The sequence below is a fragment of the Paraferrimonas sedimenticola genome (assembly GCF_002282855.1).
Classification (GTDB): Bacteria; Pseudomonadota; Gammaproteobacteria; order Enterobacterales; family Shewanellaceae; genus Paraferrimonas; species Paraferrimonas sedimenticola.
In genome coordinates this window covers 227,978-285,648 of the sequence record NZ_NRIR01000004.1, presented here as the reverse complement: position 1 = coordinate 285,648, position 57,671 = coordinate 227,978, and the positions used below count along the sequence as shown (strand labels likewise).

At 51.9% G+C, this 57,671-nt stretch carries 47 protein-coding genes (2 of these 47 running past the window's edge); 27 read left to right on the top strand and 20 right to left on the bottom strand.

What is annotated here, in order from left to right; translation table 11 throughout:
- Together CLC93_RS09280 and thiH are read left to right on the top strand one after the other, a co-directional pair.
- Positions 1–463, top strand: partial view of a thiazole synthase gene (locus tag CLC93_RS09280; RefSeq protein ID WP_095505682.1) — the 3' portion only. The gene continues 299 nt to the left of window position 1, outside the view; the window shows 463 of its 762 coding nt (coding positions 300–762); the start codon falls outside the window, past its left edge; its stop codon occupies positions 461–463.
- Positions 464–480: 17 nt separating this feature from the next.
- Positions 481–1,596, top strand: coding sequence for a 2-iminoacetate synthase ThiH (gene thiH, locus CLC93_RS09275; protein WP_095505681.1), 1,116 nt, complete (start codon positions 481–483; stop codon positions 1,594–1,596).
- Here the strand turns inward: thiH and CLC93_RS09270 are convergent.
- A complete protein-coding gene (locus tag CLC93_RS09270; protein WP_095505680.1) occupies positions 1,593–2,609 on the bottom strand; it encodes a helix-turn-helix transcriptional regulator in 1,017 nt (338 codons plus the stop codon). The genes thiH and CLC93_RS09270 overlap by 4 nt on opposite strands.
- Positions 2,610–2,787: 178 nt before the next feature.
- On the opposite strand from CLC93_RS09270, the gene CLC93_RS09265 reads away from it, so the two are divergent.
- From CLC93_RS09265 to CLC93_RS09250, 4 genes are read left to right on the top strand one after another with little or no spacing between them, the layout of a single operon-like run.
- Positions 2,788–5,163, top strand: a complete 2,376-nt coding sequence (locus tag CLC93_RS09265; protein ID WP_095505679.1) for a DMSO/selenate family reductase complex A subunit — start codon at positions 2,788–2,790, stop codon at positions 5,161–5,163.
- Positions 5,160–5,834, top strand: coding sequence for a DMSO/selenate family reductase complex B subunit (locus CLC93_RS09260; protein WP_095505678.1), 675 nt, complete (start codon positions 5,160–5,162; stop codon positions 5,832–5,834). Before CLC93_RS09265 ends, CLC93_RS09260 begins: the two co-directional genes overlap by 4 nt.
- Positions 5,835–5,840: 6 nt before the next feature.
- Complete coding sequence (locus CLC93_RS09255) at positions 5,841–6,722, top strand: 4Fe-4S binding protein (RefSeq protein ID WP_095505677.1); 882 nt, start codon at positions 5,841–5,843, stop codon at positions 6,720–6,722.
- Positions 6,723–6,729: 7 nt separating this feature from the next.
- Positions 6,730–7,326, top strand: a complete 597-nt coding sequence (locus CLC93_RS09250; RefSeq protein ID WP_095505676.1) for a TorD/DmsD family molecular chaperone — start codon at positions 6,730–6,732, stop codon at positions 7,324–7,326.
- Between the two features lie 185 nt (positions 7,327–7,511).
- On the opposite strand, the gene CLC93_RS09245 is transcribed toward CLC93_RS09250, so the two are convergent.
- Positions 7,512–8,522, bottom strand: a complete 1,011-nt coding sequence (locus CLC93_RS09245; RefSeq protein ID WP_169902934.1) for a linear amide C-N hydrolase — start codon at positions 8,520–8,522, stop codon at positions 7,512–7,514.
- A gap of 162 nt (positions 8,523–8,684) precedes the next feature.
- Here CLC93_RS09245 and CLC93_RS09240 point away from each other — a divergent pair, with 162 nt between their 5' ends.
- The 3 genes from CLC93_RS09240 to CLC93_RS09230 all read left to right on the top strand — a co-directional run bounded on the left by CLC93_RS09240 (position 8,685) and on the right by CLC93_RS09230 (position 11,155).
- A complete protein-coding gene (locus CLC93_RS09240; protein ID WP_095505675.1) occupies positions 8,685–9,566 on the top strand; it encodes a LysR family transcriptional regulator in 882 nt (293 codons plus the stop codon).
- An 87-nt stretch (positions 9,567–9,653) separates the two neighbouring features.
- Positions 9,654–10,682, top strand: a complete 1,029-nt coding sequence (dusA, locus tag CLC93_RS09235; RefSeq protein ID WP_169902932.1) for a tRNA dihydrouridine(20/20a) synthase DusA — start codon at positions 9,654–9,656, stop codon at positions 10,680–10,682.
- Positions 10,679–11,155 carry a DUF2947 domain-containing protein gene (locus CLC93_RS09230; protein ID WP_095505673.1) on the top strand — a complete coding sequence of 159 codons (477 nt, stop codon included), beginning with the start codon at positions 10,679–10,681 and terminating at the stop codon, positions 11,153–11,155. The genes dusA and CLC93_RS09230 overlap by 4 nt, the downstream gene beginning before the upstream one ends.
- A gap of 55 nt (positions 11,156–11,210) precedes the next feature.
- Here the strand turns inward: CLC93_RS09230 and CLC93_RS09225 are convergent, their stop codons facing one another.
- Positions 11,211–12,674 carry a CYTH domain-containing protein gene (locus CLC93_RS09225; RefSeq protein WP_095505672.1) on the bottom strand — a complete coding sequence of 488 codons (1,464 nt, stop codon included), beginning with the start codon at positions 12,672–12,674 and terminating at the stop codon, positions 11,211–11,213.
- Between the two features lie 220 nt (positions 12,675–12,894).
- On the opposite strand from CLC93_RS09225, the gene CLC93_RS09220 reads away from it, so the two are divergent.
- The 3 genes from CLC93_RS09220 to CLC93_RS09210 all read left to right on the top strand — a co-directional run bounded on the left by CLC93_RS09220 (position 12,895) and on the right by CLC93_RS09210 (position 15,683).
- The gene (locus tag CLC93_RS09220) at positions 12,895–13,575 is read left to right on the top strand and encodes a TIGR00153 family protein (RefSeq protein ID WP_095505671.1); all 681 of its coding nucleotides are present in this window, start codon (positions 12,895–12,897) and stop codon (positions 13,573–13,575) included.
- A gap of 27 nt (positions 13,576–13,602) precedes the next feature.
- The gene (locus tag CLC93_RS09215) at positions 13,603–14,871 is read left to right on the top strand and encodes an inorganic phosphate transporter (RefSeq protein WP_095505670.1); all 1,269 of its coding nucleotides are present in this window, start codon (positions 13,603–13,605) and stop codon (positions 14,869–14,871) included.
- A gap of 182 nt (positions 14,872–15,053) precedes the next feature.
- Entirely contained in the window at positions 15,054–15,683 is a 630-nt protein-coding gene (locus CLC93_RS09210; RefSeq protein WP_141237372.1) for a TIGR04211 family SH3 domain-containing protein, read from the top strand.
- A 238-nt stretch (positions 15,684–15,921) separates the two neighbouring features.
- Here the strand turns inward: CLC93_RS09210 and CLC93_RS09205 are convergent, their stop codons facing one another.
- From CLC93_RS09205 to CLC93_RS09170, 8 genes are all read right to left on the bottom strand, one after another.
- Positions 15,922–16,758, bottom strand: a complete 837-nt coding sequence (locus CLC93_RS09205; protein WP_095505668.1) for an ion transporter — start codon at positions 16,756–16,758, stop codon at positions 15,922–15,924.
- A 30-nt stretch (positions 16,759–16,788) separates the two neighbouring features.
- The gene (locus CLC93_RS09200; protein WP_095505667.1) at positions 16,789–17,142 is read right to left on the bottom strand and encodes a hypothetical protein; all 354 of its coding nucleotides are present in this window, start codon (positions 17,140–17,142) and stop codon (positions 16,789–16,791) included.
- Entirely contained in the window at positions 17,139–17,780 is a 642-nt protein-coding gene (locus CLC93_RS09195) for a hypothetical protein (protein ID WP_095505666.1), read from the bottom strand. The genes CLC93_RS09200 and CLC93_RS09195 overlap by 4 nt, the downstream gene beginning before the upstream one ends.
- A gap of 3 nt (positions 17,781–17,783) precedes the next feature.
- Positions 17,784–18,476 (bottom strand): PspA/IM30 family protein, encoded by a 693-nt coding sequence (locus CLC93_RS09190; protein WP_095505665.1) that lies wholly within the window; start codon positions 18,474–18,476, stop codon positions 17,784–17,786.
- A gap of 28 nt (positions 18,477–18,504) precedes the next feature.
- Entirely contained in the window at positions 18,505–18,918 is a 414-nt protein-coding gene (locus CLC93_RS09185) for a YjfI family protein (RefSeq protein ID WP_095505664.1), read from the bottom strand.
- Between the two features lie 63 nt (positions 18,919–18,981).
- On the bottom strand, positions 18,982–20,685 hold the full coding sequence (locus CLC93_RS09180) for a polyamine aminopropyltransferase (RefSeq protein ID WP_095505663.1): 1,704 nt from the start codon (positions 20,683–20,685) through the stop codon (positions 18,982–18,984).
- The gene (locus tag CLC93_RS09175; protein ID WP_095505662.1) at positions 20,682–21,575 is read right to left on the bottom strand and encodes a DUF350 domain-containing protein; all 894 of its coding nucleotides are present in this window, start codon (positions 21,573–21,575) and stop codon (positions 20,682–20,684) included. The genes CLC93_RS09180 and CLC93_RS09175 overlap by 4 nt, the downstream gene beginning before the upstream one ends.
- A gap of 18 nt (positions 21,576–21,593) precedes the next feature.
- The gene (locus tag CLC93_RS09170) at positions 21,594–22,517 is read right to left on the bottom strand and encodes a hypothetical protein (protein ID WP_095505661.1); all 924 of its coding nucleotides are present in this window, start codon (positions 22,515–22,517) and stop codon (positions 21,594–21,596) included.
- 76 nt (positions 22,518–22,593) lie between these two features.
- Between CLC93_RS09170 and glnE the strand changes: the two genes are divergently transcribed.
- Entirely contained in the window at positions 22,594–25,449 is a 2,856-nt protein-coding gene (gene glnE, locus CLC93_RS09165; protein WP_095505660.1) for a bifunctional [glutamate--ammonia ligase]-adenylyl-L-tyrosine phosphorylase/[glutamate--ammonia-ligase] adenylyltransferase, read from the top strand.
- Between the two features lie 291 nt (positions 25,450–25,740).
- Positions 25,741–33,972, top strand: a complete 8,232-nt coding sequence (locus CLC93_RS09160) for a S8 family serine peptidase (protein ID WP_095505659.1) — start codon at positions 25,741–25,743, stop codon at positions 33,970–33,972.
- 174 nt (positions 33,973–34,146) lie between these two features.
- On the opposite strand, the gene lpxL is transcribed toward CLC93_RS09160, so the two are convergent.
- Positions 34,147–35,070 (bottom strand): LpxL/LpxP family Kdo(2)-lipid IV(A) lauroyl/palmitoleoyl acyltransferase, encoded by a 924-nt coding sequence (lpxL, locus tag CLC93_RS09155; RefSeq protein WP_095505658.1) that lies wholly within the window; start codon positions 35,068–35,070, stop codon positions 34,147–34,149.
- 104 nt (positions 35,071–35,174) lie between these two features.
- Here lpxL and hldE point away from each other — a divergent pair, with 104 nt between their 5' ends.
- Positions 35,175–36,608: a bifunctional D-glycero-beta-D-manno-heptose-7-phosphate kinase/D-glycero-beta-D-manno-heptose 1-phosphate adenylyltransferase HldE gene (gene hldE / locus CLC93_RS09150; protein WP_095505657.1), complete on the top strand. Its 1,434-nt coding sequence runs from the start codon at positions 35,175–35,177 to the stop codon at positions 36,606–36,608.
- Positions 36,609–37,460: a hypothetical protein gene (locus CLC93_RS09145; RefSeq protein ID WP_095505656.1), complete on the top strand. Its 852-nt coding sequence runs from the start codon at positions 36,609–36,611 to the stop codon at positions 37,458–37,460.
- 21 nt (positions 37,461–37,481) lie between these two features.
- Here CLC93_RS09145 and CLC93_RS09140 read toward each other — a convergent pair whose 3' ends face one another.
- The 4 genes from CLC93_RS09140 to CLC93_RS09125 all read right to left on the bottom strand — a co-directional run bounded on the left by CLC93_RS09140 (position 37,482) and on the right by CLC93_RS09125 (position 40,952).
- A complete protein-coding gene (locus CLC93_RS09140) occupies positions 37,482–37,901 on the bottom strand; it encodes a hypothetical protein (protein ID WP_095505655.1) in 420 nt (139 codons plus the stop codon).
- A gap of 226 nt (positions 37,902–38,127) precedes the next feature.
- Positions 38,128–39,504, bottom strand: coding sequence for an NAD(P)(+) transhydrogenase (Re/Si-specific) subunit beta (locus CLC93_RS09135; protein WP_095505654.1), 1,377 nt, complete (start codon positions 39,502–39,504; stop codon positions 38,128–38,130).
- Between the two features lie 6 nt (positions 39,505–39,510).
- Positions 39,511–39,789, bottom strand: a complete 279-nt coding sequence (locus tag CLC93_RS09130; protein WP_095505653.1) for an NAD(P) transhydrogenase subunit alpha part 2 — start codon at positions 39,787–39,789, stop codon at positions 39,511–39,513.
- A complete protein-coding gene (locus CLC93_RS09125) occupies positions 39,789–40,952 on the bottom strand; it encodes a Re/Si-specific NAD(P)(+) transhydrogenase subunit alpha (RefSeq protein WP_095505652.1) in 1,164 nt (387 codons plus the stop codon). Before CLC93_RS09125 ends, CLC93_RS09130 begins: the two co-directional genes overlap by 1 nt.
- Before the next feature lie 384 nt (positions 40,953–41,336).
- Between CLC93_RS09125 and CLC93_RS09120 the strand changes: the two genes are divergently transcribed.
- From CLC93_RS09120 to CLC93_RS09100, 5 genes are all read left to right on the top strand, one after another.
- The gene (locus CLC93_RS09120; protein WP_095505651.1) at positions 41,337–43,199 is read left to right on the top strand and encodes an assimilatory sulfite reductase (NADPH) flavoprotein subunit; all 1,863 of its coding nucleotides are present in this window, start codon (positions 41,337–41,339) and stop codon (positions 43,197–43,199) included.
- Entirely contained in the window at positions 43,199–44,911 is a 1,713-nt protein-coding gene (cysI, locus tag CLC93_RS09115) for an assimilatory sulfite reductase (NADPH) hemoprotein subunit (RefSeq protein WP_095505650.1), read from the top strand. The genes CLC93_RS09120 and cysI overlap by 1 nt, the downstream gene beginning before the upstream one ends.
- Positions 44,912–44,932: 21 nt before the next feature.
- Positions 44,933–45,673, top strand: coding sequence for a phosphoadenylyl-sulfate reductase (locus tag CLC93_RS09110; RefSeq protein WP_095505649.1), 741 nt, complete (start codon positions 44,933–44,935; stop codon positions 45,671–45,673).
- Between the two features lie 48 nt (positions 45,674–45,721).
- Entirely contained in the window at positions 45,722–46,894 is a 1,173-nt protein-coding gene (locus CLC93_RS09105; RefSeq protein WP_141237371.1) for a BamA/TamA family outer membrane protein, read from the top strand.
- 128 nt (positions 46,895–47,022) lie between these two features.
- The gene (locus CLC93_RS09100; RefSeq protein WP_169902930.1) at positions 47,023–47,961 is read left to right on the top strand and encodes a chemotaxis protein; all 939 of its coding nucleotides are present in this window, start codon (positions 47,023–47,025) and stop codon (positions 47,959–47,961) included.
- Here the strand turns inward: CLC93_RS09100 and CLC93_RS09095 are convergent.
- Positions 47,948–48,442, bottom strand: coding sequence for a L,D-transpeptidase family protein (locus tag CLC93_RS09095; protein WP_095505646.1), 495 nt, complete (start codon positions 48,440–48,442; stop codon positions 47,948–47,950). The genes CLC93_RS09100 and CLC93_RS09095 overlap by 14 nt on opposite strands.
- Before the next feature lie 222 nt (positions 48,443–48,664).
- On the opposite strand from CLC93_RS09095, the gene CLC93_RS09090 reads away from it, so the two are divergent.
- The gene (locus CLC93_RS09090) at positions 48,665–50,413 is read left to right on the top strand and encodes a formate--tetrahydrofolate ligase (protein WP_095505645.1); all 1,749 of its coding nucleotides are present in this window, start codon (positions 48,665–48,667) and stop codon (positions 50,411–50,413) included.
- Between the two features lie 46 nt (positions 50,414–50,459).
- Here the strand turns inward: CLC93_RS09090 and CLC93_RS09085 are convergent, their stop codons facing one another.
- On the bottom strand, positions 50,460–51,401 hold the full coding sequence (locus CLC93_RS09085) for a phospholipase A (RefSeq protein WP_095505644.1): 942 nt from the start codon (positions 51,399–51,401) through the stop codon (positions 50,460–50,462).
- Between the two features lie 310 nt (positions 51,402–51,711).
- Here CLC93_RS09085 and cobA point away from each other — a divergent pair, with 310 nt between their 5' ends.
- The 5 genes from cobA to cysC are packed head-to-tail and all read left to right on the top strand — an operon-like array spanning position 51,712 to position 56,784.
- On the top strand, positions 51,712–52,524 hold the full coding sequence (gene cobA / locus CLC93_RS09080) for a uroporphyrinogen-III C-methyltransferase (RefSeq protein WP_095505643.1): 813 nt from the start codon (positions 51,712–51,714) through the stop codon (positions 52,522–52,524).
- Positions 52,517–53,431, top strand: coding sequence for a sulfate adenylyltransferase subunit CysD (gene cysD, locus CLC93_RS09075; protein WP_211286844.1), 915 nt, complete (start codon positions 52,517–52,519; stop codon positions 53,429–53,431). The genes cobA and cysD overlap by 8 nt, the downstream gene beginning before the upstream one ends.
- 12 nt (positions 53,432–53,443) lie before the next feature.
- Positions 53,444–54,871 (top strand): sulfate adenylyltransferase subunit CysN, encoded by a 1,428-nt coding sequence (gene cysN, locus CLC93_RS09070; RefSeq protein ID WP_095505642.1) that lies wholly within the window; start codon positions 53,444–53,446, stop codon positions 54,869–54,871.
- Between the two features lie 6 nt (positions 54,872–54,877).
- Positions 54,878–56,122, top strand: a complete 1,245-nt coding sequence (locus tag CLC93_RS09065; protein WP_095505641.1) for an SLC13 family permease — start codon at positions 54,878–54,880, stop codon at positions 56,120–56,122.
- Positions 56,123–56,133: 11 nt separating this feature from the next.
- Positions 56,134–56,784 (top strand): adenylyl-sulfate kinase, encoded by a 651-nt coding sequence (gene cysC, locus CLC93_RS09060; protein ID WP_095505640.1) that lies wholly within the window; start codon positions 56,134–56,136, stop codon positions 56,782–56,784.
- 7 nt (positions 56,785–56,791) lie between these two features.
- Here cysC and CLC93_RS09055 read toward each other — a convergent pair whose 3' ends face one another.
- Together CLC93_RS09055 and CLC93_RS09050 are read right to left on the bottom strand one after the other, a co-directional pair.
- Positions 56,792–57,613 (bottom strand): TIGR03899 family protein, encoded by an 822-nt coding sequence (locus CLC93_RS09055; protein WP_169902929.1) that lies wholly within the window; start codon positions 57,611–57,613, stop codon positions 56,792–56,794.
- Positions 57,614–57,636: 23 nt separating this feature from the next.
- A protein-coding gene (locus CLC93_RS09050) for an SRPBCC family protein (RefSeq protein WP_141237370.1) crosses the window boundary here: on the bottom strand, positions 57,637–57,671 show its final stretch. It continues 490 nt past the right edge of the window; only the last 35 of its 525 coding nucleotides appear in the window; the start codon falls outside the window, past its right edge — the gene reads right to left on this strand; the stop codon is at positions 57,637–57,639.

Genomic DNA, 57,671 nt, shown 5'->3' with positions numbered 1-57,671 from the left:
CGACCCTCGCTATTTAATGCCGGACCCCATCGAGACTCTAAAAGCCGCCGAAGCGCTGGTAGAAGAAGGCTTTATCGTGCTGCCGTATATGCACGCTGACCCTGTATTGGCCAAGCGTCTAGAAGAGGTAGGCTGTGCGGCGGTAATGCCTCTAGGTGCGCCAATTGGCTCTAACCAGGGGCTATTAACCCAAGAGTTTATTCGCATTATCGTTGAACAGTCGAATGTGCCAGTGGTGGTGGACGCAGGTATTGGTGCACCCAGTGACGCCTCACTGGCGATGGAGCTCGGTGCCGATGCGGTACTGGTGAATACCGCGATTGCGGTAGCGCAAGACCCAGTGGCCATGGCAAAAGCTTTTGCGATGGCGGTGGATGCCGGTCGTGCAGCTTATCTGGCGGGGCTTGGCGCGGTGAGCAACCAAGCCTCGGCGACCTCACCACTGACCGGATTTTTGGACTAAGCCATGGGTTATGAAGAATGAGATTTGCCGAGCAAATACGAGGGCTGGATTGGAGCGCGTTGTCGCTACAAATTAACAGTAAAACCGATGCGGATGTTCGTCGTGCGCTGGCCAAGCCCAAGCGCGATCTGGAAGACTTTAAAGCTCTGATATCCCCAGCGGCCGAGCGTCATGTCGAAGCCATGGCGCAACTGAGTCAACGCCTGACACTGCAGCGCTTTGGCAAGACCATGCAGCTGTATGTGCCCTTGTATCTGTCGAATTTGTGCTCCAACGTGTGCAGTTATTGCGGCTTTTCCATGGAGCATAAAATCCGTCGCACCACACTGACCATGGAGCAGTTAGACGCCGAGCTTGATGCGCTTAAAAGCCTAGGCTTTGAGCACATTTTGCTGGTGACCGGCGAGTCAGACCGCAAAGTGGGGATGGAGTACTTTCGCGAGGCGCTACCGCGAGTGAAAGCCAAGTTCTCCCACATCTCCATGGAAGTGCAGCCCATGAGTCAGCAAGACTACGCTGAGCTGATTGAAATGGGATTAGACGCCTTGTTGGTGTACCAAGAAACCTACAACCGTCGACGTTATGCCGAGGTGCATTTAAAAGGCTCAAAAAGCGACTTTGATTATCGCCTATCAACGCCTGAGCGCGTCGGTGCCGCTGGCGTACGCAAGATTGGCATTGGTGCCTTAATCGGATTAGATGACTGGCGCGTGGATTGCTGGCATGTGGCAGCGCACCTGAGTTATCTGGAAAAGCACTACTGGCAAAGTAAGTTCTCTATTTCCTTCCCGCGATTGCGCCCCTGTGAGGGCAGCTTTCAGCCAAAAACCGTTATGACGGATAAGCAGTTAGTGCAGCTAATCTGCGCCTATCGCCTGTTAAACCCGGATGTGGAGCTGAGCCTGTCGACTCGTGAATCGGCAGCGTTTCGCGATGCTGTGTACCCGCTTGGCGTAACCAGCATGAGCGCCTATTCGCGCACTCAGCCCGGCGGTTACTCGGATGCCACCGAGCAGGCACTAGAGCAGTTCTCTATCTCTGATGAGCGCCACCCCCAAGCGATTGCCAAAGCTTTGCAAGTCGGTGGTTATCAGCCGGTTTGGAAAGACTGGGATAACTGCTTTTTGGGCTAACTAGTATGCTGCTGTCGATACACTTTGGGCAGCACGCCGAGCTCTAATTTAAACGCGCGAGTGAAATTGGTGGGGTTTTGATAACCCACCATATCGCTGATTTGCTGCACGTTAAGTTCGGTGTGCAGCAGTAGGTCAGCGGCGCGTTCAATGCGATATTTTCGCAGCAATTGCTTGTAATTGACGCCTTCGGCTTGCAGTCGACGACGCAAGGTCGATGGGCTTAAGTTGAACAGACTGGCGATCCTTTCAAAGCTCGGCAGGGCACCACTGGTGGTGGATAACAGTCTCACCACTTCGCGTTTGGTGTCTGTGAGTTCGCTAATCGCTTCGAGCTGTCGACGACATTGCTGCTCTGCCACACTGTACAACTCATAATTGTGTCCCATAAATGCCAGATGCAGTAGCTGGCTATTAAACACAAATCGATTGGCGCTTTGCCCGTAGTGGATTGGGCACTGAAAGTGCTCTTGATAGTGTTTGGCGCGTTCGGGCTCATCAAAACTCAGCTCGATTCGGCTAAACCATGGCATATCTCGCCCCCAACGCACATTAGCGAAATTATGCAGTACACAGGTGACGACCAGTACTTCGAATTCAATCACATTACTTTGAGCGCGAGCGTCGGTTACCACCATTTCAAAATGGCAACTGGCGCCAGTGGTAAAGCGGCCTATGGTTGGCCCAGTCACCGACATGTAGCTCGCCATGGTGCTCAACATCTGGTGAAGATCGCGACAGTACATGATTGCACATCCCAAGGCACCCTCGTCGCTTAAGTGGTAATGCTGGGTAAATTTGGTTACCAGCTCGCCTTGCGGGCAGCTGTCTAGCAGGTCGTCGATAAACGCATCGTATTGGTCGAAGCGCATTTGGAAGGCGGGCTCTCTAAGTTCCTGTTCCGTTAGCGAATGTCGCTTTAAAAGTGCCTGGGCGTCGCCGCCGAGTTCGGAGTATACCCGAGTGATTCGATATAGCCCTTTACTGCGAACTAACCCCAAAGGCCTCTGCATATTACACACCTATTTCAAAATTAAGCACAGTCTATTCGCTGACTGTAAATGATTATTTTTAGGAAAACCTAGTTTAACGGAAGCTGATATAGTTTGCTCAAATTTTGTGATAGCTCGGGTTTGCGCACCAGCAGCGTTTTCTTACTTGAGTTTAAACAGGCCAACCACGAGGTCTTTTATGAGCATTGAACAACCTAAAGATGCATCCCGTCGACAGTTTATGAAAGCTAGCGGAACGCTCGCGGCGAGCATTCCCTTTATCAGCGCGCAACAAGTGAAAGCTGCGCCGAAGGCGGATGGTCAAATCCCGTTAGCGCAAGACGAGCGAATAGTGCATACCTGCAGCACTTTTGACTGTGGTGGCAAATGCGATATTCGCGCCCACGTGCGCGGCAACCAACTGGTGCGTATCAGCACCATTAACGATGAAGCGGTAGACGATGATATGCCACTGATGCGTGCCTGTGTGCGCGGTCGCGGCTACCGCCGTTTTGTCAATCATCCCGACCGCTTGAAATACCCAATGAAGCGCGTAGGCAAGCGTGGTGAAGGCAAGTTTGAGCGCATTAGCTGGGACGAAGCGACCAGCATCATCGCCAGTGAGAGCAAGCGTCTAGCCGAACAATACGGTCCTAGCAGTCGCCACATCATCGAAGGCACAGGTGCAGTAACCGGTGCGCTTAATGGCGTTGAGTTTGCCAAGCGTTTGTTCAATTTAACCGGTGGTTTTTTGCATGCCCACGGTAACCCGTCAACGGTAAACGCCATGATAGGTACCATTTTCACCTATGGTGAAAACCCGCTGGCGGGCAGCTCGCTAGAGACACTGCGCGACTCAGAACTGATCATTTTGTGGGGTCACAATCCCGCTGAAACCGTGTTTGGCAACTCCAATCACTTTTTCCAAGAGCTCAAGCGTGCGGGCAAGCGTATCATAGTCATCGACCCGCGCTTTAGCGATTCGGTGGCGGCCTATGCCGATGAGTGGATCCCCCTCAAGCCAACCTCCGACAGCGCTCTGGTTGAAGCGATGGCCTATGTGATTTTTGAGGAAGGTCTGCAAAACCAGAGCTTTATCGACAAGTACAGTGTGGGAGTGAGCGAGGCGTCATTGCCAGACGGCGTTCCTAAAGGCGAGTCGATGTTGGCCTACCTCAACGGCGATAAGGGTGGCGTAAAGAAAACCCCTGAGTGGGCCGAGCCTATCACTGGCGTGCCTGCTGCCACCATTCGCCGTTTGGCCCGCGAGTACGCCAAGGCTAAGCCTGCAGCTTTATTGATGGGCTGGGGCCCTTCGCGCCATTACCGTGGTGAACACATGACTCGCTCAACTGCTTGGTTACCTGTTATCACAGGTAATGTTGGCGTTAGCGGCGGCTCGGCCGGTGCTTGGAACGCGCCTGCCTACCTGCGCTTCCCGGTACACCCTGACAACTTTGAAAACCCAGTAGGTCACGAGATTTCCTTTACCCAACTGAACCAGGCGATTGCCGACTATCAGTCAGTTGGGCCGCATAACGGCTTGCAAGGGGCAGAGAAGCTCGACGCGCCGGTGAAAATGGTGATGTGCCTAGGTTCAAACTACTTGGTGAACCAAAACCAAAATATCAATAAAGCCGCCAAAATTCTCGAAGACGAGTCTAAGTGCGAGCTGATTGTGGTCAGTGATTTGTACATGACCCCAAGTGCCAAATACGCGGATATTTTGCTTCCGGAAACCTCATTCGCTGAGCGTTGGAACTTTGGTTTTGCCTGGGGCTTTGGCGACTATGTGCGCGTGTCTGAGCCTTTGTTGAAGCCTGAGTTTGAGCGTCGTTCAGACTACGACTGGCTGCTCGATGTGGCGCGCAAGCTTGGCGTTGAAAAGCAGTTTGGTGAAGGTTTGGATGAGCACGGTTGGGTTAAAAAATGCTGGACCATGATGCAAGAGACCTATCCCGATGAGAATCTACCCAACTGGGATGGCATGCTGAAAAAACGCACTCACTTGTTTAAAAGTGGTGTGAAAACGGTGGCCTATCAGCCCAACATTGACGATCACGACAATCAGCCTTTCTTAACCGAAAGCGGCAAGATCGAGATTTTCTCTAAGGCCTTGTACGACATGCAAGACCCAGCGATCCCAGCGTTGTCACACTACCAACCGTCGCCTGAGAGCTTTGCCGATAAGTCCTTGAGCAAGGAGTATCCACTCCAGTTGATTACTTGGAAGCCGGCCAACCGCGCCAATTCCACCATGTACAACAACCCTTGGATGCAAGAAGTGAAGCGCCAAGAGCTTTGGATTAATCCTATCGATGCGCAAGCGCGAGGCATTAAAGACGACCAAAGTGTGCGTGTGATTAACGGCCGTGGCGTGATTGAAATCCCGGCTAAGGTAACCCCAAGAATCATTCCTGGGACCGTAGGCCTGGCCAACGGTGCTTGGCGTCAGCTGGATAAAAACGGTGTGGATAAAGGCGGTTGTGCCAATACCCTGTCGAGCGACCTACAGTCGCCCATCGGTAAGGGGAATGCCAACAAGACTATGCTAGTGGAGGTAAGTGTCGCATGAGCCAACAATCAACTTTTGCCGCAGGCGAGGCTATCCCGTTTGTCGAATACGATGCGGTGAGCGATGAGCAGCTAGGTTTCTATATCGACTCGTCGATTTGCTCTGGCTGTAAGGCCTGCCAAGTCTCTTGTCAGGACAACAAGCAATTGGATGTGGGCCAGCGTTTTCGCCGAGTTTACGAGAAAGCCGGTGGCGGTTTTGAAATGACCGAAGCAGGCGGTTTCACAAACAGCGTATTTGCCTACACAGTATCCATCGCTTGTAACCACTGCGACAAGCCTATGTGCATGCGCCGCTGTCCTACCGACGCCATCCACAAACGCGAGGGCGATGGGATTGTGCGCATCAACACCGATACCTGCATTGGTTGCGGTAACTGTGCGAAATCTTGTCCTTACAAAGCGCCGCAGATGAACCCGAAAACCGGCAAAGCGGATAAATGCGATTTTTGTATCGACCGCTTAGCCCAAGGGCAGCAACCGGTTTGTGTGAAGTCCTGTCCACTGCACGCCATCGAGTTTGGGCCGATTTCGCAACTGCGTAAGAAATACGGCGAGCTGGCCGAAGTCAATGGGCTGCCAACTGCCAAAATGACACGTCCGAATCTGGTGATTAAGCCCAATCGCGGTGCGCTCAAAAAGCCTGAGCACGCCCAACTGGTGAAAGGCTAAGCGCTGATGGTAGGTTTATTCGCAAGCTTGATGGCAACCGAGACCGCTGAAACGAATGTGGCTAAGCTCAACCTTGAGCGATGCGCTAACACTCGTTTTCGCTCGGTTGAATGTCGTGCTTGCGAGATGGCCTGCCCAACCGCCGCGATCAGCGACGCTGCGGTCAATCCAGAGCGCTGCATCAACTGTGGTGTGTGCGCCAGTGTGTGCAAAAGTGATGCTATTGATGGCGTGAAGCCCGCCCAACGTCGATTCGATGGGCCTTGGTTGCTACTCAACGCTCACGAGTTTATTGGCATCGACGAACTGGCCTATTGGTGTCGCAGCAAAAAGCTCGCCGGCATTTGGGTCACTAGCCAAGATGAGGCGTTAGTCGCAAGAGCGACCGCTCTGGTTCACCAGCTCAATCAGCGCAAGGATGGCACCTTGAATGCCTTGAGCGTGCGCCAACAAGCGCGAGTAGATCTCGCCAAGCGGCGTTGGTTGAGAAGTGCCAACGATGCTGGCAGTCGAGCCAAGCAAGCCTTTAGCACTAGTGCTCCCAGCGCCATCTATGCCAAGGGCTTTTCGATTGCGCTTGATAGTGAGCAGTGCAATGCTTGCATGGCGTGCGTCAATGTGTGTGATAGCCAAGCGATCACGACTCAGGATCAAAAGTTTCAAATCGACAGTGACAAGTGCATTGGTTGTCATCACTGCACCGCAGCTTGTCCTGAAGCAGCGCTTGAACTGAGCCCTCGTGACTACAAGCGCCAAAATCAGATTCAAGTGCTAACGATACATGAATGCCAGTGCCAAAATTGTCGTCGCAGCTTTAACGCATTGGATGCCAATGCCCAGCTTTGCGGTGTGTGCGAGAGCGCAACCGAATTAGATATGAAGGAGTAGCGTAAGAATGTCATTGCCCAACACCTTATTGGCTCAATCACTGAATACTCTGGCAATCCCGTATCGCTTTGGACCCAATACACAAGCTTATGCCGCGGTCGCTGAGTTTTTTGCCGAGCCCGAGTGGCCGCAATACTGGATAGACAGCAGTGCTTGGTCTGAGTCACTGCCTCAGCTTAAGACCGATTTGAGCGAAATGAATGCGCTGAGTGAGCATGACTGGCGTGAGTTTTTTGGCGTTGAGCAAAGTCTGCCGGTCCCTTTGTGGGCGTCGGTGTATTTAGACCACGAGGGATTGCTCAACAGCGAGTCGACCTCAAACATGGAAGCGTTTCTAACTCGCTTTGGCATTGAAGTGGATACCGGTGAGCGAGAGCCAGTGGACCATTTAGGCATTCAGCTAATGGTAATGGCGAGCTTGGCTCAGCAGCAGCGTCTTGATGTGCTTCAGGCGTTTTATCGCGAGCACGTGGCTATTTGGGTCGATAAGTATTTTGCCGCTTGTGAGAGCTTTCATCGAGAACAAGAGTTACCAGAAGTCATTCGTGCTTGGTTGTTGTTGACTCAACTGAGCCTTGACTCATTGCGGGCTCAAAGGCCATAAAAAAGAGGAGCCTCAGGCTCCTCTATCAATTGGCCAAGTTGCCTTGGCCGTCATTCCCTTGTTTATCGTCCTTGGTGTCGTCAAACTCTGTTGCCAGACCGTGTCGTCAAGTAAAGGTGAGCGGGGCAAAGCAATCAACAGCTCCGCTCATCCATATTCGACCGAGTAAATCCTAGTTACCTTGATTACTTACCTTGGTACATAACCTTGGTAGGGTGGATTCCCATTGGTTGACGCTCCGGTTTGTTGGTGTCAAACATGCTGAAGTTATAGGTTTCTACATTCCAAGTGTCGTAACGGTCAAATACCCACTCGCCAGCGTTGCGGTCAGTGTGCACAGTCCACAGAGTTGGGAATACATCGCCAACGTTCTTGTCTAGCTGGTCGTAGCCAGCAAACACGTTGTTCGCAGCAGCTTTCATTGAGTTTTTAGCGGCAGTGGCGTCTTTCACGTCACGAGCGTACATGTCTTCGACAATGGTTTTACCGCGCAAGCGACGGTCGTAAGGGCGAATAGAACCGTCAGCCTTTGTGAACTCTTTGTCCATGATCAGGTGAGCGCTAAACTCTGGGTCGTTCGACATGTAAGCCGTGCCTTCGCCGCGGTAAATCTTCATTTCACCACCAACAAACTCAACTACGGCAGTGTCGCCATTGCGATCGGCAAACTGGAAGTGAACTGGTGCAGTTTCAGAACAATGCGCCATGTCGTTGTGGGGAGGTAAACCACAAACGCCGCTGTTGACCACGTCAACTTTCTCTAGGTTGGCGACTACTTCTTCAACGGTCTTGAAGTTATCAACCGCCCATTGAGCCACTTGCAGAGCATCTACGTCTTGCTTAGCTTCAGTCGGCTCAGCGAACGAGGTGTAATCAGTTCCCAAATACAGCAAGTGGGCTTCTAGACCTTCTTCGTTCATGGCTTCAGCCACGATACCTGGCAAGAAGCTAACAATTTTCATCGAAGCGTATTTAGCCTTGGTGGTCACCGCGTTGCTGCCTTGAGCGTAGGTGTGCTTCATGCCTTTGCCTTCACCAACGATTTGGGCGTCATCGTGACCGTACCAGTCCATAGTGCGAACTGAGATAGCGGCATCGCCGTTGTTGTAAACCAAAGTGGTACAGGCGTTGGCGACAGTGGCAACACCAGCACTAAGGGCGGCGGCAGCGGCTAAAGCGATTACTGATTTTTTCATGATTCACCTCATTAGGATTTCAGGTGCAACGCCTTATCTCTCTAATAAAGGCCTTGCTGATTCGTTGATGGTGGCTATTATGTATGGGAAATATCCGAAAGTTTAATTGCTGAGTGAGGGGTTTCCCCTTTGATGCTTTTAGTCAGTATTTGAAGGAGATTTATGGCTTACACCTTGGATCAGTTACGGGCTTTTGTGGCTACCGTAGAAGGGGGCAGCTTTCGCGCCGCAGGCCTAACCATAGGCAAGCACTCTTCTACCGTGAGCGAGCAGGTGGCCAACCTCGAAATCGACTTGGGGGTGGATTTGTTCGAGCGCAGCGGACGTGGCATTCAGCTCACCGAAGAAGGGCAGGACTTGTATGAGCACGCCAAACCAGTGCTGCGTGAGTCCGATTTTTTTCAGGCGAAAGCCGACAGCTTACATCAAGACCACCCCACCAAATTCACGCTGGCCATAGAGACCTGCTTACGCTGCCCTGAAGTGGTCGCTTGTTATCAAGCGGTATTAGAGGAGTTCCCGGGTATTACACTGACAGTGCTCAATGGCGATGTGGACCAGGTGTATGCATGGCTGCGCTCGGGAAAAGCCGATGTGGGTTTAATTCCAACCAATTTCCAAGGCAACAATGAATTTGCCTATTCGCGAGGTTTTAGCTTTGCCATCAGCAATGTCGTCAGTCGAGAGGTGTTTGACGAAGGTGCTTCGATGAGTGCCATGACTTTGCGAAGTATCCCGCAGATTTTACACAGCTTCATGTTGAACGCCGGCCTGGAAGAGGTCCACCGTGAAAGTCACCGAGTGTTAGTTTCCAACAACGCCAATGAAATGATAGAAATGTCGATAGCCGGTCTCGGCTGGGCACGAGTTCCCACTTTTTTAGTGGAGCGACATTCGCAGTACCACAAACTGCGCAGTTTTGAGGTAGATGATGCTCGACAAGAGCAGTGGTGGAGTGAATTGCTCCACAATAGCGGCCGGCGCCCAGATCGAGCGATGCGCTTGTTCATGGAAAAAGTAAAACAAATCCCAAATAAGCTATAGCCTAAGGTGTGGGGTAAATTGCCCACAAACATTCTGGTGCTTGAGTGGTATACTTAGCCCAAATTTTTGCCAGTGGAACCACTTTTCTTGTCTAGCGCGCACAACCACAGATTCTCCATCGCTCCAATGCTGGATTGGACCGACCGTCATTACCGCTACATGGCTCGCGCCATGTCCAAGCACACTCTGTTGTACACGGAAATGGTGACAACCGGTGCCATTCTATTTGGCAAGGGCGATTACTTGGGCTTCAACGAAGAAGAGCACCCGGTGGCTTTGCAGCTCGGCGGCTCAGACCCGAAAGCGCTGGCCGAGTGCGCTGTGTTAGCCCAGCAGCGTGGCTATGATGAGATAAACCTTAACGTCGGTTGCCCGTCTGATCGGGTTCAAAACGGTCGCTTTGGTGCCTGCTTAATGGGTGAGCCCCAGTTGGTGGCGGATTGCATGAAAGCCATGGCGGATGTGGTAGATATTCCGGTAACCGTAAAAAGCCGCATTGGCATCGATGACCAAGACTCTTATCAGTTCTTAACCGACTTTATTGGCACAGTGTCTGAAGCAGGTGTGAATCTATTTACCGTGCACGCACGCAAAGCTTGGTTGCAAGGCCTCAGCCCCAAAGAAAATCGCGAAATACCGCCACTGGACTACCCTCGGGTGTATCAGCTTAAACGCGATTTTCCCGAGCTAACCATTAGCATCAATGGCGGCATTACCGACTTTGAGCAAGCCAAAGCCCATCTGGCGCACGTGGATGGTGTGATGGTGGGGCGTGAGGCTTACCAAAACCCATACATGGTGGCTCAAGTGGACCAAGAGCTATTTGGTGAGCAGCAAGCATCAATGAGCCGCGAAGATGTGGTGGAAGCCATGCTGCCGTATATAGAGCGCCACCTAGCTAACGGTGGTCGCCTAAATCACATCACCCGCCACATGATTGGCTTGTTCCAAGGCCAAGCGGGTGGTCGTGCATGGCGTCGACACCTAAGTGAGAACGCCCATAAGCCAGGTGCGGGTCTAGAGGTTATCGAACAAGCACTGGCGCAAATGCAGCAAGGGGCGGCTCACGCGGCTCAGGTTCAGGCCAAACGTAAAAACCCAGAGGCCAGATCATGAGCCCGTATATTGCGCTAACCGAATTCAAAAACGCCTGGATGTTTCGTCGCGAAGACTTGCCGGTCAGCGATAACGATGCCGAGGCGATTCGTCCTATGACCGAGCCTCGAGCTGCGCAGTTGTGGAAGCAAGCGGTAAGCACTCAAGTGGACCACCCGGACTTTTTTAAGAAAGGCGACTGGGCGTTTGCGGTGGAAACTTGGGGAGAGAGTGGCGACTGGGAGAGTGTTTGGGATAGCGACCAGACCCAATTACCGGAAGAATTAATAGCTCACCTCGATTGGGACGATAACACGCTAGTGTATTACTGTGTCGATCAGCGTACCGTGCTGGAAACTCGTTGGGGCGTGTTCAAGCGCACTTGGAAGTGTTTCCTATTTATGGACGATGGTGCCTTACTAGTTGGTAAAAAACGAAATCAAGTGGTTCAGTTTCTCTCCAACGGCAGTTACCGCCTAGGCGATAAAAGCTAAATCAAAAAATCCCCGAAACAAGTGTTCGGGGATTTTGTTCTAAACGTTCAAAAAACTACTGCCAATACGGCGTCTGCAGCAGAGCATTGCGGCGCGATTGTTCCATGGCAAATACCAGTGAGTCCTCTTTGCGCGCCAGCCAAGACTCAATGTCTATCTCTAGCTGTGCAGCCGCGCCTCGAATCTCTTGATAGCAAGCCAGTTCGGCGATACCAGCGGCCATGTCATTCCAAGGCAGACGGAAATCGTCACGACCAGCGTGACCGTATAACTCACCGTAACTCACGCCCACCAGTAAGCTTTTCTCAAGTGGCGCGGCAAATTCCAGGTAATCCTGTTTGTCGAGGTCGGTGTTAACCGGCATCAGTTGCTGCACCATTTGCCAGGATTCGGCTTGAAAGCGAGTGGCGTGGTCGCGCAAATCTTGCGTATCTGTGTGGATTTCACCCATGCTGGCGAGCTGCAATAAGTGCAGCTGTAACTGGCCGTAAGACAGCTCGCTGGTAATTTGCGACAGCTTTTGGCTTAATCCTAGCGCTTCGAGACGAGCTTCTAACACCTGATTAATCGCATCAGCATCGGCCACTTTGCGCAGACTGCGGCTGTTTATCCCCAGAGCTTGCTCGATAGCAGCGGCTTGATCCACAAAGCCCAAGTGCTTTTCCAATTGAGCAAAGGCATTCTCAAACGCATCGGTGAGCTGATTGAATTGCTTCATCACCAAACGGATCATCCGCAGCGACACGCGCAAGTGATGCCACAAGCTGGGGCTGGGGTTGCTTTCGAGCATCAGCTCAAGCGTCTGCCAGCGCTCAAGTCCTGCCATTAATAAGGTTTGAAAGGCTTTGGCTGGTGATAACTCTGGGTTGAGCTGAATGTAATCTAGGTCATTGAGTAGCGCATCGGAGGCTTGCGCTGCCATTTGGTAGCCGCGTTTAGCTTTGCTTTCGCGTCCCAAACGCACCGGAATGCACTCGGCTATTTGCATGGCGATATCAAATAGTATGCTTGGCTCGCCATCGACCAATTCCAGTTCCAACTCACTAATGGGGGAGGTCGCGGTTTGCGCTTGAATCTCCCCTTGATCCAAACACATCTCTATTTGCTGTTGTTCGGCTTCTAATAGCCAGAGTTGACGGTCAAAGTCGGTGCTGAAAAGTGCGGTAAGCTCTGACTGTACCGTCTCAAGCTGACTGTCGGCAGGCCAAATTTCGTCGGGAAATAGGGACAAATTGGGGATGTTTTGTTCGATTGATACGTTGTACTCAGGGCGACTGTGTAGTCCGCCCTGAACTTGGCCAGCGGTTTTTAGGGTTTGTTCGCAGAAATCTGGGCCTTTGCGAACCCTTAATCCCATGTTCCATCGACGCAACTGCAGTTCCGGAGTATCGAAGTAAGTGTTGCGCAGATGTTGTCGCGTTTGTTGTTGCAACTGTCCCAATCTTGGTGCTATCTGATTGAGTTCATTCGCGTGTTCAGGCTTTACGAGGAGTTTTAGCTCGACTTCCGTCTGGCTCATTCTTTACAATTTCTCAAAGTTTTAATAAAAAAGTCATGACTTGGTAATTAAAGCGTCAGAATGCAAAAAGCGCTTGTCATCAGTGTTTGCGCAAAACTGCTATGCTTCTTGACGGCGATGCGCCCCAATTTCGTGCCATTTGGCGGTTTTCTTTGGCTAGAGCATGGGTTAACATGCGCCGAAATTCCCGTGTGGAAAACCATCAAAATAGGTAACGGCTATGCCAGTAAACTCTATTTTAGGCGTCTTTGCAAAATCGCCGATTAAACCGCTGCAAGAGCACATCAATGTCGTTAAAGAGTGTAGCAACACTCTGATACCCTTCTTAGAAGCGGTGATCGCTGATGATTGGAATGCGGCCAACCAGTACCGAGATCAAATCAGCCAGCTAGAGAAAGATGCTGATGTGATTAAACGTGATTTGCGTATGTCTCTACCTGGTGGGCTGTTTATGCCCGTCGAGCGTACCGATATCCTTGAAGTACTGACCCACCAAGACAAAATTGCCAATAAGGCAAAAGACATCGCCGGTCGAATCATCGGTCGTGAAATGTCTATCCCTGACGGTTTGGAAAAATCGTTTCTCGCCTATACCCAAAGATGCTTGGATGCAGTTGATCAGGCTCACGAAGCCATCAACGAGTTGGATGAGCTATTAGAGTCTGGCTTTCGCGGTCGCGAAGTAGACCTAGTAACCAAGATGATTCAGCGCCTGGATCGCGTTGAAGACGATACCGATGCAATGCAAATTCAGCTGCGTCGCGACTTGTTCAAGATTGAAAAACAATTGAACCCCATCGATGTGATGTTCTTCTACAAGATCATCGAATGGACGGGCGATTTGGCGGATTTGGCCGAGCGCGTGGGTTCTCGTTTGGAACTGATGCTAGCTCGTGCCTAACGCGAGGCGTCTTTTAAGGTTATAACAATGGTAGATATTCTAGTTACTCACGGTCCTTGGTTGATCGGTTTTGCCGCGCTGTTCGGTTTTTTAATGGCGTGGGGTATTGGTGCAAATGACGTTGCCAATGCTATGGGCACCTCTGTTGGCTCAAAAGCGCTAACCATTAAGCAAGCAGTTTTGATTGCTATGGTGTTTGAGTTTGCTGGTGCGTACTTGGCGGGTGGCGAAGTCACCAGCACAATTCGCAAAGGTATTATCGACTCTGGCTACTTTATCGACACACCTGAGCTTTTGGTGTTCGGTATGATTTCAGCACTGTTGGCGGCGGGTTTGTGGTTGGTTCTAGCCTCTTACTTGGGCTGGCCGGTATCCACTACTCACTCGATCGTAGGCGCTATTGTTGGTTTTGCCGCAGTGGGTGTTGGTACCGAAGCAGTTGAGTGGGGCAAAGTCGGCGGCATTGTTGGCTCTTGGGTAGTAACCCCGGCCATATCCGGCTTCATTGCTTATCTCATATTCCAGACGGCGCAAAAGCTCATCTTCGATAAAGAAGACCCGTTTTCCGCGGCTAAGCGCTACGTACCTATGTACATGATGTTCGCCGGTTTTATTATGTCGCTGGTCACCATCACCAAAGGTCTAAAGCACGTTGGCTTGCACTTTAGCACTGTTGAAGCCTACGGCTTATCGATTGCCATTGGTTTGATTGTCGCTGGTATTGGTAAGTACTTCATCGGTAAGGTGAAGGTAAACCTAGAAGCCACTCGTGATGATCACTACTACAACGTAGAGAAAATCTTCGCCATTTTGATGGTAATCACCGCTTGTTGTATGGCATTTGCCCACGGCTCTAATGACGTAGCCAACGCTATTGGTCCTTTGGCCGCGGTAGTATCTATCGTTGAAAGCGGCGGTGAAATTGGCGCCAAAGCACAGTTGGCCTGGTGGATTTTGCCGCTTGGTGGTGTGGGTATCGTTTTAGGTCTGGCTATCTTTGGTAAGCGCGTAATTGAGACCATTGGTCGCAACATTACTCACCTGACTCCAAGCCGTGGTTTTGCCGCTGAGCTTGCGGCCGCGAGTACCGTAGTGATTGCTTCTGGTACCGGTCTGCCTATCTCTACCACTCAAACTCTAGTGGGTGCGGTACTAGGTGTTGGTATGGCGCGCGGTATCGCGGCTCTAAACCTAGGTGTGGTGCGTAACATCGTCGTATCTTGGGTTATCACCCTACCTGCGGGTGCCGGTTTGTCGATTGTATTCTTTTACATTATCAAAGGAATATTCAGCTAAGCGACAACTGCACTTAGTTAGAATGAAGGGGCTCAATTTGAGCCTCTTTTTGTTTTTAGTAACTATTTTTTGTTTTTATTAATCAGGGGTGCGATGGAGGCCAAACCTACCCGCCGCAACCCTTGCATTGTTGTGCCGAACTCCCTAGCATGGGCGCATCATTGGCTTAAGGAACCCAATCAGTGAAACAGTCACGGTTAACACTTCTTGCACTGGCGATGGCCGCCACTTCTGTATTGTCGAGCGCGCCTGTCGCAGCCGAGGACGGCTATATTTCCGATGACGTCTACGTATACCTGCAAGCGGGTCCTTCTAACCAGTATCGTATTTTGGGTACGGTTGAGACCGGCATGCAAATCACTCTATTGGGTGAGACTCAAAACGATTACACCAAAGTGCGCGACCACAAAGGGCGTGAAGGTTGGATCCCAAGCGAATTTGTCACCACAAACCCAAGCTTTCGCGCTCGCGTAGAAGCGGCGGTAGCGGCGCAAGACAGCGCTCAGGCAAGCTCTGAAGCCGCGCAACAGCAGCAACAGACCCTGAGTACTGAACTGGCGGCGGTTAAGCGCAACCTAGGTGGCGAGTTGGAAAGCACCCAAAACGAGCTGGCCAAAACCAAGCGCGCGTTAGCGTCTGCGTTGCAAGCACAGCAAAAGGCGGAAACCGAGCTATCAGAAGTGCGCAAAGACGAGCAGTTCGCCATGTGGCGCGAAGGTGCCGGTATTGTGACTGGTGGTATTCTGTTAGGCCTGTTGATCAGCCGTTTGCCAAAGCCAAAACGTCGCGGTGGTGGTGATCGCTGGATGTAGCGATTGGCCTGTTAGGCATTGAAAAAGTCACCCTCGGGTGACTTTTTTGGATCTTGGGATTAGCGACTAAAACCGTCATTCCCGCGGCAACTAAGGCGTCATACCCGCGGAGCCAACGTCGTCATTCTCGCGAAGGCGGGAATCTAGCAAACCGCTATTAGCAGTTAGGTGGATCCCCAGTCAAGCTGAGGATGACGGAAATGGCAAGGATGACTGGGATAGCACAAAGAAAAAAGCCCTAGTCCCTAGACTGCAACAGCGCTTTAATCTCATCAAGCTGCCCCTGAATCTGCTTCTGGTTGGCCTCCATCTTGCGCTGATTAGCTCGCATGGCGTCCTGGTTGTCCTCCATTTCCGCCAGAATTTTTTCAAGCTCGGCTCGGGTTCGGGCTTCAGATGCCTCGACAGTTTCCTCTTGGTCTGGTGCGACAAACATCGAGGCTACGTAGCCTGATACCACCCCAAAGAAACCCACACCGCCGATGATCACCAGACCACCTAAAAGTCGACCGGCTCCAGTGGACGGGTAGTAATCGCCATAGCCCACGGTAGAAATGGTCACAAATGCCCACCAAATGGCTTCCTCGGCGGTATTGATATTGGAATCTGGGTGTCCACCTTCAACCAAGAGAATTAGGATTGAGCTCAGGCTAATTAGCACCACTGTGGCTAACAACAAGCCCATAGCGCCAGTTTGAGTGCGTTGGCGCAGCAGCGGAATCAGAACTGAGCGGCTGACCCGAATGAGACGTATCACGCGCAATATTTGGAAAATACGCGCAAAGCGAAGCTCTTCTACCGCAGGAATACTGGCAACGAAATCTATCCAGTTGCGCTTTAGATACTCGCGTTTACTGTCTGCGCTAAACAGTCCACTGAAAAACTTCACCTGAAACACCAGACAAATGCCGGTATCTAGGTAGAACAAGAGTTGGTAGGTTTCTTCGTCCAGCTTGCCAAAGGTCATGGTCAGCACCACCAATACCGCCACAAAAGACAGTATCATCATGGCGATCTCGGCTGGGGTTAGCTGGGGATGATTGGACGAGGTTGAAGGGCTGCCGGCTCCTGCCATGGTGTAGATCCTTGTTGCGGGTTCGCTGCTTTACTGTTTTTCTGAAAGATAGCGTACCAAATCTTGCTGCACTTGTTTCTTTATTTCTAATTGCTCATCGGCGCTAAGCTGGTATTTTTGCGCCAATTCCTGGTAGTCGTCAGCGTTTAAAGTCAGGGTCAAACGCGGGCGCTTGGGTCGCTTGTTAACGCTAAGGCCAAGTATGGTGCGAATTTGATCCGATGGGCTTAGACCCGCGTCTAATGCTTCACGGCGAATTTGGTATTGAAACTGTTCATCTAGGTCAAAGGCCACTTGGGTGGCCTTGGCAGCGCGCTGACCGGCTTGCCATTTTTTCGGCAAATCTTCAGCGTTTCTTTTGGGTTTGTTGTCGGCTTTACTCATGCTGGCCAGTACTCTCTGATGTCAGACACCGGACGGTATAGCGTGAGCATGACATCCGTCTCGCCATTTTCATAGACTTCTATGTCGATGGCGTGAGTTTCGTTGTCATTAACTAGCTGGTAGGCCTCAAACGCGTCGCCGTGGGATTGATTGGCGTCTTGAGGTGGGCGGGTGTGGCGATAGTCGGCGCGGTGAAAATAGCCAAACTCGGCAAAATCGGTTTGTCGATAGCGGCCATTTAACCATCCGGCCAACTCGCCATCTTGCTCGTGCCCTTCGAGCTCTGCAAACACGCCTTCTTCGAAAATGTCGGCGAAGGCGTCCATATCAAAACAGCTTTCTACTTCGGCTCGAGTGAGCTTGATAGAAACCGCCAGATACTCTTCATCGTCTTGCTCTATAGATAAGAATAGCGTGTGTTGGCCGTTTCCGCGAAGTATCCACTCAGGCGCTCGGCTGTTTTGATACTCGTAGCAGTTGACACTCTCGACTTTGAACTGCTGCCCACGCAACAAGCCCGGCAGGGCAAAACTGTCATCCAGCACAATCATGTCTCCTTGATTGAGCTGGCTTGGGTGGTTTAGTTGCCGAGGCTCAGCCTCGGCTTTTTTCCCGAACAGCTTGTCGAAAAAGCCCATGGCCTAGTCTGCCTTCTTGGCTTTGAGGCGGTCGAGCACCGAACTGGCGTTCGATTTTTGCTCGCCAATGCCAGCGGCTTCTAGCTTGTCCATCAGACTCTTGTCTGAGTTTTGCGCTTGCAACTCTTCTGACGCTTTCAGGCGGTCATCGAAATTCTGCTGGCGCTGCTTAATGCGCTCTAGCGACTCTTTGGCGTTCATCAGTTTCGAGTTGCTATTGGCAAACGAGTCGGTAATGGTCGCTGTGGCCTTTTGCACGCTCTCAGTGGTCTTAACCATGCTCAGCTGACGTTGGTAATCCGCCAATTGACGCTCGGACTTTTTAACCAGCTCTTTAAGGCGTACCGCGTGGGCGCTGAAGCTTTCAAGCGAGCTTTGTTGCTCGGCCAGCTCGGCTTCAAGCTGTGCAATTTTCTCAGCCACTTCTAGTGCTAGTGCTTCATCACCTTGATTCAGCGCTTGAGTAGCGTAGCCTTCATGCTCGCTGATGCTGCGCTTCAGGCGGTCAACTTCGCGATTGGCTTGCATTTCTTTGGCCATCACATCGGTCAGTTCGCGCTTGGCTTTGGTTAGGTGATTCTCGGCATCACGAATTTCTTGCTCGTAGATGCGGGTCGAATTAGCGTCTACGATTTGCTCGCCCACTTCACGTGCTCCGGCGCGCAAAACGGTCATTAATTTGTTCAAAATACTCATTTTGGGTTCTCCCCTAAATTTCAATGAATTACTTCAGGTACTGGGCCATTTCATCGATAACTTCTAAGCAGTTATCCGACAGTAGGGCTAGCTCGTGTTCGACGTCTTCCATGCTCGATGACACCGACAGAGCGCCAAATACTACGTACTTGTTGTCGACCTTGGCGAACGACGACAGAGGCATGGGAATGTTGAGTTCCAACATGGTTTCCAGCATTTCGGTACGTCGGCTCAAATCCACTTCTTGCTCGTCCCACAAGTAGCTGATGCACAGGATTTGATCGTCGGTGACGGAAACAAACACTGGCAGCTCTTCGCGTCCAGCCAAACTAACCTGCAAAACTTCCACTTCGCCAGCGATTGGTAAGCAATCGAACTTAAATCCAGTGTGGCTGTTGTCACCCAACTGATTCAGGTGATTGGCGATAGTATGAATGTTCATAAGTGTCCTCTCTGACATATTATGTCCGTTAACCTTAGCACCTCGACATAATATGTCAACATGCTATTCATTGAAATTTAAGCCCTGCCCTCGGGACCAGGCTTGCTGATGGTATTGATACAACTGATTAGAACCAAATCGGTTTACCTTAACCTCTTGTTTATCCCTATAAAAGTCGCCAGGGAAGGCAAATGCAGCGAGCGCCAATTGAGGTGTCAGCCAAGTTTCGTCGATGCTTGGCCACTCTTGCAATCTTGCTAATCGCTGACTGGCCTTTAAACCTGATTTGGTGGCAATACTCCAGCCCCATTGACCGAAACTCGGCACGTTATGGTGATACTGCTCAACGCCACGAAACCCAGCGGCAGTTAGGGTTTTTCCTACAGAAATGAACGCCTTACGAGCGTGGTAGGGGCTTGTGGACTGCACCGCAATGACACCGTCTGCGCTTAATAGCTGATTAAGCTTGGCATAAAATTGGTCACTGTAAACCTTGTTGATATCCGGGTGGCTAGGGTCGGGTAAGTCCACCACTATCACATCGTAAAAACGTCCTTCGCTGATTAGCTCATCAGCGCCATTAAAGGCGTCGGCATAGCGCAATTCGACGCGTGGATCCTTGAGTGAGTTTTGGGTGAGCTCGGAAACAGCGGTGGCAATTCGACGACTAAATACAGCCTCGGGCTCTTTAAAAGTGCGTACCAACTGCTCGTCGAGGTCCATCAAAGTCACTCGCTGGGGGTGCCATTGCAGCACGTGCTTCAAGGCAAGGCCATCGCCGCCGCCAATGATTAACACTTGCTCCTGACGTGCGCTGGCGGCCATCGCCGGATGCACCAAAAAGCTGTGATAAACCGCTTCGTCCTGGCTGGAGAACTGCAAGCGCCCGTTGAGGTACAAAGAGTACACAGGCGCGCTTTGAGTACCCAGCTGGCGCTCGGTTAATACTATCTTTTGAAAGCGAGTGTCTTGGTTGAACACCACTTTGTCTTGGTAGAGAAGGTTGTTGAATTGGTGCTGCCAGTCTGGACCTTGCCAGGCCAACACCATCAGCAGAATGGCTGCGATTCCGTGTAAACCGGCTAAGAGTTTGGGGCGCCGAATGTGCCCCCAATAGCGCCACAGAAAGGCAAGGCCTGCAATCAGGTTGACGCTGGCGGTAATGGCTGCGGCAGTTTGAGTGTTGATGGTGAGCATCCAAAGCACCCAAATCGCGGCGCCTATGCCGGCACCTATGTAATCCGCGCCGTAAATGGTGCCTGCGTTGTGTTTGAGGTGCTCGCTGGCTAAGTCTTGACGGACACGTGCAATCAGGGGGATTTCCATGCCGATAAACCAGCCCAGTATCACGCCCCAAACATAGGGCAGGTATTGCGCTAGCTTTTGCAGACGAGCCAGCACGCCGCCACTCGGGGCAAGTTCTTGGGGTAAGCCAAAGGTGTCGGCCAGCACCGCAGGTAGCACTTGGGTGAGGCCGATAATTGCTGCAGTTAGCAGAATCGCCACTGAGCCAATGATTGCCACTAGTAGCTCTAGCACCGCGAAGCCTGAGAACGCACAGCGCACCGAGCGCGCGGCAAATGCGCCTAAGCCCATGGAGACAATCATCAAACCAATCATGGTGAAGATTGCCGAGTCCATGGCGCCTAACACGCGCCCAGCGTAGTGGGATAGCAAGTACTCGTAGATTAATCCACAGCCAGCGAGTACCGTCATGATGCCCAGTAGCAGGACATCATCGAATCTGGCCAGTTGGCGTCGGGTCATGCCATTAGTGACGTCAGAATCAGAGCGATACCTATGCTAATGCACATCTCGATAGTGGCCACACCTACGTTCTGCTGCTGGTCAACCTCTCGAGTCAAATTGACATTGGCTAACACCAAGCGTTTTGCAATCATCAGCAGAATTGAGAGTACAAACAACATGACCACTGAATAAATAAGCCAGCCAACTATGTTGGTCAAGTAAGCGAATTCATCAAAGACAATGAAGTAACTAGCGGACTTAAAGGTCAGCGCGAGCGCCACTAAATAGCCACCGTGACGAATGGCGATGGCTAGCTGACCTTGGGCTAAGGCCACTTGTAAGCCACCGTTGGGATTGCGTCTTTGGTATAGGTACTCGCGCAGTCGAGTCATCACTAACAGCATGAATTGAGCGACGAGAAAGCCCGAGAATATGGCGATGAAGGTGTTAATCGACAGTCCTTCGGCCCACAATAAATTCGCGCGAATGATGATGGCTGTGGCAATCGCGACACTGGCGTCTACCACGGCAACCGCCATGTTGCCTTCGACAATCAGAGTGGGTTTATCGATTTGATTGAGTGCCACTTTGTCGTGCAGCCAGCGTCCGAGTTTAATCAGGATCAAGCCAAAACCGCCGTAGGCTGTCATGCCAATGGCTTCCATCAAATATGACTCAGCGGCTTCACCGGTAATTGCTCCGGTCAATACTATGGCTAACGCCAGCACTGCACCGGCGGTGCTGATGCCAAAGGCGAAATTGTCTTTTTCTGCGAGTTCGTGAGTGGTGTTAACTCGACCCCACCAGCCTTGAATGTAGCGCATCAAAGTCAGCAACAGCATAGCAATGGCTAGGTCTATGACCAGAATGATGGCAAGCTCCTGGGAAATACCAATGTCGTTCATCATGCGTGGGTTTCCTTACGATTATTTGCCACGGCGCGTGCTGCGCGCTGTGCGATTGCTAGAACTTCGAAAACCGCCCGAGCTTTTGGAGTAGTTCGAGCGAAACTTAGCGCCGGCGGGACGGTTTTTGGTTTGTTGGGCGACTTGGCTGGATTTGGACAATCCCGCGCTGCCTTTGTTGGTCTTGGCATAGGGGCTACTAAAACGGCCGTCGCGGCTAAAGGTTTTTTGTTCGTTGCGCACCGTCTTTGGCGAGGTGTAACGCTTGCGACCGTAGTCGCCGTAATAGCTGTAGTCGCGATTGCGACTCCAGCGGTCGTAGCGCACCGGCGAGGTCAAGTTAGAGAACAGCGCGTACATGCCGTACCATTCCCAAAACGACATGCCGCTCGAGTTGGTCTGCCAGCTGCCGTAGGCCGGGTTGCCCACCAATTGGCTGCCAGCACCAAAGTCTTCAGCGCCGTTGGCGGCCAGTGATGCGGCCTGACTGACGGCATTGACGCGAGCGAGCTCGCCGTTGGACATGTCGGCAATCACATTCAATGGATCGGACAGCAAGTCGTTATAGCTGTTGGGATCGGCCGCTTGAGTGAGCTGATAGGCCTCGTCTAACTGCTCGTCTAGATCCAAAAAGTTGGCCGAGTTGCTCAAATCAGCAAGACGCGTTTGCAACTGCTGAAACAATGGACCGTTGCGACTGGCGTCGGTTTTTAATTGGTTGAGCAGCGGTGACAATTCAGGTCGAGTTTGAGAGAGCACATCAGCGTATTGGTTCAGCATCATGGCGTTTCGAATTTCGCCATTGTCGAGCATCTGCCCCAGCTTTTCGATGCGTTGGGCACTTTGCGCTTGGTAATGGGCTATTTTTTCTGGGCGGTCATCGCCACAGCCACCCAAGAATAAGGCGAAAGTGAGTAGAATTAGAGGTACCAGCTTATCTGCCATGCCTGCTCCATAAGTGGTAAAGTGATTGGCAACTTCGCTAGAAAGTATAACCAAGCTTTATTATCAGGACGTTATTATGGCCACTGATGCCGTCAGCAACAAGCCTCAATTTACTCTCCTCGAATCAACAAAAAACCAATATTGGCAAGAACTTGCCGATAAGTCCGGCGAGCTGATTGATTCGCTTGCGGAACAGGATGCCCGTTTACTTGAAGCAGTTCTGGGCGCTTCAGACTTCGTTGCCAAACAATTACTGCGAAACCCACACTGGATTGAAGTACTGCTCAGTGAGCACGGCGTTCACACCAATCCCGACTTGAGTCAGTATCGCGCAGAGATAACCCAAGTCTTGGCCGAAGTGCGCGATGAGAACAGTGCCAAGCGAGTGTTGCGTCAGTTTCGCAATCGTCAGATGTGCGCCATCGCTTGGCGAGACATCTGCAACTTGGCCACCTTGCAAGAGTGTATGGCACAGCTGTCCGACTTGGCCGAAGCGCTAATTTTGGGCGCCCGCGATTGGCTGGTCGAAGAGATGAAACCCGGTAGCGGACTGCCAATGGCGGAGGATGGCAGCGAGCAGCAACTCTTGGTTATCGGCATGGGTAAGCTCGGCGGCCGTGAGCTTAACTTTTCCTCAGACATCGACCTGATTTTCTGCTTTGAGCAGCACGGCAATACACAAGGCGGACGTCGATCGCTTGAGAACCAAGCCTACTTTATTCGTCTGGCGCAGCGCTTAGTTAACCTGCTACACCAGGTCACCGCCGATGGTTTTTGCTATCGAGTGGACATGCGATTACGGCCCTTTGGCGACTCAGGACCTTTGGTGGTGAGCTTTCAAGCCTTGGAAGACTATTATCAGGAGCAAGGGCGCGATTGGGAGCGCTACGCCATGGTCAAAGCCCGTGTGCTTGGCGAGCGCTGTGAGCAAGTTAGCCAGTTAAAAGAGCTATTGCGCCCCTTTGTTTACCGTCGCTACTTGGATTTCTCGGCGGTGGATGCTCTTAGAAAAATGAAGCAGATGATCGCTCAGGAAGTGCGTCGGCGCCAGCTGACCGACAATATCAAACTAGGGCAGGGCGGCATTCGCGAAGTCGAGTTTGTGGTGCAATCGCTGCAACTTATTCGAGGTGGTCGCGAGCCTAGTCTGCGATGTCAGAGTTTGTACTTGGCCCTTGAAGAGTTGCAGGCCTTAGGGCAGCTCAGCGCGATTCACTCGCAACAACTGCGAGCCAGTTACGATTGTTTGCGCCGTACTGAGAACTTGTTGCAAGCCATTGATGACCGCCAAACTCAGACCCTTCCAGACAACGAACTCGACTGGCAGCGCTTGTGCCAGAGTATGGGGTACGACTCGCCGCAAGCGCTGCGAGAGGCCATTGAGCAGGCCATGCGATCCATTCATAGCATCTTCCTCGACACCATAGGCGGCGAAGAAGAGCAGGAAGAGCAGGCTAGTTGGAGTCAGCTGTTGTGGCAATCCAGCGATAGCGAGCTGGCGTTGTCGGTGGCGCAAGAAGCCTTGGCTGAGCCCGAGTCCTTTGTAAAAGCGCTACAAGGCTATCAAGACCAGTGCGAGCGCCGTCGAATCGGTCCTCGTGGGCGCGAGACCCTGGATAAATTAATGCCGGCGTTGATCTCTGATTGCGCTAATTATGGCAACGCAGTGCAGGTGTTTGAGCGGGTTTCCAAGGTGCTCGAGCAAATTCTGACGCGAACCACTTACCTTGAATTGCTTCAGGAAAACCCCGGCGCTCGCGCTCAGTTGCTGCGCTTGTGTCAGGCCAGCCCTTGGATCACCGAGCAGTTGTCGCGTTTTCCGATTCTGTTAGACGAGCTCATCGACCCAGTACTTCTTTACAACCCAACCGCCCTTGAGGATTACCCCTCCGAGTTGCGCCAGTACTTGTTGCGCATTAGCGAAGATGATGTGGAAGGGCAAATGGAAGGGCTGCGTCAGTTTAAGCTGGCTCAGCAGTTAAAGATTGCCGCGGCCGATGTCACCGGTGTGTTGCCTGTGATGGAAGTGAGCGATCACTTAACTTATTTGGCAGAGGCCATCATAGAGCAAGTGGTGCAGCTGGCTTGGGATCAAGTGGCGGCTCGCCACGGTGCTCCACAGCAACTAGAGCCGGGCGAAACTGGCTTTATGGTGGTGGCCTACGGTAAGGCCGGTGGTCTAGAGCTGGGCTACGGCTCGGACTTGGATTTGGTGTTCTTGCACAAGGCGATTGTGGGCCAGACCGATGGTGACAAGCGCCCGTTAGACACCCATCATTTTTATTTAAAGTTGGCGCAGCGAATATTGCACCTGTTCTCTACTCGTACACCGTCCGGCATTTTGTACGAAGTGGATATGCGCTTGCGACCCTCCGGTGCGTCGGGCCTCTTGGTTAGCGAGTTGGAGCGCTTTGGCGAGTACCAGACCCAAGAAGCTTGGGTGTGGGAGCATCAGGCGCTGTGCCGAGCGCGCGTGGTATATGGTGATAGCGAACTCACCGCTGGCTACAATCAGATTCGCCAGACTGTGCTGACGCGCGGTATGGACGAGGCGACCTTGCGCGATGAGGTAGTCAAAATGCGCGCTAAGATGCGCGACCACTTGTTGGACACTAAGGCCGAAGTAGACCTTAAGCAAGGCATTGGTGGCATTACCGATGTTGAGTTTATTGCTCAGTATTTGGTGCTTAAGCACGCGCCGTCTAATCCTGAGCTATGCCGATGGTCCGATAATGTACGGATTCTAGAAGACTTAGCCGCGGCTGAGTGTTTGCCGGTGGCGCAAGCGCAGGCGCTGATTAACGCTTATTGCGAGTTGCGCGATGCCAGTCATCGCAGCACTTTGGCAGGGCAGGGGTATCGTTATCCGGAAGCGGTGACGGGCGCGATGGAGCAAGTAGCTGAGATCTGGCGTGGGGTGCTGGAACGCTAAATATGGACAGGAAATGGCAAGAGAAAACATCAATTCCCAAAAAGTACCAATGCCTGTGGATATTGTGTCAATTCCTGCGTTGATACGAGCTAAAAGTCTGAGGCGAACCCATGTTGCAAAAAATGCATTCAGATGTTAATGGTTTTTTGTAGAGCGTGGCTTCTGGTGTGCTTTTGTTTCTCGATTGAGGTGTGCTTGTGACTGGGTTCTTGTATCTTTTGGGGTAATTTGTAGCTGTAGTGATAAGGCAGTATAGTTCGGGCCGACTTTTTTCTGGCAGGAAGCTGAATTATGGCTGTAAAGGCGACGCTCAACGCAATCTCATCTGCACTACTTGTCTCATCCATCTTTGTGTCGGCTAACTCTTTGGCACAACGCGAGGATATCGTCGACCATAGTCGACAATCGTTAGGTTCTGAAGCTCTTCAAAGTTTGCCAGATGTGGCAGAGCTGCAAAAGATTACTTCTTTTCGTGGGCCATATCGATCGCTCGAGCCAATTGGTTCTCCTCAATCAGACATTGAATCAAAAATAAATCGATGCAAAGGGCACGATTGTGTTTCCGACGAGCTATTGGTCAAGTTAGCACCATCAAGCTTCGTAGCGATTTCAACCTCGCAAGCTAGTGCGCAGTCTTTGGGAGACGTCTTTGATGGTCTCGAAACCGAGCCGTTATTTGAAGGAACGCCACGACCAACCATGATGCAAAGTGGGACAGTGTCCGTGCAAAGCCAGAAGGCGCTCGCCCAGCTAAAGCGTTGGCACAAAGTGAAGTTAGCCAATGCCGACGAGCGAGACATGGTCATATCTCAGCTAGCATCACGACCAGATGTCGAGTTGGTTGAGGAACTACAAGTTCGCCAATTAACCGGCCAGCCTAGCGTTGACGCGAGCGTTTTGGCTAGTGTCAGTGAAGCAAACGACCCGCGAGTATCTGAACAATGGCATTTGGACTCCACAAATGTTGCAAAAGCTTGGCAATGGCTAGAGGGCAACGAGTTACCTGCTGGCGGTAACCCAGAAATTGTTGTCGCAGTGATCGACTCGGGTGTGGACTATACCCACCCCGACCTTAGACTGAATATGTGGGTTAACCAATCCGAAGTAGCCGGAGATGGAATCGATAACGATGGTAACGGTTTTAGGGACGATATACACGGAGTCTCTGTCCTCGGTTCTCAGTGGGATCATCACGGTGATCCTATGGACGACCACGGCCACGGCACTCATGTGGCTGGTATTATTGCGGCAAAGAAAAACAACAATGAAGGTGGTGTTGGCGTTGCGCCCAATGTCAAGATCATGGCAATTAAGGCCGCTCAATATACAGGGATTTTGACTTCCGCAGATATCGCCGAAGGTATCTACTACGCGGTACAGAACGGCGCTGATATCATCAACATGTCTTTTGGTGGCACTAGCCCCTCGCAAGCGGAGCAAGATGCGCTTGCAGTTGCGTTTGGTCAAGCGGTTTTAGTGGCCTCAGCAGGGAACAACGGGTTAACGAATGACCCGAGTTGTGATCCATTTAGGAATCAAAGAATCTATCCAGCAGCCTACCCTTGGGTTATCGGCGTTATGGCCGAGGCGCCACTCCCAGATCCGAAAACCGGTAGCAACTTAGCAAGCTTTTCTAATTGGGATTGTGTCGCCGACGATTCGGTAGAGTACGAGGTGATGGCACCTGGTGTCGATATTCTCTCGACCTTACCGGGCGGTGGCTACGCGGCATGGGATGGCACGTCGATGGCGGCTCCGGTGGTGTCCGGTATCGCTGCACTTACTCGTACCCGCTTTAACGACAAAGCAAAGTATTCTTCTCGCTTCATTACAGGCCAGGTTGCTTCCACGGGCGTCAAAAAACAGGGTAATCAAACCGATTTGATGCTGTTTCCCTCTTTCCATTCTAGCGTGGATGCCTACCAGGCTTTGACCAATACACCCAAGCCAAATCTGAGTTATCTTGAACACTATTTGTGGGATAACAGAGAGCTTTCAGGTGAAAACAATCACAACGGCAAAGTCGATGCTGGTGAAACCATAGACCTAGCGGTAGTGATTCGAAATCAATGGGGGCAGGCTGACAATGTACAGGTGACACTATCGGCCGAAGTGGACGGTGCAATTGGCGTTGACCCTTATATTGAGTGGGTTAACGACACGATTAATTACGATTCCGTAGGTACCTTTAACAACGACGACAATGGCTTGACCTACGATGCCGAAGGGGTTGTCACTGGCGTTTCGAGTCCTTTCACTTTTAAAGTCTCAGAGGATACGCCCAACAACCACTTAATCAACTTCAAAGTTCGCTTTTCAGCGAGCAATGGCTTAGACCCACAAGACTCAGCCACGTACGAATTCGAGTCAGAGTTTCATATGTTGGTAAGCCGTGGCATTGAGCTGCCTTCAATCCTATCCGGTGACCTACCCGGCACGCCCGGTGGAGATCTGGATACTGACGGGGTAGTGGATGGTGTGATTACACTCGACGACCGCGCCCTATATATCATTGACAAGCCCGTTCTGATCGAAAAAGGCACCACCTTAAAAGTAGGCCCAGGTGCTCAAGTTCAATTCTGGGCCAGTCAACCAGATGACGCTTACGCTGTTTTTCAGAACAGTTACCTGCAAGTTGAAGGTTCTCTGAAAGTAGAGGGTAGTGTTGAACGGCCTGTTGAATTAACACCATCAGCTTTATATCCGAACCGAATGGTTTATATAAAAGCTCAGCAGGCTCAGGATGTCGAAATTGAATATGCCCATTTGACAAACTTGTATTTGGATGGGCGTCAGACTGATAAAATTAGTCACTCAGAATTTAGAAGAGGAGTGAAGTCAGGGCTCCTGGTTTACGAGAAAGATTCTGGTGGATATTGGAAAGACCGCTACAGTTTCGTACTAGATAGTAAGGAGGTGAACTCAAGTAGATTCAAAAATGTTGGGTATACAAGTGAGTACAACTCTGACTCGGTGATACATCGGGGGTATGAAGCATTTAACTTACCTACAGGATTGGCTGGCTCAATAGTTGAAAATAGTTACATCACTAATACTGAGCATACGTATTCCGATGTTTATAATGAACGCACAATAGGTTCAAATAATGTTTTCCTTGGAAACTTCAATGAGGCGCCCAATGGCAGTAAGTATGTTTCACGACTCTACAGTCCAAATAAGTCTGTAAATATTCATATAGGCGTTTCAGAGCGTCTGGATTTTGAGGGGAAATACTACTACCAAGTAAAACTCGGCAGCGGCGATGTTTATACGGTTGCTGACCTGATAAAACACACTGACATTGCCGGGCACCTTGCGACTATATCGTCTCCACAAGAGTTCGATGCGATATCTGATTGGATGTATCTAAACAGTAATAGTATGGAGGGGAATGATCTATACGCTGGTGTTGGTTACGTTTTACAAGATTCGGGTGATTACAAATGGATGAACGGCGAAGAGCCATTATTCGATTTCTTACAAGGTCAAGTTCTCTGGAATCAACGAACGTCTAATCCAAGTCATGCGGTAATTACAGGAACACGTCCTTTATTAGATTATTACTATTCTAAACTCGGCGACTTTATAAATTCGTATTTGAATTGCTATGGCTCAACAGCAAATCCAAACTATTGCGAATTTGATCCAGAATCACGCGAAGATGGAGCATGGTTGGAGCAACGATTTGAAAAAGCTGCTGCTGATTATCTGGTGGTCTATTGGCATCAACAGCTGTCACAATTTAGTTTTGATTCTTTTGAAGAGTGTAAAGCGGCGGATCACTATGAATGTAGATATGTTAACTCCGAAGAGGAGTGGTTTGAAAACAAGCGTTCGCAGTGGTTAAGCAGCTGTGAGTCGGGCTATCAGCATGACTGTAAATACAGGCCGGTAGATTTTGAACTTTGGAAAGACGCCTGGCTGGCCGAATATGACTCAGAGTATGCAAACGTTCGAGTGAATCCAAATCAATCTTCGACGTCATTCATATTGGAGTTGAGCGAAGATCCAGGACGTACGGTACTGCAAAGTATGATCCGCGATTATGTTGAAAATCAATTGGACCAGAACTCGAGCTTTGTGAATAACGCCTTTTTGAACCGCAATTGGAACTTGCAACCTGAAACTTGGCTGCGAATTCAAACCAATAACAAGTATGGCACCGAGGCAGGTTACGAAGACTTCAGTAATAACTATTGGGGAACAACCAGTAAGTTCTTAATCGATCAATCTGTGATCGATTACCATAATGACTTCAACAAAAACCTAGCGAAAGTAACGCCTTTCCTAGAAACCGCTCCGGAATCTGCTTACCCGTTTGTTGTCGATGTTCAGATGATGGATGGTGAAGGTACGTTGCGCACGGATGCTAAATTCTCGGCTGAAACCATGAGCTGGGAAGTGAAGTTCAACCGCGATATGGACACCCAGATTCAACCGAAAGCCAGTTTTGGACCTGATTACCCCTATACGGATTTTCCGGTCACTGGCGATTGGATTGACGCGCGAACTTGGAAAGGTCAAGCTTTCGTGTCACCCGTTGCATCGGACGGCTATCAATATGTTCGCGTTGCTGGCGCGGTTGCCGCGGATGACGCTTGGTTAGTATCTGGCAATGACTACGCCAGATTCCGCTTCCAAGTCGACAACTCAGGCTTGGAGGCGCTAACGCTCCAAGCCAGTGGAGGGGAAGGCTTCGTTGACCTGTCTTGGTCTCAAGATGACTTTGACACCTTCTATGGATTCAATCTCTACCGGTCTACCAACCCTGAACATGGGTTCCAGCGTATCCATCAGTCTTTGCTCGACCAAGGAACTCGTAACTATCGCGACGAAAACGTTGAGCCCGGACAAAAGTACTATTACTACTTCAAAGTCGTTTCAGCTGCTGGCGAGTCAGAAGCTTCAAATACTTCGTCAGCAACGCCTATTGATACTGTGTTACCGGTGATCAGTCACACGCCTATAAGCCACGCAGGCTTTGGTGGAAACGTGCTAGTCAAAGCCACGGTAACCGACAATATCGGGGTTCAAGGTGTAACCCTTTACTATCGCACCAAGAACGATGCGACCTATCAAACGGTGGCCATGGTCAGCCAACAAAATTCACAATACCAGGCCAGCGTTCCTGGTTCGGTAGTGAAATCCCCTGGGGTTGAGTATTTCATCGAAGCCACAGATGGCGCTGGATATGCCTTTAGTGGAAGGGCTGCGACGCCTCATTTTATATCAGTGAATGACGCTCCAGTTGTTAATATAGTGGAGCCGGTCACCGGCCCATCTGTCGGCGGGACGAACATCACTATCAGTGGGTATAATTTTAAGGAGAATGCGAGCATTCATTTAGGTAGTTCGGTGTGCGAGTCTCCTCAATGGGTGTCGTCCTATGAATTAACCTGTATTTCCGCAGCCCATCATCCCGCGACGGTTGATGTGAGTGTTACAAATCCAGACGGAAAGTCAATTCGTAAGCCGAGCGCTTATACCTATAGTGCCGATAACGTAACAGCCGGTATTGGTGACTTTGAAGTGGGCTTTGGTCAAGCGTTAGATGTGCCGGTTCGAGTTTCCGGTGTATCAGGACTTAAAGCCCTCGAGCTGGACGTAAGTTTCGACCCACAAATTTTGAAGCTAGAGAGCGTCCGCAAGGGCAGCATGATTGCTTCTTGGTCAATCAGTGACAATCAAGATGTTTCAGGCAAGGTTCGTATTGCGGCTGCGAGTGCGGGTAGTAGCGCCAGCGGTGACGGTAACCTGATTCAACTGGAGTTTAGCGTCATTGGAACGGAAGAAGTGGTTTCTAATATTGAGTTAGATAATATAATTCTTAATGATGGCGCAATAACCGCCGCAACTTATTCTGGACAAGTGAAGTTGCTCGCTGGCCATACAATATCGGGCCATGTGCGCCATTGGCTGGATAATTCCGCGTTGGTTGATGCTGTCGTTATGCTAAATAACGGTATTAGTGTTTCTACTACTAGCGAGTCGGGGCAATACTCTCATGCCGGATTGCGCCAAGGCTCCTACGTTTTGCGAGCAGATAAAACGGATCAGGCAGAAGGTATCAGTGCATACGATGCATCCTTGATGCTGCAGCACATTTCGGGTGTAGCTTTGCTGTCTGGCTACGGTTTTAAGTCTGCTGACCTTAACGGCGATGGACGTATCTCCGCAATGGAAGCAAATTCGGTGTTAGAGCACGCGGCAGGCTTGATTACTTTACCGTTACCAGGAACCGTTTCAGTTTGGCAATTCTCGCCACCCGAAATCAGCCTTAACAACCTAACTCAAGATAAACCTAATCAAGATTTCACGGGTTATTTGATGGGGGATAGTTCGGGTTCATCTCTCACTTCTTCAACGGTCGCGTCTACGCTATTAGCCGGTGCAAAACTATACAACCGTCGTGAAATCGATGGCGGATTGGTTGCGCTGGATCTGTATGTCTTTGTGGACGACATGGACGTTTCAGCCTTTGAAGCCTTGGTGGAAATAGACTCCGAACTTGTGGATTTGATTAGCATCGACTTGGTCAATGAGGCAGCTAGCTGGACCGTGGTGTCGAATTGGCTGAATGAAAACCAATTGAAGTTGGCGACAGCCAGTTCTAAGTCGTTAACGCAAAACGGAGTCTTTTTAACGCTTAAGTTACGCCCCAAAACACCGATTGATAGTCAACTAAAACTCACCGACATGCTGCTAAATGAAACGGCTATTAGTGACAGCACTATGGAAGTCACTCGTGAGGCCAGTGATGTGGATGGTGACGGTATGCCGGACTATTGGGAGTTGATGTATGGTCTAGATCCATTCGATTCCCAAGATGCTAACAAGGATGCAGACTCTGATGGGTTATCCAATCTTGAAGAGTACCTAGCTGGCACAATACCAACGAACAGCGACAGCGACGGCGATGGCGTGAAAGATGGTAACGATGCCTTTCCGTTGGATCCAAATGAGTGGCATGACTCGAGCGGGAACGGGGTTGGAGATCGTAAAGACCCCGATCTGGATGGAGATGGTGTCGCTAATTTTGTAGACCCAGATGAAACAAATCCCAACGAGTCGGATTATCAACAGTTCCTAACGCCGGAACTGAATGGCCAATGGCTGGCTTCTGGGGATTCGTATGTTGCTATGCTAGATCAAAACGGTGCCTTGTATCTATTGGGTGAATACGGTGGAGATCCTAATGTTGAGATGCGTAAGGTGGTATCCGAGTCGATTTGGCGCTCGCTGAGCAGTGATGGTGAGAATCTCAATTTAATCGACGTTTATGGTGGATTATGGGAACTAACACCAAGTCTGTCGTTTGAGCTAATCGATGATGAGCAACAATGGTTGCAAATGGCTAATGGTAAGGGCTTTACAGCGGCACTTACGGCCGACGGTCGTTTATGGTTATCTGGTTCGCTGGCTGGGAAATCCTTCGGCGGCAAATTGGTCTCTCAAGAGCTCGCATATGACTTCGCCCAAGTTGCTGTTGGAGACAATCATCTCCTCGCTTTAGCTCAATCAGGCGAGCTGTTTGCAATTGGTTTGAATGACTTTGGCCAATTGGGTACAGGTGATGTTGCAGACGCCAATCAGCTAACACCGCTAGATGCGGGGGAGCAATGGGTAGCGATTGCTGCTGGTCAGGCGCACTCTGTTGCCCTAAAGGCTGACGGAAGTTTGTGGCGTTGGGGCAGTCAATATGCCGACGATTATGGCCATGAATTTGAGCCACGGCAGGTCGGCCAGAGTCATTTATGGGTGTCTATCAGCGCTGCAGGAGAATCCTCATTTGCTCGCTCCCTTGATGGGAAAATATGGGCTTGGGGTAAGGGAGCGGAAGGTCAGCTAGGAATTGGCATGGACTCCTACGCTTTGGAGCCAAGATTAGTTGACGACGGCTGCGTTAGTTACTTCTGTAACTGGGTTGCCGTCGATGCCGGTTTGTTGGTCACCGTAGCTCAGGATAACAGCGGTGGTGTGTGGTTATGGGGAGCTAGTCAATCTGGTCGTCTAATTCCAGATTCCGATGGCAGTGTTTTCTCGCCCGTACGGTTGGAGTCTAGCGTACAAATTGCTAGTGACTCCGATGGTGATGGGGTGCATGATGGTGCTGATCTTAAGCCAACGATTCGATTGCAGGCACCCTTGTTTATCCGTGAAGAGGAACCTGAGCCAGAGCCTAAACCTGAGCCAAAGCCTGAACCAGAACCGAAGCCAGAACCAGAGCCGAAGCCAGAACCAGAGCCGAAGCCAGAACCAGAGCCGAAGCCAGAACCAGAGCCGAAGCCAGAACCAGAGCCGAAGCCAGAACCAGAGCCGAAGCCAGAACCAGAGCCGAAGCCAGAACCAGAGCCGAAGCCAGAGCCTGAGCCGAAGCCTGAACCTGAGCCAGAGCCTGAGCCCAAAAAAGAATCAGGTGGTGGCGCGCTATCCGCTTGGCTATCGGTAGCTCTATTGATTCTGACACGCTTACGGAGGAAGGGTTGCAGGGTAAACCCTACAATAAGACGCTTTTCTCGTTAGAAATATGCGTTAGCTAATTACAGCCTATCGACAACTCGAAGCCCACTATGTTAGTGGGCTTTGTTATTCGGTTTGCTTTCGGATCAGTTTCGGATAAAAGTGGGTCCGCGCGTGAACGGAGTAACACCCACGCTACTCGGCGGTTGCCACCTTGTGAGGAGAGGAGTTAAAGCGCTAATAAAGCGACGGGTCATCCTCATTTGGACGGGTCTTAAAGCGGCGGTGCAGCCACATATACTGAGCTGGATTGCGCGAAATCAGTTGCTCCACAATCTTGTTGCCGCGAATGGCGTCGTCCACTTCACTCTCGCCAGGAAAGTCCTCTAGCGGCTCGCCAATATCCAACAGGTACCCCGAATCATCGGCATTGCGCTCAATGAAGAAAGGCAGCACTTTCGCTCGTCCCATTTTGGCCAAAGCAGTGGCGCCGGTAATAGTGGCGGCTTCCTGATGGGCAAATAGCGGAATAAACACCGCGGTTGAGCGGCCAAAATCCTGATCGGCTGTGTACCAAATAACATCTGGGCGGCGCAGGGCTTTTACCATCTGGCGCACTTCCCGCTTTGGCACCAGGCTGGTGGCGGATTTCATGCGGCCGTTAACCTGGAAGTATTCCATCAAAGGGTTGTTGTGAGGGCGGTAAACACCCACCCCAGTGCCGCGTTGGCCGTACACTCGAGCGCCCATTTCTAGTGGCAGCGCGTGCACCGCGAACAAAATGACGCCCTGACCATTGTCGAGACAGGTTTGCAGGTTCTCAAAGCCGAGAATCTCACTATGCTTTTGGACTTTTGCATCGCTCCACCACCAGGCGTTGATGCTATCGAACACAGCTTTGCCGGTTTCTTCAAAGTTTCGCAGCACCAAAGCTTCACGCTCTTGCTCGCTTTTTTCTGGAAAACACAGCTCTAGGTTGCGTCGAGCAATGTGCACTCGTTTTTTCAAAAAGCGGTAGACCAAGCGTCCTAAACCCGCGCCAATCTTCATCTGCCAGCGCATGGGCAACAGCTGGGTCAGACGCAAAATAAGCGTACCAAACCACATGGGCCAGTATTTAGGATGTAGGAATTGAGACTGAAATTTAGCTTGGGTTATCACTTATTGTTTTCCGGCTGTGCTGTTTTGGGAGCCATGATAGCTTAATTCTTTTGTGCTTTTAGGTACAATTGCCAACATCACAAAGCAAATGAATAAATAACACCATGATGACTGCGTTGCCTCCATTTGAACAAGCCAAGGTTCTGGTCCTTGGCGACGTCATGCTCGACCGCTACTGGGTTGGGCCCACTTCTCGTATCTCGCCAGAAGCACCTGTGCCCGTGGTCAAGGTCGAGCAGTTGGAAGACCGTCCTGGTGGCGCGGCTAACGTGGCCTTTAACGTGGCAGCCCTTGGTGGTGAAGTCAGCCTCGCGGGCTTGGTGGGCGAAGACGAAGCCGCCACCGCACTGAAAGTCGGTATCGAAGCCCTAGGGGTTAAATCTGCGCTAACCGCAGTGAGCGATGCCCCGACTATCACTAAACTCCGCATTTTGTCCGCCAACCAGCAATTGTTGCGTTTGGACTTTGAAGACGCCTTTGCTCAGTCTGCTGCACAAGATCTGATGGCCCATTGGGCCGAGCGCTTAGACTCTGTGTCCGTATTGGTATTGTCTGATTATGCCAAGGGCACACTGGCCTCACCGCAAACCCTGATCAAGGCCGCCAAAGCCAAAGGGGTAGAGGTGGTGGTTGACCCTAAGGGCACTGACTTTGCTCGCTACCGCGGTGCCAGCTTGCTCACGCCAAACATGAGCGAATTCGAGGCCGTGGTGGGTAAGGTCACCGGCGAGCGCGACTTGTACGCCAAAGGTCAGGCGCTGCTGGCCGAGCTAGAGCTTAAAGCCCTGCTGGTGACTCGTAGCGAAAACGGTATGACTTTGCTGCAAGCCGACCAGCCAGCGTTCCACATCGCCACTCAAGCCAAAGAAGTGTTTGATGTCACCGGTGCTGGTGACACTGTGGTTGCTACCTTAGCAGCCTCCTTGGCCTCAGGTGCGAGTTTGAAAGACGCCTGTGCGCTGGCGAATGCCGCCGCTGGGGTTGTGGTTGGTAAAGTGGGTACCTCGACAGTCAGTCATGTGGAATTGGCCGAAGCACTGGCTATTAGCCACGGCGAAGGCGGTTTTGGGGTGGTCTCACAAGCTCAAATGCGTCAAGCGATTAAAGCGGCAAAACAGCGCGGCGAGCGAGTGGTGATGACCAATGGCTGCTTTGATATTTTGCACGCAGGTCATGTGAGCTATTTACAGCAAGCCAAAGCCTTGGGCGACCGCCTCATTGTTGCGGTCAACGACGACGACTCAGTGCGTCGCCTCAAGGGTGATGGCCGCCCGGTGAACCCGGTTGGCCGACGCATGGCTGTACTTGACGGCTTGGGCTCGGTGGACTGGGTGATCCCATTCTCTGAAGACACGCCTCAGCGAGTGATCAGCGAGCTGCTGCCCGACATTTTAGTCAAAGGTGGCGATTACAAGGTTGATCAAATCGCCGGCGCCAAAGAGGTAATGGCTAACGGCGGTGAAGTCAAAGTCTTGGGCTTTGAGGACGGCTGTTCTACCTCGGCCATCATCGAGCAAATCATCGAAAAGGGGCAGTAAGTGTCTCTAGCGGCCTTGGCGCTAGCCGCTGCGGTGCAGTGGCTGCCGGTGGGCGCTAAGCAAAGCCTGGTGTGCGAGCTACACCAGGCGCAACAATGCATCGCACAGCTACCTTCTGAACTTCGCCAGGCTTTTTACCAAGCTGAACCGGATTTTCCTGAGTCACTTGGCATGCGCCAAGCGGTCAGTTATGTGTTTGACCATCCAGAACTCGTGGGTGTGGTGCTGCTGGCTAACCCGCACCAAAACCAAAGATTTAGCCAGTTTTTGCATTCGGGCTGGCACAACTACCAAGTGGAAAACGAAGCCCAACTGGTGCGACTGCACGAGCTGGGTCATCTGCACGCACAAGCCATCCCCGAGCAGTGGCTGCCTCTACCAGAGCAAATATCCACCCATGATTGGCAAGCCAAGCGCTATCGCCAAGAGGTCTACGCCGACTTGTATCTGGCCTGGAAAATGGCTGCAATCGAGGCTAGCTGGAGCAGTATTCAGGCGCAAATTAATCGACGCAATCTGGCTATGATGAGTCGCAAGCGCGACTTAACCCACTGGACCGTGCCTTATTTAGCTTTGGTGGTTGAGCAATTCACTGCGCAACAGGTCGCCAGTTGGCCCTATGACCAATTTGTACAAAAGGTGATGCAAAGCGCTGCACCTTTGCAGGGCTTGCAGCTCAACGAGTTGGCCTTTTTGTTTCGAGCAGAGTTTAGCGGCAAGACGCCTAAGCAGAGCAATCAGTATTTGAGTTGGCGCAGAAAGGAGTTCGGCGAGTACGTCGCGCCGACAATTACCGCTTTGATGGGAGCGAGCGCCGCCAACCAGTGGCTGGCAAGGCGCCGATTCATATAACCCTTAAGTCCGACGAGGACTCTAGTTCATCTGCGAAGCGATTCGCGTGATATCCGGGGTTAGGCCCAAGCTAATGGGTTGTTGGTTGCGAGGACGGGCAATCATGATCATGGTTTGATTGTCGTTGTCCAAGGTGGCTGAAAGCACCTTAAGCCCTTCTTCCTCAAGCATGGTTCGCGCATCGATCTCCAGCGCTTGCTCCAAATCCAATAGTACGGCGATGTTGCCATTGCCCAATTCAATTTTGGAGAAAGTACCCTCTGGATGGGTCACTGTATTGGCCACAATGATGAGATTGTTGTTTTCATCAAAGGTGGTCGACAGAATGTTGAAGCCTTCCTTATGCAACTGCTTGCGGATTTCAAATTCTGAAACTTGGCAATGTTCGGCCACAATCGACCAAATGCCTTTGCTCAGCTCTCTCTTGATAATCGCTGTCATTGGAATCTCTTTGTTATAATTATGTTATCTGCAACGGTACTATAATACCGCCTACCCTTTGCAGGTAAATGCAATATTCGCTGATTTAGTTTTCAATTAAAAGCCCTGATGACAAAGAATTGTGAAACACTTCCAAATCTTTGCTAAAAAGCGTTACAGGTTGTGAGGAACAAAAAAACCGAAGCCAAGGGCTTCGGTTTTTTACGCTGATAACTCAGTGAGTTAGCTAGTCAGCTTCTTTCAAACTGGTGGACAGGTCGACAATCGCTTTCTTACCGTCGCCAAATAGCATCAGTGCGTTGTCTTTGGCAAACAATGGGTTAGGTAAGCCGGCAAAGCCCGGGCTTAACGAACGTTTAACGACCACTACAGTGCGGGCCTTATCCACATTCAAAATCGGCATGCCGTAGATTGGCGAGCCCTTGTCTTCACGAGCCATTGGGTTGGTAACATCGTTGGCACCAATCACAATAGCCACGTCGGTTTGCTCGAACTGTGGGTTAATCGCGTCCATTTCTACCAGTTGCTCATATGGCACTTCGGCTTCCGCCAGCAATACGTTCATGTGCCCAGGCATACGACCGGCTACTGGGTGAATGGCGTATTGGACATTGGTGCCACGCTCTTCCAGTACGTTAGCCAGTTCGCGTACCGCGTGCTGCGCTTGTGCCATGGCCAGACCATAACCTGGAACAATCACTACGCGCTCAGCGGTTTCTAGCAACATGGCCACTTCTTCTGGTGAAGAGGACTTCACTTTGCCCGCGTAGACTTCATCGGCATCGACCGACTCGCCCACTTCGCCCATCACACCAAATAGCACATTGGTCAGGCTGCGGTTCATGGCTTTACACATGATGCTAGTCAGAATCAGACCAGAGGCACCGACCAGCGAACCAGAGACAATCAGTACCGTGTTGTTGGTAATGAAACCTGCGGTTGCCGCGGCAATCCCTGAGTAAGAGTTCAACAGGGCGATAACCACTGGCATATCAGCACCACCAATTGGCACGACCAACACCAAGCCCAGCAGCAAGGCCACCACAACCAGAGCCAAAATCAGGGTGCCATTGCTCGGGTCAGCCACTAGCATGCCGCCAAGAACCAGTGCTGCAATCAGCAAAACGGCATTTAGGATTTTGTTGCCAGGTACCGCAATCGGGTTGCCAGAAATCAGCTCTTGCAGCTTGGCAAAGGCCACGAATGAGCCCGATAGGGTCACTGAGCCAATCAGCACAGTGGCCGCAATCGACACCATAGCCACTGTGCCGTCGGTACCCATGTGAAAGTTGGCCAATGCCACAAACAGCGAGGCGCCACCACCAAAACCGTTAAGCACCGCCACCATTTGCGGCATCGCCGTCATTTGTACTTTAGTGGCCATCAGCGAGCCAATCACACCACCGGTGACGATACCGGCAATGATCCACTGATAGCTCAAAACGTTTTGGTCAAACAAGGTCACTACTACCGCGACCAGCATACCCAAAGCGGACAGTTGGTTACCGCGAACCGCGGTGCGAGGCTTAGTCAGGCCCTTAATACCCAGAATGAAGAGTACCGCAGCGACCAGGTAAGCAAGGTAAATCAGTTCAATTTGCATGTGGGCTTACTTCCTTTTAAACATGGCTAGCATGCGGTTGGTCACCATGTACCCACCGATAACGTTAATGGTGGCCAGCACCACAGCAATGAAACCGAAGATGGTTACCAAGGTCGGATTAGCATCGCTACCGGCGGCCAGCAGGGCACCCACTAGGGTGATACCTGAAATGGCGTTTGAGCCTGACATCAGCGGGGTGTGCAGAGTAGGTGGCACCTTAGTGATAAGCTCTACGCCCAAGAAAATGGCGACCACAAAAAGGGTTAGCAATAAAAGCAGTTCCATTATTCTGACTCCTCAGTTGGCTTATCTAGACCCAGTACGTCGCGCAGACGCGGGCTGATAATTTGTCCTTCATGGCTGACAGTGGTGTCTTTTAGGATTTCGTCTTCAAAGTCCAAGGTCACTTGGCCTTCGTTCACCATCAGGTTTAAAAGATTCTCAATGTTGGTGGCAAACATCTGCGAGGCGTGAGTCGCGGCCATGCTTGGCATGTTTGACGGGCCAATAATGGTCACGCCGTTTTCTACCACTTCCACATCCAGTTGAGTCAGCTCACAGTTCCCGCCGGTCTCAGCGGCCAAATCAACAATCACAGTGCCTGGCTTCATGCCTTTAACCATTTCAGCGGTAATCAGCTTAGGCGCTGGGCGGCCTGGGATTGCGGCTGTGGTGATAACCACGTCCTGCTGTGCCAGTACATCGGCCATCGCCGCTTGTTGGCGAGCGATAAAGTCATCGCTTTGCTCGGTGGCGTAACCGCCTTTGGATTCGGTAGCGCTGTCTTCAATGTTGAGCTCAACCGGACGAGCACCCACAGACAGAATCTGTTCGCGAGCCGCAGGACGAATGTCGTAGGCCTCAACCACGGCGCCTAAGCGCTTAGCGGTGGCACAGGCTTGCAAACCGGCCACACCAGCACCCATTACGAATACGCGCGCCGGTTTTAGCGTACCAGCTGCGGTCATCATCATGGGGAATAGGCGAGGGGCGCGCTCGGCAGCGATTAATACCGCTTTGTAGCCGGCGATGGTGGCCATTGACGACAGCACGTCCATGCTTTGAGCACGGGTAATACGCGGCACTAGCTCTAGCGCCAATGCGGTGACGCCCTTGTCAGCGTATTGGGCCACTTGCTGTGCTTGCGCGAGTGGGTCCATCATGCCCAATAACCATTGGCCAGATTGGATTTGAGCGTCAATTTGTTCGGCTTGGTCGCCTTTGATGGTGACTGAGAGCAGTAGCTCGGCGTCGGCGAACACTTGCTCGCGACTGACCAGGCTAGCGCCCGCTTCTGTGTAGTCGCTGTCTGCAATGGCCGAAGCCAAGCCAGCACCTTGTTCGACTAGAATTTCTAGTCCTTTCTCCTTCAATCGCGCCACATTTGCTGGAAGCAATGCGACGCGTTTTTCGCCGGCGTTGATTTCTTTTAATAAACCGATTTTCACTGAGGGTATCCTCTAATGGATGAGTACTGGGCCAGTCTGCAGCGGCCCCGACTTTGGTTTGTGCCTTTATTTCACTTTGCCAGTTATTGGCTGGCTTTGCATTGATTAATATTCAAGCGCTTAGATGAGTGACGGCTGCACGGACATTCTGCGTTTTTTGAGACAGATCTCAATACTCGAAATTGATTAAGCGACCGCATTCACACTTGGCGTAGGTAAAAATGTGAGCTGGCGCAAGCTAATTCTGACACCTGATTCTTTTTTGTTCATATTCCCAAAGCGAATAAAAAATCATCTTTTATTCTTTTCTGTTTGGAAAAGCCGAGAGTAAAGTGAGCCAATCACAGATTTCGTGGGACTGTCCCCTGCTCGAGAAAAATCATTATGAGCTTAAAGGAACTAAATCAATTGACCTCGCCTTTAGGGCAAGAACAGATAACTAGTCTAGCCCAACTGGTGGAAGGCCTAACGCCGACCCAGCAGGCTTGGATCAGCGGCTACCTTGCTGCAACATCGGCGGCGTCAGCGCAGGCTCAGCCAGCTGGAGCGACTGCATTGGCAGCGCCGGTTGCCCCAGCAGCGTCTGTGGCTCCAGCTGCGCAAGCGGCGGCTAGCGCCACATTAACCATTTTATATGGCAGCCAAACCGGTAACGCTAAAAAGTTAGCCCAGCAAGCAGCCGCGGCGGCGCAGGCTCAGGGCATGGCGGTGCAGGTGACCTCCATGGGGGATTACAACCCGCGCTCGCTCAAACAAGAGCAAGCCCTGTTGTTGTTGGTTTCGACCCATGGCGAGGGCGATCCACCGGACGACGCCATTGCGTTTCATCGATTTATTATGGGCAAGCGCGCGCCAAAACTGGAAAACCTCAATTATTCGGTACTGGCTTTGGGCGATTCCAGTTATCAGTTCTACTGTCAAACCGGCAAAGAGCTGGATGAGCGCTTGGCTGAGCTTGGCGGTAAACGAGTGCGCGAGCGCCAAGACTGTGATTTGGACTTTGAAGAACCCGCAGCTCAGTGGCAGCAAGAGTCGCTTGAGCAATTGGCCAGTGTGTTAGACGCAGCGCCTGCGCCTAGCGGCGAAGTGGTGGCCTTTAATGCACCGGCGGCACCGGTCGCTGAAGCGCAAGCCGCGGGTTATCACGCCGATAGCCCAGTGGAAGCCGAAGTGATTGCGGTTCAAGCGATTGTCGGGCGCGAGTCGGTTAAGGACATTTATCACGTCGAACTTGAACTGCCCGAGGGACTGACGTACCAAGAGGGCGATAGCCTAGGTATTTGGGCTCCCAACCGAGAAGACAATATCCAAGCCATTTTATCGGCGCTAGAGTTAAGCGGCGATGAGACAGTTGAAATTAAGCAAGAATCTTATTCATTAACCCAAGCGCTTCAATGGCATCGCGAACTCACCCTAATTACCCCGCCACAGTTGGCGGCATGGGCTGAACTTGCCAACGCTGCTGAATTAAGAGTGCGTCTTCAGGACTCTCGTTATCTAAACGCTTACCTTGAGCAGCGCCAATGGCGCGATATCTTTGCTCAGTTCCCGGCCAAGGTCAGCGCGCAACAGTTGGTGGATAACTTGCGTCCATTGACTCCGCGTTTGTACTCGATTGCCTCATCGCAAGCGGCAGTGGAGCAAGAAGTGCACTTGTGCGTGGCGCAACTCACCAATGGCAAGTCGAGCGATCCGCGTTTGGGATTGGCCTCCAACTACCTGGCCGAGCGCGTGGACGAGAGCCAGAAAGTGAAGGTGTTTATTGAGCCTAATAGCCACTTCAAACTACCCGATGATCCAAACGCACCCGTGCTAATGATTGGCCCGGGCACAGGTATCGCGCCGTTTCGCGCCTTTATGCAGGCCCGTGAAGCTCAAGGTATTAAGGGAAACAGCTGGCTGTTCTTTGGCAATCCCAACTTTGAGCAAGACTTCTTGTATCAAACCGAGTGGCAACAGTACTTAAAGCAAGGCGTGCTGGAGCGCATCAGCCTGGCCTTCTCCCGAGACCAAACCGAGAAAGTGTATGTGCAGCATCGCATCGAGCAGCACAGCGCCGAGGTATGGAGCTGGTTGCAAAAAGGCGCGCATATATACGTTTGCGGTGATGCGCAACGCATGGCGAAAGATGTGGAAAGCGCGCTTTTGTGGGTGATTCAAACCCAAGGCGGCAAAGACGAAGAACAAGCATTGGATTATTTGGATGAACTGCGCCAAGCGCGCCGTTATCAAAAGGACGTTTACTAATGGCGGATAAACAAGAGTCTCAACGCCCGTTGGCGGCCAACGAAGGCATGAAAACCAAGAGTCGTCATTTGCGCGGCAGTATTGAGCACGGTCTAGCGGACGGTGTCACCGGCTCGTTTAACGAGTCTGACCAACAAATGATTAAGTTTCACGGCTTCTATCAGCAAGACGACCGTGACGAGCGCGCCGAGCGCCAAGCGCAAAAGCTTGAGCCCCATTACTCCTTTATGCTGCGGGCCCGCGTACCCGGTGGTGTGTGCACGCCCGAGCAGTGGTTGGCGCTAGATGACATTGCCGCTGAGCTGACTTCGTATCACAGCATACGACTGACCACCCGTCAGACCTTTCAATATCACGGCATTGCCAAGCGCAATATCAAGGCCTTGATTCAGGGATTGGATAAAGCCGGGTTGGACTCTATCGCAGCTTGTGGTGATGTGAATCGCAACGTCATGTGTAACCCCAATCCGTTACAGTCGAGCTTGCACCAGCAGGTGTACCCTTGGGCGGTGCGCTTGTCGGAAGACTTACTGCCTAAGACTCAGGCCTACGCCGAGATTTGGTTGGACAAAGAGAAGATTTTCTCTAACCAACAAGATGAAGTAGAGCCCATGTACGGTGATACCTATTTGCCGCGTAAATTTAAAACCGCAGTGGCTATCCCTCCGCACAACGATGTGGACGTGTACACCAATGACTTAGGCTTTATCGCCATTGCTCATGGTGATGAGCTGGCGGGCTTTAACGTCAGCGTTGGCGGTGGCATGGGCTCGACCCATGGTGATGTGAATACCTTCCCGCGTTTGGCCGACGTATTGGGCTTTGTTGAGCCCGAGCAAGCCATGGATGTGGCCAAGGCGGTGATCACCACTCAAAGAGACTGGGGCAATCGTCATGACCGCAAACGCGCGCGTTTAAAGTACACCATTGAAGACAAAGGCTTAGATAACTTTAAAGCCGAGGTGGAGCGTCGCGCAGGGGTGAAGTTTGGCCCAGCGCGTCCGGTGAATTTTGACTCTCGTGGTGATCGCTTTGGTTGGCACAAGGGCACAGGCGATAGCTGGCACCTGACGCTGTATCTCGAGAACGGCCGCATTGTGGATAAGCCTGACTTGCCAATGCGCAGCGGATTGCGCGCGATTGCCAAGGTGCACAAAGGCGATTTTCGCATGACTTCCAGTCAAAACCTGATGATTGCGAATGTGCCTGAGTCCGAAAAAGAGGCGATTCAAGCATTGGCACAAGAGTACGGTTTATACGGCAAGTCGATAAGTGCTACCCGTGGTCAGTCGATGGCCTGTGTGGCGTTGCCTACCTGCCCGTTGGCAATGGCCGAGGCCGAGCGTTATCTGCCAGATTTTCTGACCCAAGTGGAAGCTCTGCAAGCGCGTCATCAGGTGGCCGAGCAACCGATTGTGGTGCGTATTACTGGCTGTCCTAATGGCTGTGCACGACCGTTTGCCGCTGAGATTGGATTGGTGGGCAAAGCGGAAGGGCGCTACAACCTGTATTTGGGCGCCTCGCACGTGGGCACACGACTTAACAAAATGGTGCTGGAGAACGAGACCGAAGAAGCCATTTTGGCGCATCTCGACCCGCTAATGGCGCAATACGCCGCCGAACGCAATCCCGGTGAAGCCTTTGGGGACTTTGTGATCCGCAGCGGTGCGGTGGCACCTGTGTATCAAGCCGCTACTGACTTTCACGGCTAGTTGTTATCGGGAGAACTGAACATGGCATCACTACCGAGTTTAGCTGAGCTCAATGAGTTATCGGCACAACAACAAGTCGAGGCGTTAGCGCCCGCGAATCAGTTGCTTGAGGCCATGACGCCCGCCGAGCGCTTAGCTTGGGCGGCGGAGCACCTGCCAGGCCCCATGGTGTTGTCCTCAAGCTTTGGGGTACAGGCGGCGGTGATGCTGCACTTAAGCGTGCAGCAGCAAGCGGATATGCCGGTAATCCTGACCGACACTGGCTATTTATTCCCAGAGACCTATCGCTTTATCGATGAGCTAACCGAGCAGTTGCAGCTCAACCTTCAAGTTTATCGAGCCGAGCGTTCACCCGCCTGGCAGGAGGCCAGTTACGGCCAGTTGTGGCTTCAAGGCGAAGAGGGCTTGGCCAAGTACAACCAAATCAACAAGGTTGAACCCATGCAGCGCGCGCTAGAAGAGCATCAAGCGCAAGTGTGGGTGGCAGGACTTCGCCGAGTGCAAGCCAAGAGTCGCGAGCAGTTACCTGTGCTAGCGCTGCAAGGTGGACGCTTTAAGCTTCTGCCGATTGTCGATTGGGACAATCGGCAGGTGCATCAGTACCTCACCGAACATCAATTGTCCTACCATCCGCTGTGGGAACAAGGCTATGTGTCGATTGGCGACACTCACACCTCAAGACCACTGCAACCCGGTGATTTAGAAGAAGATACCCGCTTTTTTGGGCTAAAACGCGAATGCGGTTTGCATTTTGACATATAGCGTTTAGGTTGAATGTAGGGCTTTTTATCCTTAACCAACGGAGCGCACATGCGAAAACTCGCCGCTGGAGTTGCCAGTCTATGTCTTGCCGGGATGACTCCCAGTGCTAGTAGCGCTGATTTTATTGAGCAATTTTTGGATAAGAAGGACGGCTATCTAGACGCCAGTAACTGGCTGTTAAACAACGCCTACGGATTCTTACCCGTGCCAGTGGTGATATCCGAGCCGGCTATTGGTTATGGCTTGGGTTTTGCCCCCGTTTTCTTTCACGAAGCCGAAAAAGACAAGCAAGCGCGGCTGGAGCGTGAAGCCACAGGTGAAGAGCGACAAGAGGGCGATTTTCTCACTCCGCGCGTCTCCCTTGGAGCCTTTATCGCCACCGAGAACGGCACCAAAATTGGCGGTGGTGGTCACTATGGCTCTTATGCTGACGACAAGTATCGCTACATGGGCGGCTTGTTTTTAGTGGATATCAACACCACCTTTTACGACCCCACCGACCAAGCTTGGAAGTTCAATATCAAGGGCGGTTTCATGCTGCACCAGTTCTTGTATCGCTTGGCCGATACCAAGTGGTTTGTCGGTGCCAATCACACCCTGATGTCGAACGACCTCAAGTTTAATCTGGGGTTAGGTATTCCTGGGTTAGACGATAATATTCAGGATAGATTCACCACCTCAGGCCTTGGGGTTATCGCTAAATACGACAATGTGGATAACCTATTTGGGCCGACCTTGGGTTTAGATGCTCAGGCGGAATACAAGTGGTACAACAAAAGCATCGGTAGTGATTTTAACTACAGCAAGTTTCGCTTTCGCAGCTTTTACTACAAACCGTTAAACGAAACTCTGTATGCCGGCGTTCGTCTGGATTACCGTCGCGCTGACGGTTCGCCACCGTTTTGGGAGTTGCCATACATTGAGCTGCCCGGTATTCCCGCGCTGCGCTATCAAGGTGACAGTGCGGCGATGGGTGAGGGCTATTTGCGCTGGCAGTTTCACTCCCGCTATAGCCTAGTGGCCTTTGGCGGCGTCGGACGAGCCTTTGCCAACGGCGATGCGGCGTCGGTGAATCAGTCGCAAAAAGCGCGCTTTGCCGGAGGCCTTGGTTTTCGCTACAACCTAGCGCGTAAATTGGGGATCCACTCGGGCATCGATGTCGCGCGCGGCCCAGAAGAAACTGTGGTTTATATCAAGATGGGCACCGGCTGGCAGTTATAAGGGTAAACCTTGGCGGACGGCTGCCGATAACCGAGATATCCAGTCGTCTTGGTGTCGCTGCCCTTTGACAGTATACTGAGCGCGCAAACATTCCAATGGCTTTCGGCCAGGCAAAAGAAGGATCTGCCGTGTTTCACGCCAAAGTAGATCAGCGTACCAGTCTCGCGGGGAAAAACCGTTTCGAAATGTTGGTGTTTAAGGTCAATCAACAGACCTTTGGTATCAACGTCTTTAAAGTCCGAGAAATCGTTCGACTCACCGAAGTACGCCGTGCTCCGCACATGCATCCTCACCTATTGGGCTTAGCCTCTATTCGCGGTGAAGCGCTCCCAGTGATTAATACGCACAAAGCGATTGGCATGGGCGATAGCCAAAGTGAACAGCCGATGCTGATCGTGACCGAATTCAACCAAAGGGCGCTGGCCTTTTTGGTGGATTCGGTGCAGCACACAGTGACCCTCGATTGGAACGAGTGCGAGCCGCCGCCGACTCGCTACCAACAATCCGGTCTACTCACCGCCTACGCTAACGTCGAGGGCAGCAAGGTTGGCATTTTAGATGTGGAAAAAATCCTGAGTGTGATTGATGGCGAGCGCCGCAATCGACCCAAAGTCGATGCGAATCAAGTTCAACGTGATGACAAGATTCTGGTCGTTGATGATTCGCGTATCGCGCGTCGCCAAGTGACTCGGACGGTTGAATCACTGGGCTTTAAAGCGATTGAGTTTGCCAACGGCAAAGAGGCCTTGCTGCACTTACAACAGCTAGTGGCGGATGGTCTGGAAGTTCAGCAGCAATACGCGCTAATGATAACCGACATCGAGATGCCGGTAATGGACGGCTACACCCTGACCAGTAAAGTCAAAAGTACTCAAGAGCTGCGCGAGTTGACCGTAGTGATGCACTCGAGTTTAAGCGGGGTGTTTAACACTGCCATGACTCAAAAAGTGGGGGCCGATTTCTTCTTGGCGAAATTCGACGCTGAAGCATTGCAAGACCTGATAAAAGAAGCGTTTGAGCTAAGCCAGTCCAAACTGAAAGCTCAATTCGAAGTTACCACTCAATAAAAATCGGCGTGCCTTCTTTGACCAGCGACATGACTTCGTCCATTTCGTCGTTGGTCACTGCGATACAGCCATTCGTCCAATCAAAGTTTTGTGCTAATGGCGAGAATCCCGCCTCTATCGGCTTTTGGCCGTGGATCATCACTCGACCACCAGGACTGACTCCCAAAGCTTTGGCGATGCGTCGGTCTTTGGCGTTGGGGTAATCGATGTGAAAGGAGCGATAGTAGTAGGAGTCTTCCTTCTTGTAATCCAGTGTGTACCAGCCTTCTGGGGTGCGTTGGTCACCTTCCTTGCGTTTGTGCCCTTTGGGTTTACTGCCCAAGGCGATGCGATACTCTTTGACCACTTCATCGCCCGACTTTAAGTACATCTTGCGGATCGACTTGTCCACGTGTACCCAGTCGACCTCGGGTTGAGCCCAAGCATTTTGGCTCAAGCCAAGTAGCAAGGTAAGCATTAGTAAGGCGACACGAGAAAACATAATTAGCGCAAAGGTTCCGTTCTTAAAATCAGTGTGAATCTTGAGTTTTTAGTCTTTTTACCATTTCTTTAACTCAAACCCAAAAGCCTGGTTACATTCATGGTTGGTTTTGGCCAGTAATTGAGCTCAAGCAAGAGAAACTCTCAGATTTCTGCTAGGATCGCGGCCCGAAATTGCCTGATACAGGCGCAGTTTTTTCGCTCCCTAGTCAGAGGTAGTCCCATGCTAGACGACATTAGTATCTCCCGCCAAGCTAAATTAACGCCGATTGAACAAGTGGCGCAAAAGATCGGACTTTGTGAGCAAGATCTGACCTGCTATGGCCCCTACAAAGCCAAGCTCAACGCCAATGTGATTAATCGTCTGCCCGAAGCGGATCGCGGCAAGCTGGTACTAGTCACAGCGATTACGCCGACGCCGCTGGGTGAAGGCAAAACGGTTACGACCGTAGGCCTGTCGCAAGGGCTAGACGCCATCGGTGAGTCGGTGATGGGCTGCATTCGTCAGCCAAGCATGGGGCCGGTATTTGGTGTTAAAGGCGGCGCGGCAGGTGGTGGCTACGCGCAAGTGGTGCCAATGGACGAGCTCAACCTGCATCTGACCGGCGATATTCACGCAATTACCGCAGCGCACAACTTAGCGGCGGCAGCGATCGACGCGCGCTTGTTCCACGAGCAGCGCTTGGGTTATGACGGCTATGCTGAGAAGACTGGCTTGAATCCAGTGCGCATTGACCCTGATCGCATTTGCTGGCGTCGAGTGATGGACCACAACGACCGCAGTTTGCGCGAAATTAAAATCGGCCTGTGTTCTGGTGAAAAGAACATCAACGGCGTGGAGCGCAACGACGGTTTTGACATTACCGCCGCGTCTGAGCTGATGGCAGTGCTTGCTTTGGCCAAAGACTTGGCTGACTTGCGCGAGCGTTTGGGTCGTTTAGTGTTGGCGTTTGACCTCGATGGCAAGCCTGTGACCGCTGAAGATCTGCAAGTGGCCGGCGCGATGGCGGTGGTACTTAAAGAAGCCATTAGCCCTAACCTGATGCAAACTCTGACCGGTGTACCTATGTTGGTGCACGCAGGACCTTTTGCCAACATTGCCCACGGCAACTCATCTATCATCGCCGACCGCTTAGCGCTTAAGTTGGCGGATTATGTAGTGACTGAGGCAGGCTTTGGCTCAGACATGGGCTTTGAAAAAGCTTGTAACATCAAAGCGGTGCAAGCGGGCAAAGGGCCGGATTGTGCCGTGCTAGTGGCCACCCTTCGCGGATTAAAAGCCAACTCGGGCAAGTATCAATTAAAGCCGGGAATGGCGCTACCTGAAGCCTTGTTCGAACCGGATGGCGAGGCCTTACAGGCAGGTCTGGAAAACCTTAAAGGTCATATCGACAATGTGCGTCGCTATGGTGTGCCAGTGGTGGTGGCGTTGAATCGCTTTCCTGGCGACACTGATGCAGAACTGGCTGTGGTGCGCGAGGCCGCATTGGCGATGGGCGCCGATGATGTTGCCATTTCCACCGCCTTCGCCGAGGGCGCGCAAGGGGCTGCCGAGTTAGCCCAAGCCGTGGTTAAGGCGACCGCCAAAGGGGCTCAATTCACGCCTTTGTACGATGCGGCCAACACCGGCTTAATGGACAAGTTACTGACCATAGTTGAAGCCACTTATGGCGGCAGCGGTGTGGAGCTTAGTGACACAGCCAAAGCTCAGCTTGAGCAGTTAACCGAGCAGGGCTACGGTCACTTGCCTTTGTGCATGGCGAAAACGCCGCTATCGCTGTCGCATGACCCAAGTTTAAAAGGCCGACCAAGTGGTTTTAGCGTGCCCGTGCGCGAGCTGAAACTCTGTGCTGGAGCGGGTTTTGTGTACGCCCTTTGTGGCAAGGTGTTAACCATGCCGGGCTTGTCGGAAAAGCCGGCATTCATGAACATGGACATCGATGAGCAGGGCAACATTATTGGCCTAGCCTAAGCTAGCTTGTGTTCATAAAAAAGGCGCCGATGGGCGCCTTTTTACGTTAGAACAGGTCGTTAACCGACAAGCCGATACCAATTCGTTGGTTGTGGTGATTGTAGTCAATCAGGCTCTCGCCATAACCGTTGAAGTACTGAGCGTAAAAACGCAAATTACCCTTGATGGGGTAGCTCCAATTGACCTCTATGGCGCCGCGATTATCTTTGAAATTCAGATTGTTTCTCAGCAGCATAGTGATGCGTTGTTTCCCCAGTCCATAGCCAAATAACAGCTCCATATTGCCCAGATAATCCTCGATGTCTGGATTGTCATCACCCTTGGGTTGCATGGGGTCTGATTTAGCCTTCTCTGGAATTCGATACCAAACCTTGGCCGCCAATGCCAAATTGCCCTTATCAAAGGCTGCTGCGGCGTAAATGCGATTCCAACTGCGCGATTGCGGTTGCGAGCGTCCGTTGGATTGGTGCACTACTCCAAAGCCGTACATGGAATTTCGAATACCCATCCACTCGGCATCGTTGTTGAACAACAAAAAGGCTTCGGGTTCGTGGTTGATCTCGCGAAACGGCGAGGAGATTTCCTTGTTATATACCTGCCAGTAGGACTGGTTGGTGTAAGCCACAAACAGATGGCCGTTGTCGTTAAAGAGGTTGGTGGCAACCGGTAACTTGAAGCTGATTTGAAACTTGGCTTCCATGTTATCCAGCCCTACGTCCTCTGGGAACGCTGAGCCATCACGCACGGGAGCTCCGTTGGGGCGACTCATGTAGGTCACAGGCAGTATGTAGTTGACCTTGTGGGTGGACAATATGTAGTCGTCACCGATTTGCGCTGACTCTTTGGCGATCCGCTGTTGCAGCAACGACGGGTCGTCCTCATTTTGCTCGACCGCTTCGGTTTGTTCCGCTCGTTCTTGTTTAGGCTCAGCGGCAAATACCGAAGAGCAGGCGAGGGTTAGCAACAGGGCTAACAGGCGCTTGGACATTATGTTTCATCCATGAAAAGACTAATACTGAAGATTGTAACAGGCTTGGGTTGGTAATGTGCTCATAAAAATTCCCTGAACCCAGCGTTTTGGTTAACTCTTAACTTGCTGTTATTTTTCTTTATAAGCTCAAACTTATGGGTTAATTGTTGCGAATTGGCGGTCATTTGGTGGCATTGCGGGAGCAGGGCGGCCACTGGCTTTATGGCGCTTTATATGACCAAACGTTATATAGAATCGATTTTTGATATTTTTTAGGGAATAAGGCTTGAGGGTATAGTCGAGCGACATCATTAGAGAGAGTGAAACTATGTCCTTGCTATCCCACCCGGCAAAAGGAACGCCGGCCAAGGTTTATCTGGTTGGTGCCGGCGCCGGTGATGCCGATTTGCTGACCCTTAAAGCAGCACGCTTGTTGGCACAAGCCCAGTGCGTGCTGTTTGATGCCTTGGTGGATCAAAGTGTGCTCGACCTAATCAACCCCAACGCCAAACGCATCGCGGTGGGTAAACGCGCTGGTCGTCACTCCGCCTCGCAAAGTGAAATCAATCAACTGCTGGTAACCAGTGCCTTTAACAGCAACGGTGCCGTGGTGCGCCTTAAAGGTGGCGATCCACTGGTGTTTGGCCGAGCGGCGGAAGAGCTAGAAGCGCTGCAAGGCGCTGGCATCGAATTTGAAATCATTCCCGGTGTTACCGCGGCCTCAGCGGCCGGTGCTTATGCCGGTATTCCACTGACTCACAGAGGATTGAGTCGCGGCATATCCATGGTCACAGGCCAGTGCATGGCGAAAACCTCGCCTGCGCGTTGGGCACAGTTTGCTCAACCCGAGCACACTCTCGTGATTTATATGGGCCTGCAAAAGGCCGACGATATTGTCACTGGACTGATACAAGCCGGTCGCGCGGCTTCAACACCGGCGGCCATCATAGTGAACGCCGCTCGTCCTGAGCAGCAAAGATACCTGTGCCCATTGAATCAATTGCCCGACTTGGCTCACGAAGTGAAAGGTCAAGGGCCCGCCTTGCTGATCATTGGCGAGGTGGTGGCTTTAGCGGGACAAATCGATTGGTACCAAGGGCATACCCAAACAGATGCAGTAGAGGAGCGTCATCATGGCTGAAGCGAGTTTGGCTTTGACCCATTTGCAGCAATTAGAAGCTGAAAGCATTCATATTTTTCGCGAAGTGGCTGCCGAATTTGAAAACCCAGTGATGTTGTACTCGGTGGGGAAGGACTCGGCGGTGCTGCTGCATTTGGCGCGCAAGGCCTTTTACCCGGGCAAGATTCCGTTTCCACTACTGCACGTGGACACCACCTGGAAATTCCGCGAAATGATCGAGTTTCGCGACCGCATGGCCAAGGAAATGGACTTGGACCTGCGAGTGCACATCAATCAACAAGGCAAAGCCTTAGGGGTGAACCCTTTTGTGCACGGTTCGGCTAAACACACAGACATCATGAAGACTCAGGCGCTGAAGCAGGCGCTGGACCAATACGGCTTTGATGCGGCCTTTGGTGGGGCTCGCCGCGACGAGGAAAAGAGTCGCGCCAAAGAACGCGTGTATTCGTTTCGCGACCGTCACCACGCTTGGGACCCTAAAAATCAGCGTCCTGAGCTGTGGCGCAACTACAACAGTGCGATTAACCCAGGCGAAAGCATTCGCGTGTTTCCACTGTCGAACTGGACCGAGCTAGATATTTGGCAATACATCTATCAGGAGAATATCGACATTCCTGAGTTGTACTTCGCCAAGCCGCGCCCTGTGGTCGAGCGCGACGGTCAGCTGTTAATGGTGGATGACGAGCGCATGCCATTGGAGCCTGGCGAGCAGCCGCAAACCAAAATGGTGCGCTTTCGCACTCTGGGCTGTTATCCGCTAACGGCTGCGGTGGAGTCAAACGCCACTGATTTGTTGGGCATTATCGAAGAGATGTTGGTGACCCGTTCTAGCGAGCGTCAGGGCCGACTGATTGACTCAGATCAGGCAGGGTCGATGGAGCTGAAAAAGCGCCAGGGCTATTTTTAGGAGAAGAAAGCGGTGAATGCGCAAGTAGAACAACAACTTAAGCATCTAGGTATCAGTCGCTATTTGGAGTCGCAGCAAACCAAAGGTCTGCTGCGCTTGTTGACCTGTGGCAGCGTAGACGATGGCAAGAGTACGCTAATCGGGCGCCTGCTACACGATAGCGCGCAGATTTTTGAAGACCAATTGGCCACCTTAAAAGCGGACAGCGCCAAGATGGGCACAACAGGCGAAGAGTTGGACTTGGCTTTGCTGGTGGACGGCTTGCAAGCAGAGCGCGAGCAAGGGATCACCATTGACGTGGCCTACCGCTATTTCGCCAGCGACAAGCGCAAGTTCATCATAGCTGATTGCCCTGGACACGAGCAGTACACTCGTAACATGGCCACCGGAGCTTCCACTTGTGAATTAGCTGTATTGCTGATTGACGCCAGCCAAGGCGTGCAAACCCAAACTCGTCGGCACGCTTATATTGCCCATTTACTGGGGATTAAGCATCTAGTGGTGGCGGTCAACAAAATGGATCGAGTGGGCTATCAAGCCGGCCACTACCAAAGCGTGGTGGACGATTTCGCGGTCTTTGCCAAACAGCTAGGCGGCGCACGAGTGAGTTATGTGCCTGTGAGCGCGCTTGAAGGGGATAACGTGGTTAACCCGAGCGCCAATATGCCTTGGTATCAAGGTGAGACCCTGCTAGGGCTGTTGGAGCAAGTGGACACTCAAGCCGATTTAACCGCGGCACCTGCGCGATTCCCAGTACAGTTTGTGCAGCGCCCTAACAGTGATTTTCGAGGCTACGCCGGTACCTTGGTCAGCGGAAGCTTAAGCCTTGGGGATTTGGTGTCTGTATATCCAAGCCGACAAAGCGCGCGCATCGAGCGCATTGTCACCTTTGAGGGCGAGCTGGAACAGGCCAATGCCGGGCAGGCGGTGACCCTGACCTTGGACAAGGAAATCGATATCTCTCGCGGCGATGTGATTGTTGCCGAAGAGGGGCAGCCGACGTTAGCCAACCATCTCACCGCTGAGTTGGTGTGGTTGAGCGAAACCCCTATGGTGCTTGGTCAGGTTTACGATTTCAAACTGGCGGGCCGTATTGTGCAGGCCAAGGTCGAAGGCATCGACTACCAGGTAGACGTCAACAGTTTGAGTAAACACAGGGGTGAGACGCTCGGCTTGAACGACATCGCTCGTGTCACTCTGTCGCTTACCGAAACCTTGGCGATTGATGCTTTTGACGCAGTGCCGCAAACCGGTTCGGCAATTCTTATCGACCGACTGACTAATGCCACAGTGGCGGCGGCCATGCTGGTCAAAGGGCGCTTGTTCCAAGCCGAGCCTGAAGCACGAGCCTTTAGTGAATTTGAGCGAGAGTTAAATGCGCTGGTTCGCAAGCACTTCCCACACTGGCAAGCCATCGATTTGGACCGCCTCAAGGAGTAACCCCTTTTGGCTGAATGGAGTCTGGCCGCCATCTTACTTGGGCTGATGGCGGCGCTTATTAGCGGGCGTTGGCCGGTGCCTTGGGTATTTGCGGCGGCTGTGCTTGTCAGTTGGCTGGTGGGCTTGGCCGAGTGGCAGCCTTTGCTCAATGCCTTCGTGCAAGAGTCAATTTTGGCCTTGGTGTTATTGGTTAGCGCCAGCGCAGGACCTGCCAAAAGCTGGCACTTACGTCGTTTTGGCGAGTGGTTAGTTGGGCATAGCCCTCGAGCGAGCTTACTCAAGTTGGGGCTGTCGAGCGGCTTGTTGTCTGCAATGGCTAACAACACCGCTGTGGTCGCTTCGCTGCAGCAGACCTTGTCGAGCCACCACCCCCAACAGGCGTCGCGCTTACTCTTGCCCTTGTCTTATTTCGCCATCTTAGGTGGCACTTTGACGCTGGTGGGGACTTCGACCCATCTGATGGTTAACGCCTTAGTGGTGCAAGCCGAGCAAACCCCAATCGGCTTTTTTGAAATGACGCCAATGGCGTTATTGCTTTGGCTCGGAAGCGCGGCGGTGTTGGTTTTGCTAGCGCCATTAGTGACACCGACGCGCTCCACTGCTATCGCAAGGTTCGACGATAGACCACAGCAAAGCGGCGACGATAGCCTGCCCAGACGAACCAGTGTTTGGGTTAACTTGGGATTTGTTGCGGCACTTGCACTGGCGGCGGGGCAGTATCTGTCATTGCCGATGGCCATGGTTGTTTTACTGCTGGGTTATATCGGCTTTGGCGTTCTCAGCCCACGCCAGTGGCTAACTAGCATCCCGTGGGGCTTATGGGTGATTTTGGCCTGCGCGTTTGGCTTAGCTCAGTTGACCCTATCCAGCGGCTTAGCCGATGTGATTGCCACTCAGTTGCAGAGTCAGCTGCACCCACTGGGGTGGATTGGAGTGCTAGCGGGCTTATACCTGCTGACTTGGTTAATGACTGAGCTGATGACTAACACAGCTGCGGCGGCCTTTAGTTTGCCGGTGGCGTTGGCCAGCGCTCAGCAACTGGGAATGGACCCTAGACCCTTTATCATGGTGGTGATGTTTGGCGCCAGCGCGAGTTTTTTATCGCCCTTTGGCTATCAAACTCACTTGATGGTGATGGCCAGCGGTCATTATCGCCTGCAGGACTACCTGCGTTTTGGCGCGCCGTTGGCCTTGGTATACGGTGGGTTAGTGCTCACTGCACTGCCTTGGTTTTTTCCGATAACGCAATAACGAGAGTTCAGATGACACACACAGCTTCGAGTAATACTGTTTATCAGCAGCATCCAGTGAGTTCGGCTCAGCGAGCACAGCTCAAACGCCAACAACCTGTGGTGTTGTGGTTTACTGGGCTATCGGGCTCGGGCAAATCGACTCTGGCGGGTGCCTTAGAGCAGGCGCTGTGGCAAGCCAATCGCCATACCTATGTGCTTGATGGCGATAACGTGCGTCACGGTCTTTGTGGCGATCTCGGTTTCAGCCAAGAAGACAGAGCCGAAAACCTTCGTCGTGTGGCGCACAGTGCCGCGCTGATGCTAGACGCTGGGCTGATTGTGCTGTCGGCGTTTATTTCACCCAGTCGAGAAGAGCGCCAGCGGGTGCGTAAAATTATTGGTAGCGAGCGCTTTATTGAAGTGCACGTAGCGACGCCGATTGAAGTGTGCGAGTCGCGAGACCCCAAAGGGCTATACGCCAAAGCCCGACGTGGTGAGATCCCTAATTTCACCGGTATCAGCGCGCCTTATCAAGAACCCCTAGAGCCCGAGTTGCGCCTAGATACCAGCAAGGTTGAGCTGCCTGAATTGGTGCAGCAGTTAATGGCTTATTTGAATCAGCGCGGCATTCTCGATGAAGCGCCGGTTGACGATATTTCGCTGCGCTCTAGTCAGACTTAATCTCGGGCTAGCTGCGCTTGAATACAAGCGCGTTGTCCAGAGTTTGAGTGAACGCCCCCTGCCAGTCGCTATCGCCTTGAATTTGCATCAATTGCGCTAGCTCATGAGCAATCGGTGAGAATCGGAAATAACTAAAGCTTGAGTGACGCTGGCGCGTGGTCGCTATCCAGCGTTGAGCGCCGTTGCTCAAGGTCAGCTTGCTTCCCTTGGCGTACTGGCCACTTTCAAGTTCACTGCTGTACAAAAGTTGCAGCTCAATCAAACGTAAAATCGCACTGTATGGCAGGCCGAATTGCGACAGGCGCACGCTAACTTGATTGTCTTGTCCAAACAGCGAACTCAATCGCGCCGGCCAGCGCCAGCTAGTGAGCAGTCGCAAGCGTCCATCGCCGTTGACCACCATGGACAACTCCAGCGCTTTGCGTAGGGTTTGCGCGTCTTTTTGAGTTAGGCGGGTGAGGGTGGTCAAACTGGCTATGCTAAAGGCGCCGGGGTTGGCCAGTTCATTGGCTAAAATCTTGGCCCACAGCCCTTGCATTTTGGGCTGGTGAACCTTCTCCGCCAGTTGTAAAAAATGATGCAGCCAGTCTGGGTCGAGCTCATGGCCGATGACTCCAGAATCCGCTTGTTGCAGACATTGCTGATAAATGGCTTCTAAATTAGCCTGATAGCCCATATCGCGAAGGTGCTGACGTTGTTGGGCGCGCTGAGCCAAACTGGCTTTGGCTGGGTCGTAGCCAGGGCCGCTGGCAAGTCCAATGTGGCGGGCTAGCTGGGAGGCTCGTTGGCGAGCCGAGGTCTGGTGGTCGCTTTCCTTTAGATGGGTCACGGTCGGCTTCCTTGCGATTCGAGTTACTGCTGAGTCTCCACTTGTTGCCTGAGTTTGT

Bases quoted from the DNA above. Each gene is read 5' to 3' on its own strand.
- thiH (WP_095505681.1), top strand. From the start codon at position 481: ATGAGATTTGCCGAGCAAATACGAGGGCTGGATTGGAGCGCGTTGTCG.
- CLC93_RS09270 (WP_095505680.1), bottom strand. From the start codon at position 2,609: ATGCAGAGGCCTTTGGGGTTAGTTCGCAGTAAAGGGCTATATCGAATC.
- CLC93_RS09265 (WP_095505679.1), top strand. From the start codon at position 2,788: ATGAGCATTGAACAACCTAAAGATGCATCCCGTCGACAGTTTATGAAA.
- CLC93_RS09260 (WP_095505678.1), top strand. From the start codon at position 5,160: ATGAGCCAACAATCAACTTTTGCCGCAGGCGAGGCTATCCCGTTTGTC.
- CLC93_RS09255 (WP_095505677.1), top strand. From the start codon at position 5,841: ATGGTAGGTTTATTCGCAAGCTTGATGGCAACCGAGACCGCTGAAACG.
- CLC93_RS09250 (WP_095505676.1), top strand. From the start codon at position 6,730: ATGTCATTGCCCAACACCTTATTGGCTCAATCACTGAATACTCTGGCA.
- CLC93_RS09245 (WP_169902934.1), bottom strand. From the start codon at position 8,522: ATGAAAAAATCAGTAATCGCTTTAGCCGCTGCCGCCGCCCTTAGTGCT.
- CLC93_RS09240 (WP_095505675.1), top strand. From the start codon at position 8,685: ATGGCTTACACCTTGGATCAGTTACGGGCTTTTGTGGCTACCGTAGAA.
- CLC93_RS09230 (WP_095505673.1), top strand. From the start codon at position 10,679: ATGAGCCCGTATATTGCGCTAACCGAATTCAAAAACGCCTGGATGTTT.
- CLC93_RS09225 (WP_095505672.1), bottom strand. From the start codon at position 12,674: ATGAGCCAGACGGAAGTCGAGCTAAAACTCCTCGTAAAGCCTGAACAC.
- CLC93_RS09220 (WP_095505671.1), top strand. From the start codon at position 12,895: ATGCCAGTAAACTCTATTTTAGGCGTCTTTGCAAAATCGCCGATTAAA.
- CLC93_RS09215 (WP_095505670.1), top strand. From the start codon at position 13,603: ATGGTAGATATTCTAGTTACTCACGGTCCTTGGTTGATCGGTTTTGCC.
- CLC93_RS09205 (WP_095505668.1), bottom strand. From the start codon at position 16,758: ATGGCAGGAGCCGGCAGCCCTTCAACCTCGTCCAATCATCCCCAGCTA.
- CLC93_RS09200 (WP_095505667.1), bottom strand. From the start codon at position 17,142: ATGAGTAAAGCCGACAACAAACCCAAAAGAAACGCTGAAGATTTGCCG.
- CLC93_RS09195 (WP_095505666.1), bottom strand. From the start codon at position 17,780: ATGGGCTTTTTCGACAAGCTGTTCGGGAAAAAAGCCGAGGCTGAGCCT.
- CLC93_RS09190 (WP_095505665.1), bottom strand. From the start codon at position 18,476: ATGAGTATTTTGAACAAATTAATGACCGTTTTGCGCGCCGGAGCACGT.
- CLC93_RS09185 (WP_095505664.1), bottom strand. From the start codon at position 18,918: ATGAACATTCATACTATCGCCAATCACCTGAATCAGTTGGGTGACAAC.
- CLC93_RS09180 (WP_095505663.1), bottom strand. From the start codon at position 20,685: ATGACCCGACGCCAACTGGCCAGATTCGATGATGTCCTGCTACTGGGC.
- CLC93_RS09175 (WP_095505662.1), bottom strand. From the start codon at position 21,575: ATGATGAACGACATTGGTATTTCCCAGGAGCTTGCCATCATTCTGGTC.
- CLC93_RS09170 (WP_095505661.1), bottom strand. From the start codon at position 22,517: ATGGCAGATAAGCTGGTACCTCTAATTCTACTCACTTTCGCCTTATTC.
- glnE (WP_095505660.1), top strand. From the start codon at position 22,594: ATGGCCACTGATGCCGTCAGCAACAAGCCTCAATTTACTCTCCTCGAA.
- CLC93_RS09160 (WP_095505659.1), top strand. From the start codon at position 25,741: ATGGCTGTAAAGGCGACGCTCAACGCAATCTCATCTGCACTACTTGTC.
- hldE (WP_095505657.1), top strand. From the start codon at position 35,175: ATGATGACTGCGTTGCCTCCATTTGAACAAGCCAAGGTTCTGGTCCTT.
- CLC93_RS09140 (WP_095505655.1), bottom strand. From the start codon at position 37,901: ATGACAGCGATTATCAAGAGAGAGCTGAGCAAAGGCATTTGGTCGATT.
- CLC93_RS09135 (WP_095505654.1), bottom strand. From the start codon at position 39,504: ATGCAAATTGAACTGATTTACCTTGCTTACCTGGTCGCTGCGGTACTC.
- CLC93_RS09130 (WP_095505653.1), bottom strand. From the start codon at position 39,789: ATGGAACTGCTTTTATTGCTAACCCTTTTTGTGGTCGCCATTTTCTTG.
- CLC93_RS09120 (WP_095505651.1), top strand. From the start codon at position 41,337: ATGAGCTTAAAGGAACTAAATCAATTGACCTCGCCTTTAGGGCAAGAA.
- cysI (WP_095505650.1), top strand. From the start codon at position 43,199: ATGGCGGATAAACAAGAGTCTCAACGCCCGTTGGCGGCCAACGAAGGC.
- CLC93_RS09110 (WP_095505649.1), top strand. From the start codon at position 44,933: ATGGCATCACTACCGAGTTTAGCTGAGCTCAATGAGTTATCGGCACAA.
- CLC93_RS09105 (WP_141237371.1), top strand. From the start codon at position 45,722: ATGCGAAAACTCGCCGCTGGAGTTGCCAGTCTATGTCTTGCCGGGATG.
- CLC93_RS09095 (WP_095505646.1), bottom strand. From the start codon at position 48,442: ATGTTTTCTCGTGTCGCCTTACTAATGCTTACCTTGCTACTTGGCTTG.
- CLC93_RS09090 (WP_095505645.1), top strand. From the start codon at position 48,665: ATGCTAGACGACATTAGTATCTCCCGCCAAGCTAAATTAACGCCGATT.
- CLC93_RS09085 (WP_095505644.1), bottom strand. From the start codon at position 51,401: ATGTCCAAGCGCCTGTTAGCCCTGTTGCTAACCCTCGCCTGCTCTTCG.
- cobA (WP_095505643.1), top strand. From the start codon at position 51,712: ATGTCCTTGCTATCCCACCCGGCAAAAGGAACGCCGGCCAAGGTTTAT.
- cysD (WP_211286844.1), top strand. From the start codon at position 52,517: ATGGCTGAAGCGAGTTTGGCTTTGACCCATTTGCAGCAATTAGAAGCT.
- cysC (WP_095505640.1), top strand. From the start codon at position 56,134: ATGACACACACAGCTTCGAGTAATACTGTTTATCAGCAGCATCCAGTG.